Annotated in this window: 69 protein-coding genes and 1 pseudogene (2 of these 70 only partly in view); 24 read left to right on the forward strand and 46 right to left on the reverse strand. The window is 57.1% G+C overall.

Annotation, left to right across the window (positions count from 1 at the left end):
• The 10 genes from ACR3ES_RS19465 to ACR3ES_RS19510 form a co-directional block, all read right to left on the reverse strand.
• Positions 1-870, reverse strand: the 5' portion of a protein-coding gene (locus ACR3ES_RS19465; protein WP_480424254.1) for a DUF935 domain-containing protein. It extends 657 nt beyond the left edge of the window; 870 of the gene's 1,527 nt are visible here — the first part of the coding sequence; the start codon lies at positions 868-870; its stop codon lies off the left edge, out of view.
• Positions 870-2,225, reverse strand: a complete 1,356-nt coding sequence (locus ACR3ES_RS19470; protein WP_480581912.1) for a phage terminase large subunit family protein — start codon at positions 2,223-2,225, stop codon at positions 870-872. The genes ACR3ES_RS19465 and ACR3ES_RS19470 overlap by 1 nt, the downstream gene beginning before the upstream one ends.
• A 77-nt stretch (positions 2,226-2,302) precedes the next feature.
• On the reverse strand, positions 2,303-2,635 hold the full coding sequence (locus ACR3ES_RS19475; RefSeq protein ID WP_480424257.1) for a DUF7694 domain-containing protein: 333 nt from the start codon (positions 2,633-2,635) through the stop codon (positions 2,303-2,305).
• Positions 2,635-3,171, reverse strand: coding sequence for a phage protein Gp27 family protein (locus tag ACR3ES_RS19480; protein ID WP_171558902.1), 537 nt, complete (start codon positions 3,169-3,171; stop codon positions 2,635-2,637). Before ACR3ES_RS19480 ends, ACR3ES_RS19475 begins: the two co-directional genes overlap by 1 nt.
• A 1-nt stretch (position 3,172) precedes the next feature.
• Positions 3,173-3,472 carry a VpaChn25_0724 family phage protein gene (locus ACR3ES_RS19485; protein WP_171558905.1) on the reverse strand — a complete coding sequence of 100 codons (300 nt, stop codon included), beginning with the start codon at positions 3,470-3,472 and terminating at the stop codon, positions 3,173-3,175.
• The gene (locus tag ACR3ES_RS19490; RefSeq protein ID WP_367383368.1) at positions 3,469-3,819 is read right to left on the reverse strand and encodes a DUF2730 family protein; all 351 of its coding nucleotides are present in this window, start codon (positions 3,817-3,819) and stop codon (positions 3,469-3,471) included. Before ACR3ES_RS19490 ends, ACR3ES_RS19485 begins: the two co-directional genes overlap by 4 nt.
• Complete coding sequence (locus ACR3ES_RS19495) at positions 3,816-4,391, reverse strand: holin family protein (protein ID WP_171558907.1); 576 nt, start codon at positions 4,389-4,391, stop codon at positions 3,816-3,818. The genes ACR3ES_RS19490 and ACR3ES_RS19495 overlap by 4 nt, the downstream gene beginning before the upstream one ends.
• Entirely contained in the window at positions 4,382-4,993 is a 612-nt protein-coding gene (locus ACR3ES_RS19500) for a holin-associated N-acetylmuramidase (RefSeq protein WP_480424258.1), read from the reverse strand. Before ACR3ES_RS19500 ends, ACR3ES_RS19495 begins: the two co-directional genes overlap by 10 nt.
• 90 nt (positions 4,994-5,083) lie before the next feature.
• Positions 5,084-5,470: a helix-turn-helix domain-containing protein gene (locus tag ACR3ES_RS19505; RefSeq protein WP_480424259.1), complete on the reverse strand. Its 387-nt coding sequence runs from the start codon at positions 5,468-5,470 to the stop codon at positions 5,084-5,086.
• On the reverse strand, positions 5,467-5,715 hold the full coding sequence (locus tag ACR3ES_RS19510) for a hypothetical protein (protein ID WP_480424261.1): 249 nt from the start codon (positions 5,713-5,715) through the stop codon (positions 5,467-5,469). The genes ACR3ES_RS19505 and ACR3ES_RS19510 overlap by 4 nt, the downstream gene beginning before the upstream one ends.
• 171 nt (positions 5,716-5,886) lie before the next feature.
• Between ACR3ES_RS19510 and ACR3ES_RS19515 the strand changes: the two genes are divergently transcribed.
• A protein-coding gene (locus ACR3ES_RS19515; protein ID WP_480424262.1) for an IS3 family transposase occupies positions 5,887-7,016 on the forward strand; the annotation gives its coding sequence in 2 pieces (ribosomal slippage) (positions 5,887-6,130 and positions 6,130-7,016; 1,131 coding nt in all).
• On the opposite strand, the gene ACR3ES_RS19520 is transcribed toward ACR3ES_RS19515, so the two are convergent.
• The 14 genes from ACR3ES_RS19520 to ACR3ES_RS19585 form a co-directional block, all read right to left on the reverse strand.
• Positions 6,934-7,401, reverse strand: a complete 468-nt coding sequence (locus tag ACR3ES_RS19520) for a phage protein GemA/Gp16 family protein (RefSeq protein ID WP_480424264.1) — start codon at positions 7,399-7,401, stop codon at positions 6,934-6,936. The genes ACR3ES_RS19515 and ACR3ES_RS19520 overlap by 83 nt on opposite strands.
• Positions 7,402-7,405: 4 nt before the next feature.
• Positions 7,406-8,011, reverse strand: coding sequence for a DUF3164 family protein (locus ACR3ES_RS19525; RefSeq protein WP_171558921.1), 606 nt, complete (start codon positions 8,009-8,011; stop codon positions 7,406-7,408).
• Positions 8,008-8,229 (reverse strand): hypothetical protein, encoded by a 222-nt coding sequence (locus ACR3ES_RS19530; RefSeq protein ID WP_171558669.1) that lies wholly within the window; start codon positions 8,227-8,229, stop codon positions 8,008-8,010. Before ACR3ES_RS19530 ends, ACR3ES_RS19525 begins: the two co-directional genes overlap by 4 nt.
• Complete coding sequence (locus ACR3ES_RS19535) at positions 8,222-8,539, reverse strand: hypothetical protein (protein ID WP_480424266.1); 318 nt, start codon at positions 8,537-8,539, stop codon at positions 8,222-8,224. Before ACR3ES_RS19535 ends, ACR3ES_RS19530 begins: the two co-directional genes overlap by 8 nt.
• Positions 8,536-8,907 carry a hypothetical protein gene (locus ACR3ES_RS19540; RefSeq protein ID WP_480424268.1) on the reverse strand — a complete coding sequence of 124 codons (372 nt, stop codon included), beginning with the start codon at positions 8,905-8,907 and terminating at the stop codon, positions 8,536-8,538. Before ACR3ES_RS19540 ends, ACR3ES_RS19535 begins: the two co-directional genes overlap by 4 nt.
• On the reverse strand, positions 8,904-9,491 hold the full coding sequence (locus tag ACR3ES_RS19545) for a hypothetical protein (RefSeq protein WP_480424269.1): 588 nt from the start codon (positions 9,489-9,491) through the stop codon (positions 8,904-8,906). The genes ACR3ES_RS19540 and ACR3ES_RS19545 overlap by 4 nt, the downstream gene beginning before the upstream one ends.
• The gene (locus ACR3ES_RS19550) at positions 9,488-9,724 is read right to left on the reverse strand and encodes a hypothetical protein (protein ID WP_171558932.1); all 237 of its coding nucleotides are present in this window, start codon (positions 9,722-9,724) and stop codon (positions 9,488-9,490) included. The genes ACR3ES_RS19545 and ACR3ES_RS19550 overlap by 4 nt, the downstream gene beginning before the upstream one ends.
• Positions 9,721-10,464, reverse strand: coding sequence for an AAA family ATPase (locus ACR3ES_RS19555; protein WP_171558933.1), 744 nt, complete (start codon positions 10,462-10,464; stop codon positions 9,721-9,723). Before ACR3ES_RS19555 ends, ACR3ES_RS19550 begins: the two co-directional genes overlap by 4 nt.
• A 72-nt stretch (positions 10,465-10,536) precedes the next feature.
• Positions 10,537-12,684: a transposase domain-containing protein gene (locus ACR3ES_RS19560; protein WP_480424271.1), complete on the reverse strand. Its 2,148-nt coding sequence runs from the start codon at positions 12,682-12,684 to the stop codon at positions 10,537-10,539.
• 2 nt (positions 12,685-12,686) lie between these two features.
• Complete coding sequence (locus ACR3ES_RS19565; protein ID WP_367383369.1) at positions 12,687-13,541, reverse strand: ParB/RepB/Spo0J family partition protein; 855 nt, start codon at positions 13,539-13,541, stop codon at positions 12,687-12,689.
• A 3-nt stretch (positions 13,542-13,544) separates the two neighbouring features.
• Positions 13,545-13,781, reverse strand: coding sequence for a hypothetical protein (locus tag ACR3ES_RS19570; RefSeq protein ID WP_480424273.1), 237 nt, complete (start codon positions 13,779-13,781; stop codon positions 13,545-13,547).
• Positions 13,781-14,020: a hypothetical protein gene (locus tag ACR3ES_RS19575; RefSeq protein ID WP_480424274.1), complete on the reverse strand. Its 240-nt coding sequence runs from the start codon at positions 14,018-14,020 to the stop codon at positions 13,781-13,783. The genes ACR3ES_RS19570 and ACR3ES_RS19575 overlap by 1 nt, the downstream gene beginning before the upstream one ends.
• Positions 14,020-14,226: a hypothetical protein gene (locus tag ACR3ES_RS19580; protein ID WP_171558941.1), complete on the reverse strand. Its 207-nt coding sequence runs from the start codon at positions 14,224-14,226 to the stop codon at positions 14,020-14,022. Before ACR3ES_RS19580 ends, ACR3ES_RS19575 begins: the two co-directional genes overlap by 1 nt.
• A complete protein-coding gene (locus ACR3ES_RS19585) occupies positions 14,223-14,480 on the reverse strand; it encodes a hypothetical protein (RefSeq protein WP_171558943.1) in 258 nt (85 codons plus the stop codon). Before ACR3ES_RS19585 ends, ACR3ES_RS19580 begins: the two co-directional genes overlap by 4 nt.
• Positions 14,481-14,589: 109 nt before the next feature.
• Here ACR3ES_RS19585 and ACR3ES_RS19590 point away from each other — a divergent pair, with 109 nt between their 5' ends.
• From ACR3ES_RS19590 to ACR3ES_RS19615, 6 genes are all read left to right on the forward strand, one after another.
• Complete coding sequence (locus tag ACR3ES_RS19590) at positions 14,590-15,036, forward strand: hypothetical protein (protein WP_171558945.1); 447 nt, start codon at positions 14,590-14,592, stop codon at positions 15,034-15,036.
• Between the two features lie 23 nt (positions 15,037-15,059).
• Positions 15,060-15,473, forward strand: coding sequence for a hypothetical protein (locus ACR3ES_RS19595; RefSeq protein ID WP_480458676.1), 414 nt, complete (start codon positions 15,060-15,062; stop codon positions 15,471-15,473).
• 416 nt (positions 15,474-15,889) lie between these two features.
• A complete protein-coding gene (locus ACR3ES_RS19600; protein WP_480424276.1) occupies positions 15,890-16,702 on the forward strand; it encodes a thiamine pyrophosphate-dependent enzyme in 813 nt (270 codons plus the stop codon).
• Complete coding sequence (locus ACR3ES_RS19605) at positions 16,702-17,049, forward strand: hydroxyisourate hydrolase (RefSeq protein ID WP_170435280.1); 348 nt, start codon at positions 16,702-16,704, stop codon at positions 17,047-17,049. Before ACR3ES_RS19600 ends, ACR3ES_RS19605 begins: the two co-directional genes overlap by 1 nt.
• 16 nt (positions 17,050-17,065) lie before the next feature.
• Positions 17,066-18,178 (forward strand): dimethylsulfoniopropionate demethylase, encoded by a 1,113-nt coding sequence (locus ACR3ES_RS19610; RefSeq protein ID WP_170435277.1) that lies wholly within the window; start codon positions 17,066-17,068, stop codon positions 18,176-18,178.
• 32 nt (positions 18,179-18,210) lie between these two features.
• The gene (locus tag ACR3ES_RS19615; protein WP_170435275.1) at positions 18,211-18,558 is read left to right on the forward strand and encodes a hypothetical protein; all 348 of its coding nucleotides are present in this window, start codon (positions 18,211-18,213) and stop codon (positions 18,556-18,558) included.
• A 427-nt stretch (positions 18,559-18,985) separates the two neighbouring features.
• Here ACR3ES_RS19615 and ACR3ES_RS19620 read toward each other — a convergent pair whose 3' ends face one another.
• Positions 18,986-19,252, reverse strand: a complete 267-nt coding sequence (locus tag ACR3ES_RS19620; protein WP_480424277.1) for a YdcH family protein — start codon at positions 19,250-19,252, stop codon at positions 18,986-18,988.
• A gap of 214 nt (positions 19,253-19,466) precedes the next feature.
• Here ACR3ES_RS19620 and ACR3ES_RS19625 point away from each other — a divergent pair, with 214 nt between their 5' ends.
• A complete protein-coding gene (locus ACR3ES_RS19625) occupies positions 19,467-20,402 on the forward strand; it encodes a hydrogen peroxide-inducible genes activator (RefSeq protein ID WP_480424278.1) in 936 nt (311 codons plus the stop codon).
• Between the two features lie 198 nt (positions 20,403-20,600).
• On the opposite strand, the gene ACR3ES_RS19630 is transcribed toward ACR3ES_RS19625, so the two are convergent.
• Positions 20,601-21,167, reverse strand: a complete 567-nt coding sequence (locus tag ACR3ES_RS19630) for a tetratricopeptide repeat protein (protein WP_170435271.1) — start codon at positions 21,165-21,167, stop codon at positions 20,601-20,603.
• A gap of 39 nt (positions 21,168-21,206) precedes the next feature.
• The gene (locus ACR3ES_RS19635; protein WP_480424280.1) at positions 21,207-21,686 is read right to left on the reverse strand and encodes an Lrp/AsnC family transcriptional regulator; all 480 of its coding nucleotides are present in this window, start codon (positions 21,684-21,686) and stop codon (positions 21,207-21,209) included.
• 104 nt (positions 21,687-21,790) lie between these two features.
• Here ACR3ES_RS19635 and putA point away from each other — a divergent pair, with 104 nt between their 5' ends.
• A complete protein-coding gene (gene putA, locus ACR3ES_RS19640; protein WP_480424281.1) occupies positions 21,791-25,189 on the forward strand; it encodes a bifunctional proline dehydrogenase/L-glutamate gamma-semialdehyde dehydrogenase PutA in 3,399 nt (1,132 codons plus the stop codon).
• Between the two features lie 474 nt (positions 25,190-25,663).
• Here putA and ACR3ES_RS19645 read toward each other — a convergent pair whose 3' ends face one another.
• Positions 25,664-25,936 (reverse strand): DUF3303 family protein, encoded by a 273-nt coding sequence (locus ACR3ES_RS19645; RefSeq protein WP_170429595.1) that lies wholly within the window; start codon positions 25,934-25,936, stop codon positions 25,664-25,666.
• Positions 25,937-26,218: 282 nt separating this feature from the next.
• Between ACR3ES_RS19645 and ACR3ES_RS19650 the strand changes: the two genes are divergently transcribed.
• The gene (locus ACR3ES_RS19650; protein WP_170429592.1) at positions 26,219-26,962 is read left to right on the forward strand and encodes a rhomboid family intramembrane serine protease; all 744 of its coding nucleotides are present in this window, start codon (positions 26,219-26,221) and stop codon (positions 26,960-26,962) included.
• Between the two features lie 27 nt (positions 26,963-26,989).
• Here the strand turns inward: ACR3ES_RS19650 and ACR3ES_RS19655 are convergent, their stop codons facing one another.
• Entirely contained in the window at positions 26,990-27,775 is a 786-nt protein-coding gene (locus tag ACR3ES_RS19655) for an inositol monophosphatase family protein (protein WP_170429589.1), read from the reverse strand.
• Between the two features lie 108 nt (positions 27,776-27,883).
• A complete protein-coding gene (locus ACR3ES_RS19660; protein ID WP_170429586.1) occupies positions 27,884-28,789 on the reverse strand; it encodes a LysR family transcriptional regulator in 906 nt (301 codons plus the stop codon).
• Between the two features lie 94 nt (positions 28,790-28,883).
• Here ACR3ES_RS19660 and metF point away from each other — a divergent pair, with 94 nt between their 5' ends.
• Positions 28,884-29,750, forward strand: a complete 867-nt coding sequence (gene metF / locus ACR3ES_RS19665) for a methylenetetrahydrofolate reductase [NAD(P)H] (RefSeq protein WP_170429584.1) — start codon at positions 28,884-28,886, stop codon at positions 29,748-29,750.
• Between the two features lie 152 nt (positions 29,751-29,902).
• Complete coding sequence (locus ACR3ES_RS19670) at positions 29,903-30,649, forward strand: J domain-containing protein (RefSeq protein ID WP_480493566.1); 747 nt, start codon at positions 29,903-29,905, stop codon at positions 30,647-30,649.
• Between the two features lie 54 nt (positions 30,650-30,703).
• Here ACR3ES_RS19670 and ACR3ES_RS19675 read toward each other — a convergent pair whose 3' ends face one another.
• A complete protein-coding gene (locus ACR3ES_RS19675) occupies positions 30,704-31,222 on the reverse strand; it encodes a YHS domain-containing (seleno)protein (RefSeq protein WP_170429578.1) in 519 nt (172 codons plus the stop codon).
• 247 nt (positions 31,223-31,469) lie between these two features.
• Here ACR3ES_RS19675 and yghU point away from each other — a divergent pair.
• Positions 31,470-32,347, forward strand: a pseudogene (yghU, locus tag ACR3ES_RS19680) (glutathione-dependent disulfide-bond oxidoreductase).
• A 64-nt stretch (positions 32,348-32,411) separates the two neighbouring features.
• Here the strand turns inward: yghU and ACR3ES_RS19685 are convergent.
• Together ACR3ES_RS19685 and ACR3ES_RS19690 are read right to left on the reverse strand one after the other, a co-directional pair.
• A complete protein-coding gene (locus ACR3ES_RS19685) occupies positions 32,412-33,200 on the reverse strand; it encodes an SseB family protein (RefSeq protein WP_170429572.1) in 789 nt (262 codons plus the stop codon).
• Positions 33,193-33,780, reverse strand: coding sequence for a uracil-DNA glycosylase family protein (locus tag ACR3ES_RS19690; RefSeq protein WP_170429569.1), 588 nt, complete (start codon positions 33,778-33,780; stop codon positions 33,193-33,195). Before ACR3ES_RS19690 ends, ACR3ES_RS19685 begins: the two co-directional genes overlap by 8 nt.
• A gap of 245 nt (positions 33,781-34,025) precedes the next feature.
• Between ACR3ES_RS19690 and ACR3ES_RS19695 the strand changes: the two genes are divergently transcribed.
• The 4 genes from ACR3ES_RS19695 to ACR3ES_RS19710 are packed head-to-tail and all read left to right on the forward strand — an operon-like array spanning position 34,026 to position 38,598.
• Positions 34,026-34,685: an ATP-binding cassette domain-containing protein gene (locus ACR3ES_RS19695; RefSeq protein WP_170429566.1), complete on the forward strand. Its 660-nt coding sequence runs from the start codon at positions 34,026-34,028 to the stop codon at positions 34,683-34,685.
• Positions 34,663-36,246, forward strand: coding sequence for a capsule biosynthesis protein (locus tag ACR3ES_RS19700; protein WP_170429563.1), 1,584 nt, complete (start codon positions 34,663-34,665; stop codon positions 36,244-36,246). The genes ACR3ES_RS19695 and ACR3ES_RS19700 overlap by 23 nt, the downstream gene beginning before the upstream one ends.
• A 6-nt stretch (positions 36,247-36,252) precedes the next feature.
• Entirely contained in the window at positions 36,253-37,086 is an 834-nt protein-coding gene (gene kdsA / locus ACR3ES_RS19705; RefSeq protein WP_170429561.1) for a 3-deoxy-8-phosphooctulonate synthase, read from the forward strand.
• A 15-nt stretch (positions 37,087-37,101) separates the two neighbouring features.
• The gene (locus ACR3ES_RS19710) at positions 37,102-38,598 is read left to right on the forward strand and encodes a phosphomannomutase/phosphoglucomutase (RefSeq protein ID WP_480424285.1); all 1,497 of its coding nucleotides are present in this window, start codon (positions 37,102-37,104) and stop codon (positions 38,596-38,598) included.
• A gap of 30 nt (positions 38,599-38,628) precedes the next feature.
• Here ACR3ES_RS19710 and ACR3ES_RS19715 read toward each other — a convergent pair whose 3' ends face one another.
• Entirely contained in the window at positions 38,629-40,587 is a 1,959-nt protein-coding gene (locus ACR3ES_RS19715; protein WP_170429555.1) for an AsmA family protein, read from the reverse strand.
• A gap of 95 nt (positions 40,588-40,682) precedes the next feature.
• On the opposite strand from ACR3ES_RS19715, the gene rimO reads away from it, so the two are divergent.
• Positions 40,683-42,071, forward strand: coding sequence for a 30S ribosomal protein S12 methylthiotransferase RimO (gene rimO / locus ACR3ES_RS19720; protein ID WP_170429552.1), 1,389 nt, complete (start codon positions 40,683-40,685; stop codon positions 42,069-42,071).
• 25 nt (positions 42,072-42,096) lie between these two features.
• Here the strand turns inward: rimO and ACR3ES_RS19725 are convergent, their stop codons facing one another.
• Both ACR3ES_RS19725 and ACR3ES_RS19730 read right to left on the reverse strand, forming a co-directional pair.
• Entirely contained in the window at positions 42,097-42,453 is a 357-nt protein-coding gene (locus ACR3ES_RS19725) for a diacylglycerol kinase (RefSeq protein WP_170429549.1), read from the reverse strand.
• A 139-nt stretch (positions 42,454-42,592) separates the two neighbouring features.
• Positions 42,593-42,781: a hypothetical protein gene (locus ACR3ES_RS19730; protein WP_170429547.1), complete on the reverse strand. Its 189-nt coding sequence runs from the start codon at positions 42,779-42,781 to the stop codon at positions 42,593-42,595.
• 229 nt (positions 42,782-43,010) lie between these two features.
• Here ACR3ES_RS19730 and ACR3ES_RS19735 point away from each other — a divergent pair, with 229 nt between their 5' ends.
• Positions 43,011-43,253, forward strand: coding sequence for a CDGSH iron-sulfur domain-containing protein (locus tag ACR3ES_RS19735; RefSeq protein WP_170429542.1), 243 nt, complete (start codon positions 43,011-43,013; stop codon positions 43,251-43,253).
• Here the strand turns inward: ACR3ES_RS19735 and ACR3ES_RS19740 are convergent.
• Genes ACR3ES_RS19740 through ACR3ES_RS19760 form a run of 5 tightly spaced genes read right to left on the reverse strand, consistent with a single transcriptional unit; the run spans position 43,236 to position 45,155 of the window.
• Entirely contained in the window at positions 43,236-43,514 is a 279-nt protein-coding gene (locus ACR3ES_RS19740) for a DUF6455 family protein (RefSeq protein WP_170429540.1), read from the reverse strand. The genes ACR3ES_RS19735 and ACR3ES_RS19740 overlap by 18 nt on opposite strands.
• Positions 43,514-43,747: a hypothetical protein gene (locus tag ACR3ES_RS19745; protein ID WP_170429538.1), complete on the reverse strand. Its 234-nt coding sequence runs from the start codon at positions 43,745-43,747 to the stop codon at positions 43,514-43,516. The genes ACR3ES_RS19740 and ACR3ES_RS19745 overlap by 1 nt, the downstream gene beginning before the upstream one ends.
• A gap of 14 nt (positions 43,748-43,761) precedes the next feature.
• On the reverse strand, positions 43,762-44,037 hold the full coding sequence (locus tag ACR3ES_RS19750; RefSeq protein WP_480493565.1) for a DUF6455 family protein: 276 nt from the start codon (positions 44,035-44,037) through the stop codon (positions 43,762-43,764).
• A gap of 45 nt (positions 44,038-44,082) precedes the next feature.
• Positions 44,083-44,451 (reverse strand): YigZ family protein, encoded by a 369-nt coding sequence (locus tag ACR3ES_RS19755; RefSeq protein ID WP_170429532.1) that lies wholly within the window; start codon positions 44,449-44,451, stop codon positions 44,083-44,085.
• Positions 44,448-45,155 carry a M48 family metalloprotease gene (locus ACR3ES_RS19760; protein WP_170429529.1) on the reverse strand — a complete coding sequence of 236 codons (708 nt, stop codon included), beginning with the start codon at positions 45,153-45,155 and terminating at the stop codon, positions 44,448-44,450. Before ACR3ES_RS19760 ends, ACR3ES_RS19755 begins: the two co-directional genes overlap by 4 nt.
• A 121-nt stretch (positions 45,156-45,276) precedes the next feature.
• Between ACR3ES_RS19760 and ACR3ES_RS19765 the strand changes: the two genes are divergently transcribed.
• The 3 genes from ACR3ES_RS19765 (at position 45,277) to ACR3ES_RS19775 (ending at position 46,969) form a co-directional block, all read left to right on the forward strand.
• A complete protein-coding gene (locus tag ACR3ES_RS19765) occupies positions 45,277-45,525 on the forward strand; it encodes a hypothetical protein (protein WP_170429768.1) in 249 nt (82 codons plus the stop codon).
• A 170-nt stretch (positions 45,526-45,695) separates the two neighbouring features.
• Positions 45,696-46,274 (forward strand): nitroreductase family protein, encoded by a 579-nt coding sequence (locus ACR3ES_RS19770; protein ID WP_170429526.1) that lies wholly within the window; start codon positions 45,696-45,698, stop codon positions 46,272-46,274.
• Complete coding sequence (locus ACR3ES_RS19775; protein ID WP_170429523.1) at positions 46,271-46,969, forward strand: EI24 domain-containing protein; 699 nt, start codon at positions 46,271-46,273, stop codon at positions 46,967-46,969. The genes ACR3ES_RS19770 and ACR3ES_RS19775 overlap by 4 nt, the downstream gene beginning before the upstream one ends.
• A gap of 3 nt (positions 46,970-46,972) precedes the next feature.
• Here ACR3ES_RS19775 and ACR3ES_RS19780 read toward each other — a convergent pair whose 3' ends face one another.
• Positions 46,973-47,248 (reverse strand): DUF1467 family protein, encoded by a 276-nt coding sequence (locus ACR3ES_RS19780; protein WP_170429520.1) that lies wholly within the window; start codon positions 47,246-47,248, stop codon positions 46,973-46,975.
• 21 nt (positions 47,249-47,269) lie between these two features.
• A complete protein-coding gene (gene mce, locus ACR3ES_RS19785) occupies positions 47,270-47,674 on the reverse strand; it encodes a methylmalonyl-CoA epimerase (RefSeq protein WP_170429517.1) in 405 nt (134 codons plus the stop codon).
• Positions 47,675-47,810: 136 nt separating this feature from the next.
• Between mce and ACR3ES_RS19790 the strand changes: the two genes are divergently transcribed.
• A complete protein-coding gene (locus ACR3ES_RS19790; RefSeq protein WP_170429514.1) occupies positions 47,811-48,527 on the forward strand; it encodes a response regulator in 717 nt (238 codons plus the stop codon).
• 259 nt (positions 48,528-48,786) lie between these two features.
• Here the strand turns inward: ACR3ES_RS19790 and aspS are convergent, their stop codons facing one another.
• Complete coding sequence (gene aspS, locus ACR3ES_RS19795; RefSeq protein WP_170429511.1) at positions 48,787-50,562, reverse strand: aspartate--tRNA ligase; 1,776 nt, start codon at positions 50,560-50,562, stop codon at positions 48,787-48,789.
• A 233-nt stretch (positions 50,563-50,795) separates the two neighbouring features.
• On the opposite strand from aspS, the gene ACR3ES_RS19800 reads away from it, so the two are divergent.
• A complete protein-coding gene (locus ACR3ES_RS19800; protein ID WP_480424288.1) occupies positions 50,796-51,995 on the forward strand; it encodes a class I SAM-dependent methyltransferase in 1,200 nt (399 codons plus the stop codon).
• 2 nt (positions 51,996-51,997) lie between these two features.
• Here ACR3ES_RS19800 and ACR3ES_RS19805 read toward each other — a convergent pair whose 3' ends face one another.
• Both ACR3ES_RS19805 and ACR3ES_RS19810 read right to left on the reverse strand, forming a co-directional pair.
• Entirely contained in the window at positions 51,998-52,669 is a 672-nt protein-coding gene (locus ACR3ES_RS19805) for a CPBP family intramembrane glutamic endopeptidase (RefSeq protein ID WP_480424289.1), read from the reverse strand.
• A protein-coding gene (locus ACR3ES_RS19810) for an aminotransferase class IV family protein (RefSeq protein WP_170429505.1) crosses the window boundary here: on the reverse strand, positions 52,666-52,715 show its end. It continues 598 nt past the right edge of the window; the window shows 50 of its 648 coding nt (coding positions 599-648); its start codon lies off the right edge, out of view — the gene reads right to left on this strand; it ends in the stop codon at positions 52,666-52,668. The genes ACR3ES_RS19805 and ACR3ES_RS19810 overlap by 4 nt, the downstream gene beginning before the upstream one ends.

Genomic DNA, 52,715 nt, shown 5'->3' on the forward strand with positions numbered 1-52,715 from the left:
CTCGAAGATGTCATTGCCTGGGCCACCGGCGATCTGCTCGAAGTCGATCCGCATACTGTCAGGCAAAACGGCGGCAGCATCGGTGCCGATGTTGGCAACAGCAGTGAAGAGCGTTTCGACATCCTCGGCAGTGGCGCTGGCCCCATATCGGCCAAGGCGCAGCGGCAGGCCATAGGTTTCAATGAAAGCGATCCAGTCTTTCAGGGTGTAGCTCTTACACATCCAACCGAAAGCAATGAGGCGCGCCAAACCACCTCGGCCGACCAACCCGGACTTGAGTTTGGCCTTGTGGCTGATCCATTTGAACGGCTCGAGCGCCAGCCCGTTAACCATGTCACTCTCATCGATCAGGCGCACTTCCCGGCCGGTATCTCGATCAAACATGAAGAAGCGGGGATCCCGGTGAATGAATTCCTCGATCCACCAAGTGCGTTTGCCACGGCCCCAAATCAGCTCGACCTGCGAAAAACCTTTGCCGAGCGCATCAAGCATATCCTCAACCAGATCGGTGAAGCTGTCATGTTGGGCCAGATTGGTCCGAACATCATCAGCGATCTTCACGTCTCGCGGATCATCAGAGGAAGGCTCGACGATCGGGGCGACACCGGAGACGGCGCGCTTGCGCACACCCAGCACGGAGGCATAGTGCGCATCGCGCTCCTCCATCTCCTCGGCCAGTACCAAATAATCATAGAGGCTGCCCTCTGCGGCGGCTGCCAGTATGGATGACAGACGAGATGGTGTAAGGCCGGATGCAACAGAGTGCGCCCAGGCCGTGCGGATGGACGTGATGCCTGGTTCAGCAATACGTTCGGTCAGAAGCTTCTTGCGCACCGGGCGCTCATATTGATCCACAAGTTGATAAGCCATCACCACACTCCTTTCTGGGTCCGGAACCCGGCCGTCAGCTTAATCGGGCGGCGCACATCTTTTCCCCCACCTGGTGGGACAGGGCGATAAGCATAGGGTTGGTACTCTGTCTGGGACGCCTCAACGGCTAAGGCCGCAGCCCAAAAACGGTCAGCATGGCCATCCGTATCCCCGTCTGCGACAAGCCGCCGAACACCTGTCGCGCCGACGGTTGATTTTATTGCATGCAAATCGGCACGCAGAAGAGGCTGGCCTTCAGGGATAAGAAGCCCTCTTTCTTCCATTGTCTCTTTCAGGCCGGTTGCAAGATCGAGCTTGGATGCGACGCCAAACAAGATGCCTTCGACCCGATCCTCGCCATGCGTGGCCTTCGCATCTTCGACCGGTTTTTCGCCCATGCCGGTTTGATCCATGCAACACCGCACAACACGATACCGCCGGAAGACATCGGCAAGTAACTCATCCTGCTTTGAAAACTTGATCTTCTTCTCTTCGATGATCTCGCGGGTGATGAGCTGTCCTTCAACCACCTCACAAACCCAGATCACAAACAGGTCGTTGCGCGCGGCAATATCAACGCCGACAAAGCATGGACCGCCTCGGTAAACAGAAGGATGACCCGCACGAACATCTTCACAAGACGAGATCAGGTCATAAGTCAGCCACGCTGAAGCAGCATCCATCCACTTGAGTTCGAATTCCTGACCCCAGGCGTCTTCGTCGTTCAGCGCCTTTCGCAGCTCATCTGGATCAACATCGAGGCCCTGTTTAACGGCTTCGTAAATGTCGACGTGATGTTTGGACCAACCATTTTCTGTGGTGGTCATCAGTTCGTAGAACTTGTTCCCTTTACCATTTGGTGTCGAAATAGCTCTGATCTTATGGTTCCCGCGTGCGGCAACGGGGAAAGCCGAGGCCCAGATCCTGCGGCTGTCGCGGTGAAAGGCAAACTCATCAAGAATGAGGTTGCCGCCAAAACCACGGGCAGCATCCGGCGACGCAGATATGGCAGATATTCTGGAACCGCCGGGAAAGCGCACTTCCTGGACTTTGTATGTCGCTTCCTCGACATGGACTTCATACACGCGATCGCCCTGATTGAGGGTCTTGGTGTGGGCCGGGACGACAAAGTCTTCTTCGCTGAACTCGGGTTCCCCATGCTTGGCCAGCGTCGAGTAGACCGAATAAAATGCTTTGGTCATCGGCTTTACGGCATCTTCGATCGCCTCTTTAGCCGTGCCCTCTGATCGACTGAGAATTGTCCAGCGTTCTTTGCGTCCCTCAATCTCGGCCTGAATACACTCATCAACAGCTTCGCCGCAGGTCGCGAACGTCTTGCCGCCACGGCGGGTCATCATACCGACCTTGAAGCGGGACTTATCCTTTATCCAGGCCTTCTGATAAGGAAGAAAGTCAATGACCGGCTCCACACTCATTTGCCTGCCTCGCGAGCTTCGGCCCAGGCACTCATGTAGCGCGCGGCAAGGCTGTCTTGTGCCGGATCATTGCCGAGCAGGTCAGGTACAAAATCGGCTGGGCCGAGCCGCCAGAGGTGACGACAGTGCAGTGAATTTACTACATCACCCTCGGCCGGGTAGACTTCGATCGCGCGGGCATCGCAGCCCCAAACTTCATTCTTGATCGCCTGAAGCTGATCCCAGGTGACCTTGCCATCATGGATGACCCACAGGTGTCCGATCGCATTGTCTACATGGACCTCATAACCGTGGCGCTCCCCCCACCAGTTCTCGTCGTCATAGGACATCAACCAAACCCCATGATCTCGCGAGCCTTCTCGGCGGCGGCGCGATCAATCTGCCCGGAGGCCACCGCCTGGTCTAAGCGTTCGGATTGCGCGGCACGTTCGGCTTTCAAGATGCCGTCACGCAGGCTGGTTGACCGGATCAGGTTGTTAAGCGCGGTGGTCAGGTCTTTCATACCACGCGGGTCGGGAAGTTGATCGGGATCCGCCATCATCATCTGCAAGCGCCACTGGATCGTGGTGAGCTGCTGAAACAGCGCCGAGGTCACATCGACCTCTTCCTTCAGGCTGGCTTCTTCAAGGAAGGCACGGATTTCATCCTGGGCTTGCTCTTGCATTGCCGCGTATTGCTGGAATTCCTGACCATATGCGTGAACAGCCGTTTTGCCGATCCGTAATTCCAGACCTTCATCAGCAAGACGGAAATTCAATGCTTCCGTCAGCTCGTCATAACCTGAGAAACCTCGGTCCTTCAGCTCATCCTGAAGCCATTGCCTAAACTCCCTCGGCAACAAATCAATCTTGCGGCGAGGAGGCATATCACACTCCCGGTCGAGGACGCTGCACTCCGTCATGGCGGGCTTTGCCCTGGGCGATCTCGACACCGCGCGTCGTGGCGGTCACAACGATAAAGTCGCCATGATCTTCGAACGTCACCATGCCTTGCTCTTTCAGCCAGGCCACTTCACCGGCCACTTGGTCACGCGTGGAAGTGACGCCGAAAGTATTGCAAACCTCGACCATGATTGAGGCGTTCGAGGTGTATTCAGGGCTGTCCAAGAGGAATTTTAGGATTGTCAGGCGACGGTGTTTGGAAAGGGTGCCTACATAGTCGTTCATTTACCTTTACCTCCCTCGAGTAGGTGATCTTCATGGCGGCTCACAATGGCCTCGAGGCGTGCCATGATCTTGGCATTGCCCTCCATCACCGCGCGCATTTCGTTGAGAGAGCCGGTCTGCTTGACCAGCTCGAGTTGAAGGGAATGCATGTCGTCCTTGCCAGGCATGGTCTGGACGGTCTGCTCAATCGTCGCGATCCGGTTCTCGTGGCGGTCCATCCGATTGGAGCCTTCTCGGAAACGCTCATCCACATCCTTTCGCCGGTTGACGAAAAAGGCATAGACCATGGCGGCAATAGATAGTCCGAAGCTTGCCAGCTTCAGACCGGTGTCGATGTCTAGTGTCACGCAGATGCCTCCCGCCAAGCCTGGACGGCCGGGTTGTCGCTGGGTTCGATCGACGCAACGGTCAGCTCAGTATCTGTCCCTGTGTCGGCCACACCGGGGCTATCATGCCGCAACGCGCGAAGACGGCTGATGTTCTCCATGACCTGCGGAACCATCGCTGTCGCCTGAGCCACTGTTTGCTGGAACTCGTGCGCCTTGATTTGGAAACGGCCACCGAAATAGAAGGCGACGATCGTGCCTGCGAGCCACCAGAGTGGTTCCGGCACCAGTGCCAACCCCTGCATCCGCTCCGCAAACCAGATCGGATCGAACATCGCTGATGCGAACAGCGCGAATGTCGCCACTACCATCAGCGGGCGCGGCAATCGGTTGAGACCGTCTATGAAGCGGTCAAAGCACCCCTTGCGCTCAATCTGAAACTCCGTGCCGAATTGCGCCAGCGCGGCCTGAGCATAATCCGATTGCCGCTGTGCGCTGGCCTCCGCGTTCACGCGGAACACCTCGGCCGTCTCGGCCACCACATTCCGACCGCCGCCGAAAAGCCCTGTCAAAATCCGTCCGATCATGCCCATGCCGAAACCCTCCGCTGAAACTCTGAATCGCTCATGTGAAATTGCGCGCTGATGAACTCTTCGGCGCGTCGAATCCAGCCGCCTTTACCGCCAGCGCGGGTACGGGCGTATTTGCGCGAAGCTGCGCGGTGGTCAGCGATCCGGAAATAGTAGTTGCGCCGAGCGATGCCATAAGCGTCGACCAAATGGACACCGGCCTTAGCAAATGCCCGTCTCGTGGCGGCTGCAGTCTGAGGTCCGAGCGCGCCATCGACGGTGACCGGCTCCTGGAATTCACTGAGCAGTCGCTGTAGGATCTTCACGGCGTTGCTGCCTGCGTTCACATACATGTCGAAGACCGATGCTTGCAGCGGCTCGGGCAACAGGTTGATGCGCGGTTTCTCAAAATAATGGCGGATGAAAATATCAACGGCTTGGTCGCGTTTCAGCGCCCGGACATCACGTGCATCGACATCTCCATCGCGGTCCAGGTCCAAGCCCAATCGTCGCATGGTGTGAATGGTGACGCCGAAGTTTGTGGCTCCACCCGGATCATCAGGGTCATTCACATAGCCACCTTCGCGCGCAACAATCTCTTCCGCGATTTGTCTGACAGACTTCATCTCGTTTGCTCCGTTTGCTTGAGGAGGAACCTAAGCAATCGGGCGTTCGAGACGCGCCCCGACAGTTGTCGGGATCACTCGTCTTTGGCGCTAAAAGGGGAGTTTGGGTTCACTGTCGTCGCGCAGTGACGCGACAACACGTTCCACGGTTCTCGTGTGCACGTCAACCTCGGCAGCAATCTGGGCATGGCTGAGACCTTGATGCCATAGCGTCTCGATCCGTGCGCGCCGTCCACCAGCACCGCCGATATTGCCACAAGGTACCTTGAGCGTTCCATGCCCGAGCAGCTTGGAGAGTTGCTTGGCAGCCTCGACGCCTACGATCTGCGACAGTTCAGAACCAGGCTTGGGTGTCTTGGGCACATATACGGCCCGTCCGCCTCTCGCCTCTGCCAAGCGCACAGCAACCTGCTCGCTGATCTCCTCTGCGATCATGGCCAGCACACCCGGCAGATATGGCTTGAAGCTCTTGTTCATTTGCGCCGCCGTTGCCCTCGACGGGTGCGTTTCTTGACGGGTACGCAGGTTGTGACGGCTTTGCCCCGAAGCTTGTAAGTGACGCCATTCACAGTAACGCCGCTCGGATCGGGCAGTTCTTCGATAAACAGCGCGTCAATCTTGCGGCCGATCCGGCGGCGCAGGCGTTCGACATCAACCAGTAGAACGCGCTCGAGATACCGCACCAGGGCGTGATCCGTGATATGCACGACGGGTTTCTTCACCGCTTCAGCTCTACACCTTCACGGGCGCACCAGTCCTTCAGCGCATTGATGATCTGGCTGATTTGGCGATGGTCGCGCAGGGTGTCCACGTCGATCGGTACCGACTTCTGGACCTGTCACGGTTTGATGCCGCTCCTTTGATAGCATCTACTGCAGCAAAGGAGACTGACTATGGGACTGAAACGGACGGCCGAATTCCGGCAAGATGCGGTGCGTATCGCATTGACCAGTGGGCTAACACGCAAGCAGGTGGCTGATGATCTAGGTGTCGGGATGTCCACGCTGAACAAATGGATCACAGCGCACCGAGATACAGACGTGGTTTCCAAAGAGGATTTGAGCCTCGCTCAAGAGAATGAGCGACTTCGACGGGAGATCCGGCTCCTCAAGGAGGAGAGGGAAATCCTAAAAAAGGCCACCCAGTTCTTCGCGGGCCTAAAGCAATGAGATTTAGGTTTATCGAAGAACACAGAGCCAGCTTTCCAGCCAACCGGTTATGCGATGTCGTCGGTGTCAGCGCACGCGGTCTGCGTGCCTTCCGCAGCCGCCCTGCCAGTCGCAGACAGCGGTCTGATCTGGTCACGCTGGCGCATATCAAAGAACAGTCACGCCTCAGTTTGGGCAGCTATGGCAGGCCGCGCATGACTGAAGAGTTGAAGGAAATTGGTTTGGCTGTGGGGCATCGTCGCGTTGGTCGCCTGATGCGCCAGAACGGCATATCCGTGTTGAGAACACGCAAGCACAAGGTCACGACAGACAGCGATCACAAGTTCAATATCGCGCCCAACCTACTGGATCGGGACTTCACAGCGGATCAGCCGAACAAGACATGGGCTGGTGACATCAGCTATGTCTGGACCCGTGAAGGCTGGCTTTATCTCGCCGTCATTCTGGACTTGCATTCCCGCCGTGTGATTGGCTGGGCTGTTAGCAATCGGATGAAGCGAGACCTGGCCATCAGGGCGCTGAGAATGGCTATCGCCTTCAGATCACCACCGAAGGACTGCATCCACCACACGGATCGTGGCAGCCAATACTGTTCCCACGATTATCAGAAGATCCTGCGCCAACATGACTTCAAAGTGTCGATGAGCGGCAAAGGCAATTGCTATGATAACGCCGCCGTCGAGACCTTCTTCAAAACGATCAAAGCTGAGCTGATCTGGCGGCGGTCATGGCAAACCCGACGGCAGGCTGAAGCGGCCATCTTCGAATACATCAACGGCTTCTACAATCCGCGCCGCCGACACTCAGCACTGGGCTGGAAAAGTCCCGTCGCCTTCGAACGGAAAGTGGTTTAAACGAGCACTTGGAGCGGCACAAAAACGCGACAGGTCCATTCCATGTCCCCTCAAAGCGCGAGCGGATAAATTTGTTGAGGCCAGCGCGACCGGGTTCGTGCAGGGCACCTGCCTCGCCGAGCTTGCGCCAGAGTACATGCACGAGGCGCAAATCGCCACGGGGCGCGGCCTTGTAATCGCGCCGTTTAGCGCCCCGTTTAAACCAGCCTTTCCAACCGCGCTCTTTCAGGTGATTGACCACAAGTTGCAGGTCCGCTTCCGACATGTCGCGCATCGATGCCTTACCGCAGGCCGCGATCTGGATATTGTGACGGGCGTCGGCATCAAGGCCGAGATCGCGACATGCGATGTGGATTTGTTGCTGGAGCGAGCGGGAGGTTTTCAATGGATCACACCGCCGCCAGGTCTAGCGGGATTGGCTGGCGCATGCCGGTCTCTGTATCGACCTCGTAGAACCTGATGTAAGTCTTGGAGCTGGTCACGCGCACCGCGTCTGAGATCGCATCCATTGCGCGCTTCCATTCGGCATCGTCGATATCCAGGCGGCGCAATCCCAGCACGCGGCCAGTGTCGATGCGGCCTTCCGTGTTGACTTGGAAGGCGTGATTAACCAGCGCACGAATGTTGTCGTTTGCACCCTCCGACCAGCGCTCGACGCAGGTGTCAATCAGCTCCTTAGCGGCTTGCAGCTCCGGTCCGAATGACAGGTTATCGGAGACAGCCACCTGCATCTCGAACTTTCCATCGAAGCTGCGCAAGGTCATGTTGCCCTTCGCGCCACCTTTGCTCGCACCATATTTCTCGGCGACCAGGGCGCGGAAGGCATCCGCCTCATCCAGTGCAGATCCCTTAAAGGCCGACAGGGAATTACGGAGCGACTGCGCGGACCCGGCAAGACGACGCACCAACTCGTCCTCAAGCTTGTGTTCCGGTTTCACTTTCGCTTCCGGTACAAGGTTGCCTTGGGCGTCTTGCATGTATCCTTCGGGGATCATGTCCGTTCCTTTCGTGTGGTTCTGAATTCAGGGTATGTGCCCGCGTCGATCCGAGCATCGACAGGCGAGAGGGTGCCGGAAAGGGCGATCACCGCAGCCATCGCGGCGACCTCCTCACACGTCACCAGCGTGGTGCCTCGTTGACCGAGCAGGTCCACCTTGGTGACGCCGCTGGCAGCTAAGCCAAGCATCTCTGCTTCGGTCCAACGCTCAGCCATGAGACACCGCTTTCGAAAGCAGGCTTGCCTCAAGGAGAGACGTAGCAGCTTCGCCAGGGGTTAACTCCTTGGTCTGCGCGTAAAGTGACAAAAGCTCATGAAGTCGATCAGGCAAAACCACTGAGGAACCGGGGCGCTTGGAAGTCTCGGTCATCGCTGTTTTGAAATACGGGATGACCTCACCCCGCGTGCGCGCTTTACGGATTTCAGAATAGACCTTGTCCTGCGAGCACTTTACAATCTTGGCGATCTGCGTCGGCGGGATACGCTTCTTGGCAAGTGTCACGATCTTGGAATGCAGATCGCTCATGATTGGCTCTCCTTTGCGTTTCGAGGGCAGTGGTTGCAGGCGCGGAACATGCGGACGCGCAGCATGTTGGCGTTGCCGAACTGGCGGGATTTCTTGCGCCAGTCGTGGCATTCATTCGAGGGAATTGATCCGAGTGCCGGGCACTCAATCGTGCCGTTCATGAACACGCCACGCACGCAGTCTTCGACAGCAGCCAGATCGCCGTTGTACTTGTTCTTCAGCACTTGGTTGACCAATGCGCCCGAGCGGTCGAGACGACCGGCCACCTGACGTTGCGAACTGGCTGAACATTCTTCAGCGAGGCGGATCACCCAGTCCGGCGCATCTGCGCCCCAGCTTTCTGTCACGGTTTCCAAGGGCGCGCTCATTGGGCGGTTCCCGGATAATAAGTGACTTCACGGATATTCGGATCGAAGACTTGCTTCACGCGCTGGATTTGGGGAGGTAGCGGTCCGGTATAGCGCACGAACTTATAGGTGGCCTGCCGCTTGCCAGGCACGGCCTTCTGGATAACGCGCAGATACTGAGCCTTCAGCAACATCGAGCAATAACTCTTGGCCGTGGCCTCGGTGACAGACACGGTGTCGGTGGTCGAATGCACCATGATGTCGCGCGGTGTGAACTGCCCGAGCATCCGCATTGACCGCCACATATTCTCCGTACCTTTGCCCTGGGTGACGGGCTGACCGTTAGGCCGAATGCGCGGTGGATGAATTCCTGCATCACGCACCAGGACGTAACGGCCACTGTCTTCGAAGGTGGAATGCTCCTCAACGTAACCGCCTGCCATGAGACGCTTCACGTAGTCCGTGATCGTCTTGTTATGGATGTCGGTGTTCTCGTGGATTTCACGTTTGGTGAAGGTGTTCAGGCGACGGATTTCGGCCCAGACGCCGTCCATGCCCTGCGGCTTTGGTTCTTTGTTCAACTGATCGATAGGTTTACGGGTCATACTGATTTCCCCTCCGCTTCAATGAGGTCGGCGAGATTGCGCAAGAACGCGACGACTTCTGAGCGATCATGCTCATGAGGCTGAAAACACGCGGCGAGGTTCTCAACGCTCTTGGGGTCAGCGCGCTCCGCGAATTCAGCGACTACCCACATCGTATGATCTTCGTCGGCGTAGAGGAGGGCTTCGGCCATCTGTCCACGCAGCACATCAGCATTGAACTGAAAATCGCTCATGCTAGCTCCCTCCGAGGCTTGGGCGCGGCGCAGGCGAAGAACGCCTGATCTCCCCACGTCGAAAGATCCACTCGCTCGACGCCCCGAGTCCGGGCGAACTCGGCAACGCGACCGAGGTTTACACAGACGCGGCGAATAGAATGCTGTGAGGCTTTGAGCAGGTGTTCCTTGAAAGCAGGATCAAGCGCCACATCCGCGCAATACAGGGTCGCCAGATGGTCGAGGTCCGCCATGCACGCGGGCAATGCAGGCACCCAGTCCAGCATGCGGCCATGGATGTTTTCCCAGCGTTGTAGATCCTGCGGCAGGTTCTCTTCGCCGATCAGAATGATCGTGTTACCGCTGCTCTCATAGATGTCCCGCAGGATCCCGATGATGCTGCGCTTGACCAGATACTGCGCGTCATCCACGATCAGCACCTTTTCGGAGAACATCAGCTCCTGGGCGATCTGATCGACCATATCGGCAATCGTCTTGGCTGGCTGAAGGCTCATTTCACCAAGGATCGCTTGGCACAGTTTCCTGCCCGTCCAACTCTCTTTGACCTGAACTTGGAGCGCGTTGAACTTGTTTGCGGCGTAAACCGCAGCCGTGGTCTTGCCGTAGCCCGAATAGCCATAGAAAGTGGCCATGCCAGGCAACCCCAAGGCGCGCTCGTTGACGCGATGGATCAGGGTGACCAGGGCGGTCACATTCCTGAGCGGCGCAACGCTGTTGTAAAGCTGGTTAGTCTCTGACATCTTTCCTCCTGTCTCTGGGCCTTGCCGCCCGTTTCATTGCCGTTCGCGCGGGTTGCAGCCCGCGCGGCGGCTTCACTCAAACCACACGAAGTGATCTCCAACGTCTTGGTGCATGTCGCGATGCGCGAAGTATTCCGGGGATCCTTGGTAGCCCCGCAGCCAGTTGGCCAATCCTGCGCCGATGTCCTTCCCGGCTGATAACTCTCGTTCGAGCGTCACAGCGCGGCGATAGCGATCGATCGGCTCTTCTTCCTTAGCTTTGGCCTTCTTGCGTTCTTGTTCCGCATAGAACTGCTCTTGGAAGGCGATGACTTCGGCCTCCTGCTCTGGCGTCATCTTGTCCTCGTATTCAGGACGCGCCACGCGGGCGGCCACGGGTCGGGCATCACCCTTGGGCATAGCCACGATCTTGTTTTCAGGGACAACCGGATCAGAGGCCGGGATCACATCAAGCTGCGCTGCGATCTCTTTCTGACTGAGGCGACGCTCGGCCGTCAGCAGTTTGCGATGCGCCCTGCGGAATTGCGCTTTGGCGCGGGCGTTCTCTTTCGCTGCCGTGAGGTCGCGGAAGCCCTTGGCAAGCTGGCATGGAGCAAAGCCCATGAACTCGCCGGTCAATTCGTAGATATAGACGCCCGATTGCAGATCCTCGATGTCGAAGCGGACGATGACGCGTTTGCCCGCATATTCAGACATCCAGTCCGACCAGAAATAGTTACCGAAGGCGTGAATGCGGCCGTGGTTCTTCTGCATGGTCAGCGTCTTCTGACCCATCAGCCAGAGGCGCTTTTGCTCATCGGTGGCACGGCGAATGGCTGAGCGCTCATAGCTCTCGGCAAAGGTTATATCGAAGCTGCGGCCATTCGCGGTTTCCGACATCCGGCCGACACGAGCGTTATGTTCCTTGATGCGCTCATCAACCACCCGAATGAAGTCTTTGATCGGAATGGCGCGGGATTTGTAGTTCTCCGGCTTGGCATCTGGCCGATTGCCGACATAGGCACCGGCAAAGCGGATGTCCTTGGCAATGTCGCTGGCAAAGTCGCGGAAGGTCCGCTCGACCGGCTTGGCCTGACCATGGCCGGGCGTGGCCCAGTGGATTTGAATGCCGAGGAGTGGCAACACGCCCATCGGATCGTCGTCACGCGCCTTGCCGCGATAGCGCGTCTTCACGCCCCCGCTCAGCCATTTGGCGGCGAATTCGCGGCCGTTGTCGAAGGTGCAATGCTCGGGGATACCCCAGTTCTCGACCATTTCTCCGAAGGCTGACATTACTGCAGCCTCGTTGGGCGTATGGTCAATGCGCCAGCTCAGAACCTTACCCGAATAGATGTCCTGGAAGGCAACGATCTGGCAGCGATCAATATAGCCGTCATCCCATTCCGTGAAGACATCGAACTTGTGGCAGTCGGCATTCACATGCTCCATCGCATGCATGTCGAGCTTCGATCTGATCATCGGCGGGAAGCATCGCTCAAGCCCGGCGATGCCTTCGCGTGCGTAGACTTGAACGACCCGGGGCACCTGCTCATTCAGGCGGCGGCGCGCGGTGCGATCGCACAGAACGGTCCAGCCGTTGTTGCGAGCAATCTTCTCGGCATCGCGCCATGCCTGGGCAAAAGTCGGGCCTTCAAGCTGCAGAAACAGACCCTTTAAATGGTCCATAAACTCTGGGCTGCATTGCGCAGACGGCTCTTTGCGCGCACCCGCCTTGTTGCGCGGCGCGAGAAGGTAGAGCCAATCCGCTTCAGGATGCCCCCTAACCAGCTTGAACCAGTTCCAAATCGTGCGATCGCCGATATCATGCATAAGCGCCACTTGGCTCACCGCAAAAAATCGCGTCAGGCCCGAGCGCTCGTGCGTCAGCACCTCACACAACACCTTTTTGCGGAGTTGCGCCTTGGCTTTGACGGCTTCGGGCAGGCTCTCGTAGTAGGCTTGCATATCAGCCAAATCAGGCGCGACATCCTGTCGGGCCTGATCTGGGAGCCTTGTATCGTTCAAGAGCTTGCGACGCGACGCGATCGGAAAGAGCTGCCAGTTGTACTCCCAACCTCCACCCTTGCCTGAACGTTGGCGACACCATTCCGGGTGCTCGCGCCATCCCGATCGCTTTGCAAGCGCGTCGACGTTCTGCCGAGTATTGGGCACGTCTGGTAGCCGGGCATCAGCGATCTCGGTGGCAGTCCACCAAACCTTTTCCGGGCTTAGCGTAGGCAACGTTACAGTCCTCCATCCAGGTCTTTGAGGAGGCTCAGCAACTCGACACTTTGATCGGCGACAAAGCGGCGCTTCATTTTCATGGGCGTGCGTTCCCAAGCAACCGCGAGCTTCTGGAAGGCGACAGCATCAAGATCCTTCGCGTTCGAATTTCCGGGCTGCAGTTTGCCCAGTGCGTCAGCGACCGATTTGACCTCACCGCTCGAAAGGCGACCGACGATGTCCGCGCGAACGATCGGCTCTCCAATTTTTGCAAGCGCCATCAGATCTTTGAGCTTCAAAGGTTCCTTGGCAGCCGCAAGCTCAGCAACCTCACGTGGGCTGAGCGCGTTGCCAATCTGGATGAAGTTGCGGATGTGGCGTGCGCTCAACTCACGCTTTTCAGCTACACTTTCAGCAAAGGAAATTATTTCCGTTGCTGATTTCTGGCGCGCTTTTCCCCCTGCAACACCAGCCTTCGTTTCTGGATACATTCGTTCATAGACGCGCTTGCGCTCAGCAAGGAATACGCTGAGTTCGAGGTTACTCAGATCTGCACCGGAAAGGTTGTCGTCAATCTCCATCAGGCGGGCAAAGTCATCAGTGACATCAGCCCAAACACGCGCCGGAATGGTCTCCCAGCCTAGTCGCCTGGCTGCTTCAAGGCGGTGTCCACCCGCCATCAAAACAAGTGTTTTACCGGAAGCGCGCCGTTTCTTGCGCACATGGATCGCGTCCTTGATCACACCCAACTCTTCGATCGAGGCGATCAGGCTTTGTACGCCCGCGTCCGACACAGGCCGCAGCCGGTTCTCGGCATCTACCTCAATGTCAGAAAGGGGTAGTCGCTGGATCTTGGGTTCAGAGATTTTCGTCACGCTTTAGCATCCTTTTGGGCTTTTCTTGAGCCGGTAGAAAAACAGCCGTTGACCATCCCTGATCGCCTGTCGGCAGGTGATCTCGGCTCCGTTTTCGCGCAGCTCAGCAATGACCGAATTGACTGCGCAAATGTCTGCCGCCCTTGACAACTCGTAGGTTGTGATCTCGCCCCGGGCCTCTTGAAGAACCTTCAAGGCGCGGCGCAGGCGCGGGGAGGTATGCAGGCGGGCGTGATGCATCAGGACAGTGCCCAGCCAAACAGCAGGAGCAGATAGCAGATGCCAAATAGGCTGACGGCCCCGATCAGATCACCAACCCAACTATCATCCAGCCAGCGTACCGCACGTTTGAGTTGGCCCCAGCACCGCGCTACAGGCAAACGCAGGCTGGAGCCGTTCCCGCCTTTGGGTGCGTGACCAACCTTGGGCGGGATCTTTGTGAGTAGCGTTGGGGATTTGGCATCTCCATGATACTTCATCATCCGCGCTCCTTTTCATGAGCAGCACGGCAGAGCATGTGGGCATGCTGGCCAATCCTGTTTGACGCAATTGTCAACGCTGAACCGTTGGCGGGATCGGTGATGCCGTGACAGACCTCAATGGCAAAAGCGACCTTCTCCTCATCGGTCATGCCAAGCGTGGCCTCACGAGCCATTTCGACAAGCTTGACGGGTGTGCCGATCATTCCGCCGCCACCTTTCTTGGGTCGGGTCGCTCAATGCCTGACGGCCATTCAATTTCTTGATCTGGCCAATGATCAGAAAACCACTGAGCGACCTTGTGCGCCGTCTTTAACGTGCATCCAGCGCCGTCTTCCTTGAGACGACGAAAGAACATCCCGTCACCCCGTGCGAGATAAGAAACTCTCCAGTGAGAAATGCCTTTATGCTTCGCGTAAAGATCGCAGAGTTGGATAAGGGTGCGTTGGATATCATTCATCATGCCCGCATAAGACAGAAATATCCTCACACAATCAAGATATAAATCACCTTAGTGCGTAAGATATTTTTATCTTGCGAATCGGAGACGTTTTGCAGATCACTTAGAAATGGCGCTTGCTAAACGACACAAAGAGGACGCCAGTGACTGGCTCCGCGCTGTCATTGAAGAGGCGCTCGAATCAAAAGGCGTGTCTGCGCGCCAGGCATCTCTCGATGTGGTTGGGCATGATGGACTAATTAGAGATATTCGCGCAGGTAGGCTTCCGAGCATCGATAAGCTTCAAGCACTATCTGAGTACTTCGGTCTGGAACTCTACATCGGTCCACCGATCTCTCGTGAGGCTATAGAAGACGCCAAAAAAAGAGCCTCAGTTTTTTCGGACGCCGAACGTTTGGCTGCAGCCATCTCGGCTGTTGAAGAGGGCCTGTCGCAAAGCAGGCGAAAGATGAAACCTGCAAAGAAGGCAGAAGTTATTCTCCTTGCATATGAGTTGCTCGGTGATGTTGAAGATGGTGCTGAGGAAAAGATTATTCGTTTAATCAAGGCGGTGTAACTTCAAACTCAGGGCAGCAGCAAATGAAGGATTCCCGCGAAAGGGAGCAAGAACTTCTAAAGAAGATTTCGGAGGCTGTTCGCGATGCCTCGACAGACGAAGAAAGCAAACCTGAATCTGGCAGCAGCTACTTCATAGCTGGGGGCGATATCTTCAATATAACTTACAAATACGACCGTGGTGATGTGCCCCATGAAGCCCCCGGAGTGCCTTGGGGTGCTGTGCCAAATCCAGGGGTTCGAAAGCTGGAGGCTCCACTCACAGACGTGCAACGCCACTGCACAAGACGGTGGATTTACGCTAAGTGTGCTAGCTTGGGAAACCAGACGTTATTCGTTGATTACTGTGAGCTGCATTTCGGCACGTCCACACTGTCTCAACTCTCAGATGATGAGCTAGTTGACGTGTTGGAATGGCTAGGTCGCCAGCAAGGTTAAAGTGAAAATCGTGCAAGTTGCCCGAAACTCCTACGCCGATCAAACCCTATCTTTTTCTTTAATAGATAGGGGTTTGGCCTAACTTGCACGGATGGAAACAAACTTGCACGCCAACGTGCATGTTCGGAAAATCGCCAGAGCCGCAAGCTAGCCGCTCACCGCCTCATGGAACCCTTGTAAATAAGCGTTTAAACTTGGTTTAAGAGGGACGATACAAGGATCGGCACTGAGCGTCACGACAGTCAATCGCCGCGATTTCCGCCTGCACTGCATGACAAGCTTTCACGCTCGTGACACAGGCCGTGCTTGTTAATTTTCCTTTTATTTTCAATGAGTATTCGGGGTTGTCCGGGTTCAGACGGGATAGTTCGGGGTACTGTAATAATCTGTGTCAACTAACAACCAGACTGATCTGCGTGAATGGCAGCCATGAAGAACTGGAATACAATCACGGTGCTGATATCCAGTTGCTGTCGGACCCCGGGGCGTTCTTTGACGCGATGGCCGAGCTCGACCAGACCTGGGACAACTGGTTCGACCTGCAACAGCAGCGCCGCACGGACTGGGTACAGGAGTGGAGCGACCATCTGGACAACGAACGCGCAACCGACGCAACTGAAGGGCGCAAGATGCATCCGCTTCAGCTGGCCGTCGATGTCCAGGCCGAGATGCAGGATGGCGACTGGCTGGTCTTCGATGGTGGCAACACCCACTTCTGGAACGAGATCGGCACCAACATCGCCGCCAAGCGCGGCCTGAAACTGGGTGGGATCATGCATCCGGGCAACTACAGCCTGCTGGGCGTGGGTGTATCTTTTGCCATGTCGGCCAAGAATGTGCATCGCGACAAGACCGTAGTTCTGGTGTCCGGTGACGGTGCCTTCCTGTCGGGCGGTCTGTCCATCGAGGCCTGTTTTCAGGAGAACCTGCCGATCGTCGTGGTGATCGACAACAATGGCGGGCTGGACTGCATCAGCCAACAGCAGGAAAAGCTGTTCAACAACGGGCAGCACTATGCCACCGATTTCCGCGATATCCCGTTTCACAGCATGATCGAAGGGTTGGGCGGTTATGGTGAACTGGTCACCAGACGCGAGGACCTGTCGGGTGCGATCCAGCGCGCGATTGCCAGTGGCAAAACCGCCTGCATCAACGTCAAATGCCGCGGCGTGATCAGCCCAATCGTGGCCGCCACCGCCGACAAACGCGACAAGGCCTCGATTGAGTAATGGCGATTGTCTCATCGCATACCCTGAACGGTGTCGATGGCACCCATGCAGGTGGCATCGATGTACACCTTACGCAACGCGGCGCTGAGACACCGATCCTAGTTGCGCGAATGGACGCGGGCGGGCGTTTGTCGGAAGAGGTGGACTTGTCCGGTGCGGACCCCGACGCAACCTACGAGCTGGTCTTTCACACCGGAGCCTACTGGCGCACCCGTGGCCTGCCGCAGGACGAGGGCCGCATCATTTCTGAGATCGTGCTGCGCTTTTCGATGCCCGATCCGGACGGTAAGTATCACATGCCCATCATCCTAAGCCCCAACGGCTATTCGACATGGGCATCACGTTAAAGACAGGAAACTGAACATGGCCGATGGTCTCAACATGTCCCGGCGCATCCGCCGAACTCCTTACACCGACCGCGTCGAAGCAGTCGGCGTGCGAGGATATTCCGTGGTCAACCACATGCTACTGCCCAAGGCGTTTCAACGCAGTGTCGAGGAGGACTATTGGCACCTGCGCGAGTTTGCTCAGATTTGGGATGTCTCCTGCCAGCGGCAGGTTCAGATTCAAGGCCCGGACGCCGAAAGGCTGGTGCAGTGGATGACACCACGCAAGATCGGCACCGCGAAGGTGGGTGATTGCCTCTACGTTCCAATCATCGATCAGAATGGCGGTATGATCAACGATCCTGTCCTGCTGAAACTGGCTGATGATCGGTTCTGGCTCTCCATCGCCGACAGTGACGTTTTGCTATACGCAAATGGGCTTGCACAGGGCATGGGGCTGGATGTCCGAATCGACGAGCCGGACGTATCACCCCTGGCGGTGCAGGGACCGATGGCCGAAGATCTCTTGGTGGATTTGTTCGGTGAAGAGATTCGGTCCGTCAGGTTCTTCAAATTCGACCTGTTCGAGTTCAAAGGCACGCAGCAACTGATCGCGCGGTCTGGATACTCACGCCAAGGCGGGTTCGAGATTTACCTTGACGACAGCGCCCTGGGGTCCGACCTGTGGGACGCGGTTTGGGAGGCTGGCCAAGCGTACAACATCGCACCGGGCTGCCCCAATCTGATCGACCGGATCGAAGGGGGATTGTTTTCCTATGGCAACGAGATGACCCGGGAAAACAATCCTCTGGAGCTGGGAATGGAGAAATTCTGTAAACTCGACGGATCGGTCGATCACATCGGCCTGACAGCTCTTCAACGGATCGCGAAAGAAGGCCCCGCCCGGAAAATACGGGGTATTAAATTCGACGGCCCTCCAGTTCCGGTTTGCGCAAAACCGTGGCCTGTCATCAACACTGGAAAGCAGGTCGGACAGATTACATCCGGGATTTGGTCGCCCCGTCTAAAGGCGAATGTGGGTGTATCCTTGGTGGATCGCGGGGCATGGAATATCGGTCAAAGCGTCGAGGTCGAAACACCCGATGGTTTGACGCGTACCGGGCAGGTTACCGATTTTCCAATGACCTAACAGCAAGGTCCTGCCCAAGTTTCGAGAATCGAGTGTCGCAGGCTCGGTACTCACCCGTCGCGTTCAACATCTATCCGTATCGGATATCGGGATCTTGTTTCTGCATCCACATCGGGCGCGATATGCGGTGGGTCTGGGGCAGCAAGCAGTTCGCACGTTCGGATGCGCCTGTCCCGGCCATGCCCACCTGCTTTGACCGGCACACCGAAGCATCTGGGGTTTCTGCCAGACGGGCCGCCAAGCGCACCCGTCAGAACGGCATCCGCCTGCCTGGCCTTTTACAGAACCGCCGGCCTGCAAAACGTACCGTGAACCTCCCACGAAGCGCCATGCAGCAGGTCGTGGTGAATATGCAAGTCCAGATTCGCGCGATCATCTAGGGCGCTGGCAGCGCGAATGTAGATATGGACGTACCCGCGAGACATCTTCATTGAGCTTCGTTTCAGGTGCGTACATCTGCGCAAAAACGACCGAACAAACATACGGACGCAAAACCGCGCACCGCGTGTTTCGCGTGCCGATCGGCCCATCAACGCTCAACCGATTGTCAATCCGGCATGGAGCCATGAAGCCAACGAAAGCTTTATGATTTGACGGAGCGTGGCAAACGACGCCGTCGCAAGACCGCGGGGTTGGGTTTGGAAAATCCAGGGTATTGGACTCTCCTTTGGCACCGGGCGCATCCGACCAGTACATCTTGTTTAGGCCCCAAGGCAAAAAGTGCCAGGTGCAGCCTCTCAGCCTCCCGGCACCTGTTCTACAGGCTGCGCTGACAGAAAGTGCGACCGCGCCTGGTCCAACGTGTCATCACGCAAGGCTGCGCGACAAGGTGCGAAGCACACCCTCACAGTGTTGCATCTGGTCCTTCAGCCGCAGCTTTTGCCGCTTTAGCCTTTTTACCACCAGCGCATCGGGCTGCGGCTGGCGTTCAACATTGGCGATACGGTCTTCAAGCTCTTTGTGCCGCTGACCCAGAGCGGCCAAATGCGATCCCACCTTTGCAACTTTGCTGGTCACTTGCATATTCATACGTTGTGTCTCCTGTGTCGGGCTGGCCTGAGTTATGTCAAACATGTCCGTCCTGCCGGTTCGATGCGGTGGAAAAGGTGGCGACCTCACAGCCGTCCTGGCAAGGGGCGGCAGGGGTTTGGGCCAACCAAAAGTGCTGACCTGGCTGATGCATCCGGTGGCCGACATGTCTTGGTACTACGTAGCCTTTCAGATGGTCTTGCCGCAGCGCCAATACCAGCCTATCTGTTAGCCAAATCTGATTGGAAAAACCTATAGAATGAATGAGCAGCCAACTTTAAGGCAATTGCAGTATTTCCGGGCCCTCGCTGAAACCGGTCACTATCGCAAAGCCGCTGAACGGGTCGGGATCAGTCAGCCGTCGCTCAGTCTTCAAATCAAAAATCTCGAAGAAGTGCTCAAACTCACCTTGGTCGAACGGGGTCGCGCAGGGGCGATGCTGACACCCGAAGGTCGTGAAGTCTTGACAAAAGCTCAGACTATTCTGGCCGATGTCGCCGCGTTACAGGAGACATCGAAACGCATGAAAGCCGGATTGGCAGGAACGATATCTCTGGGGTCATCGCCAACCCTTGGTCCGTACCTGTTGCCAAGTGTCCTGCGCAACCTGCACCAGATGTACCCGGACCTGCGGCTGGTGATCCGCGATGGTGCGCCCACCGATTTGCTGGATGACCTTCTGAGAGGCTCCCACGACCTGATCCTGACGCAATTACCTGTGCAGTCAACCGATGTCACTGTCTTGCGGCTGCTGCGCGAGCCCTTACATCTTGCGGTGGCGCTCGATCATCCGCTGGCCCGAAAAACAGCGGCAGGCGACAAAGATCTCGCGGGCGAAACCGTGCTGGCGCTATCTGGCCGGGTCGTTCTTCACCGTCAGGTCGCACAGCTGGCCAACGAGGTTGGCGCCCATCTGCGCGCGGATTACGAGGGGACCAGTCTGGACGCTTTGCGGCAGATGGCAGCCATGAACATGGGCGTAACATTCCTGCCAGCCCTCTATGCACATTCAGAGATACCGCAGCCCGGTGGAGATGTCGCGCTGGTTCCCTATCGGCGCGGCGGCTTCTCTCGATCCATCGGCCTTGTTTGGCGGAAGTCCAGTGGCCATCACGCAGCTTTCGAGATTTTTGCCGACCTCATCCGCACAACTGCCAAGAACAGTTTCAAGTCCTTGATCAGTCTGGAAACGTAATTAAAAAACCTCAGAAAAACGGTACTTTTTTGATGCGGACGAGCGGTCGGGCCGCGACCAACCCAACTTGAAATCGATTTGGGTGCTGCGATGCCAAAGGCATCGAGTGCCATGTCGATTTGCCAAGGTCAGGGAAACCAAAAGCAAGCGCCAGTACCCGCATCAAATCTGCGCACCTACTTGAGGCACAGACACGTATCAGATGTCTTCGCCTGGTGGGACCAAGGCTCCGCCGGGCTCCAGCAGCGCACGTTCAGACAGCCATGGGTTCAGCTCCAGCGCAGCGATCAGCACCGACCTTGCCTCATCAATACGCTTGAGGCCCAACAATGTCAGGGCGCGGCCGCTCAAGGCTGCCACGTGGTTCGGTGACAGCTCCAGCGCCACATCGAGATCTAGCAGTGCTGATGCGAAGTCCTGCCTCAGGAAATTGACAAACGCCCGTTGGTTATAGCCCTCCGCATAGTTCGGGCAGTAGGTGACCAGTTGGTTGAGGTCATCCAGCGCGCCGATCAGGTCCCAGGCTTCCCGTCTTGCCATGCCGCGATCCAACAATGTTTGGGATTTTGCGTCGGGTGCGTCCGTCCATAACTCCCACATCTGATTGGAAAAGACGCGGGCGTCCGTTTGCGACTCGGCCTGTTGCACCTGAGCGATCAACGCGTCCACGCTGTCTGTATGATCCGGAGCATCCGGGCATGTCTGTGCATCAGCCACTGAGCATAGTGCAATCAGTGCAGGGATAGCCAATAGTGTCTGTCTCATACCTCAATGATGACGCTCAGCCGGGTCACGTCAACCGGGCTAATCGAGCCGGCTCAGCATGCCTGCTTCTTTAACCGCTTCCATTGCCACAAAAGTCGACGTGTTGGCCAAATGCGGAAGCGACGAGATTTTCTCTGCCAGAACAGCCCTGTATTCCGTCATCGACCCTGTCCGCACCTTGAGCAGATAATCGAAATTCGACGCGATCATATGTGCCTGTTCGATTTCGGCAATTCTGCGGACCGCCGCATTAAACTCGGTGAGGGCCTTTTCCCGCGTGTCGGTCAAACGCACCTCTACAAAGGCCACGTGGTCCAGCCCCAAACGGATCGGATCGAGCATCGCCCGGTAACCGGTAATCACGCCATCGGCCTCCAGACGTTTGAGGCGTGCCTGTGTGGGGGATTTGGAGAGCCCAATTTTTCGAGCGAGGTCCGCGACAGATATTCGACCGTCTTCGGCAAGAACGGTCAGGATTGACCGGTCAAACCTGTCGAGATCAAGAGAGGCTTTTTGCATTGTTCCGCCCTTACTTTTAAATCGATTGACCTGCAATACACACAATTTCGGTCCACTGTCCCGAAAAAAATACGATTAAACTGGTGGAAAAGCCCGGAGAAATCATGCCACACAAGCTGCGCGCCCTGATCGACTCGCAAACCTATGCAGACCAGTCTGCCATTCTGGAAACGCTGATCCATCAAGTGGACCTGTCCAAAGCGGACCGCGACGCCATTTGTAATGCGGCGGCACAGCTTGTGCGGGACATTCGGTCGAGCACATCGCCGGGCTTGATGGAGGTTTTTCTGGCCGAGTATGGACTGTCCACCGATGAAGGCATTGCGCTGATGTGTCTGGCCGAGGCGTTGTTGCGCGTCCCCGATGCCGACACAATCGATGCCCTGATTGAAGACAAAATCGCCCCTTCCGATTGGGGAAAACACCTAGGACAGTCTTCCTCGTCGCTAGTCAACGCATCGACCTGGGCCTTGATGCTGACGGGCAAGGTTTTGGATGACGGAGACTCGTCACCGGTCGGCGCTTTGCGCGGCGCGATAAAGCGATTGGGTGAACCTGTGATTCGCACCGCGGTTGGTCGCGCGATGAAAGAAATGGGGCGCCAGTTTGTCCTGGGTGAAACCATTCAATCCGCAATGGACCGCGCCAGCGCCATGGAAGCCAAGGGTTACACCTATTCTTACGACATGCTGGGAGAGGCCGCCCGGACCGAAGCGGACGCTGCGCGCTATCACCTGTCCTACTCACGGGCAATTGCCGCCATTGCCGAGGCCTGCACCCATGACGATATCCGCGCCAACCCCGGTGTATCCGTAAAACTATCGGCCCTGCATCCACGCTATGAACTGGCGCAGGAAGCGCGTGTGATGGACGAGCTGGTCCCGCGTCTGCGGGCTCTGGCGTTGCTGGCCAAGGCTGCGGGAATGGGCCTGAACGTGGATGCAGAAGAAGCAGATCGGCTATCGCTGTCTCTGGACGTGATTGAGGCCGTGCTGTCCGAACCGGCGCTGGCCGGGTGGGACGGGTTCGGCATTGTTGTTCAGGCCTATGGTCCGCGCGCAGGGCTGGTTCTGGATACGCTTTACGACATGGCCCGGCGGCATGACCGAAAGCTGATGGTGCGACTGGTCAAAGGGGCGTATTGGGATACCGAGATTAAACGGGCACAGGTCGAAGGCGTCGATGGATTTCCGGTTTTCACACATAAGGCGGCCACCGACGTCTCGTATATCGCCAATGCCCACAAGTTGCTGGGCATGACGGATCGCATTTATCCGCAGTTTGCCACGCATAATGCACATACGGTCAGCGCGATTTTGCATATGGCTGATGACCAGCCATTTGAATTCCAGCGCCTGCACGGCATGGGAGAGACGCTGCATCAACTCGTAATGGACAAGCACAATGCGCGCTGCCGCATCTATGCACCGGTCGGCGCGCACCGCGACCTACTGGCCTATCTGGTGCGCCGACTGTTGGAAAACGGCGCGAACTCGTCCTTCGTCAATCAGATCGTCGACGAAAACGTCCCGCCGGAAGAGGTTGCCGCGGATCCTTTCACTTTATTTGAGACCCCGCCTGCCCCTCTGCCGACAGGGCCAGATCTGTTTCAGCCAGAGCGTCCCAACTCTAAAGGGTTCGACCTGCAGCATACGCCGACTCTCGGCACCATCTACGCCGCGCGAGACCCTTTCAAAACACACCACTGGACGGCGCAACCACTGCTTGCACGGCCGGCTGAACCGGATGTCGACGACAGCATCGTCAACCCAGCCAACCCGCAAGACAGGCCCGGTTCGGTTGCCCCAGCCAGCGCGGCAGATGTCGACCTTGCTCTGGCCTCGGCGCAGCCATGGTCGGCGCCGGCTGCGGAACGGGCGCGCATTCTTAACCAGGCTGCCGATCTCTACGAAATGCACTACGGTGAACTCTTTGCGTTGCTTGCGCGCGAGGCCGGCAAATCGATACCAGACGCGGTTGCTGAACTGCGAGAGGCAGTTGATTTCCTGCGGTATTACGCGGCGAACATTCCGGATGCCAAACCGGCTGGCATATTCACCTGTATCAGCCCTTGGAACTTTCCGCTGGCGATCTTCACCGGCCAGATATCGGCAGCGCTGGCCACCGGTAACGCGGTTCTATCCAAGCCAGCCCCGCAAACGCCCCTGATCGCGCACCGCGCAGTCCAACTGCTACACGAAGCTGGCGTGCCTCGCGAGGCGCTGCAGTTGTTACCGGGTGGCCCATCGGTGGGCGCTGCATTGACGTCAGATGCGCGTGTGTCGGGCGTGGCGTTCACGGGATCCACCGCGACGGCGCTCAAAATCCGAGCCGCAATGGCGGACAACTTGCGTCCGGGTACGCCGCTGATTGCCGAGACCGGTGGGTTGAACGCGATGATTGTCGACAGCACCGCCCTGCCCGAGCAGGCCGTGCAGTCGATCATCGAAAGCGCGTTTCAGTCCGCAGGCCAGCGCTGTTCGGCCCTGCGCTGCCTGTATGTGCAGGACGACATCGCCGATGATGTCCTGACAATGTTGCAGGGCGCAATGGATGCACTAAAAGTGGGGGACCCATGGTTGCTTTCGACCGACTGCGGCCCGGTGATCGACGCGATGGCACGTCAGGGGATCGCAGATCATGTCGCCAAAGCGAGAGCGAAAGGCCGGGTCCTCAAAGAGATTGGGACGCCGCCCGAAGGGACATTCATTGCCCCAACACTGATCGAAATCTCCGGAATCGCCGTATTGGATCGCGAAATCTTTGGACCTGTCTTGCATGTCGCGCGCTTCAAAGCGCAAGAGATCGATAATGTCATCGCGGATATCAACGCGACCGGGTATGGCCTGACCTTTGGCCTGCACACGCGGATCGACGACCGCGTGCAGCATGTGACCGAAGCGATCCACGCGGGCAATATCTATGTGAACCGAAATCAGATTGGCGCCATCGTTGGGTCTCAGCCCTTTGGCGGAGAGGGTCTTTCCGGTACCGGGCCAAAAGCCGGTGGTCCGAACTATTTGTATCGGTTCTGCGAACCCGACCGCCAGTCAACAGATGGTGCTTGGTCCGGCACCGCGAACCTACCCGCACCGAAGGGACAACCTGCCTCGGTGACGACGCGGTCTCTGCCCGGACCTACCGGGGAATCAAACCGACTGAGCGAATACGCCTGCGCGCCTTTGCTGTGCATGGGTCCGGGTAAGGTCGCCGCCAGCGCGCAGGCCGAGGCGGTGATTTCACTTGGCGGAACTGCATTTGAAATGACAGGCATGCTCGATCTTCACCGGCTCGAGAACCTGACGGGTTTCTCGGGCGTCCTGTGGTGGGGAGATGACGACACCGCCCGTCAGATCGAGCAACATCTGGCGCGGCGCAACGGGCCAATCCTGCCCCTGATACCCGGAATTCCAGAGCGAACTCGGGTTCTGGGAGAACGACACGTCTGTGTCGATACCACGGCTGCGGGCGGCAACCCGGCGTTGCTGGGCGGAATGGCATAGTGTTCACCACGACACAGACCTGACCCAACCGTCAAAGTTGGACCAGGAACCAGGGCAACAATCGGCATCAAACGGCGCACCAAGCCGAACACTGTTTTTACGGTGAAAGCTGGGACAGGGGATAGGATGCTACGACGACGCGATACAGAAAATGTCTGGATTGAGCCGATACTGTTGAAAAACTGCGATTTTGCGCAGATTCGAGTCCAAAATTTCTCGTAGAAGCCCGGTAGGATTATTCAGCTTAGGGTTCGGCCAAAATCTGACTCTGGCCGTCAGAGGGCATCTCAACAACTGTCATCGATATTGGCTTTGGACTTTATCGACGGATCGCCGGTTCGCAGAAAACTCGAACCTCTTGCATTTTTGAGTTTTTCAACACAATGAGCCCGAAGAAGGCATTTCAGCAGTCGCTTTGCCTACCATCCCACCATAAAGGCCAAGAGAAAGGTTGAGGCCGAGCCAATGGAAGAGTTAGTCGCCCTCGAACTCTTCTGTAAATTCGTCAAGAGATAGAACAGGAGTCACAGTGTTAACGTTCAAATCGGTCCAATCGTGCAAGAGTTTTCCAAGTGCTGCTGCATTTTCAGCTTCAACTATGGTCCAGCCTTCGAGTTGGTTAACTGCAAACCACATACCAAGAATCTTAGTCCCGGGCACATCAACAGCCCCTTCCTTTTCTTTCAAACGCTTGTAGTTAGCATCTCGGTTCTCCGGGCTGATGTTCACATGAACCATGAACTGCATTTAGGTCTCCTCAAAAACTAGGTTTGCTCTTCAATCCTACTCATACGGTAGGTGACATTATCGGTTCGGCAAAACTCAAAATTATCGGTCACGCTTCGCGCATAAAGGCAACTTCGTCCGCTCGCCTGACATTAGATAAGAAAAGCATGACGTTTGGACCAACACTGCGTGACATCTTACACTAATTGGGTTCAAAAAAATCGTGCCGAGGGTCAAATATCTGTGACGTTCCTCACATAGGCCGGGCTTGACGCTGGGCCGGGAAAAGCCCAGCGTCGCGCCATGTTTCCAATTCGAGACCACAACCCGTCGGGGCGCACGCCCTATGTTGTTTACGCCCTGATGGCCGCAAACATTCTGATCTTTCTCAGCTATGTCGGGATCATGGATGACGCGCCGCTGATCAATCGGTTCTACTTCGACTATGCGATTATTCCCGCCCGGATCGCTGACGGGTTGTCGTACAAGACGTTTTTGACATCGATGTTCCTGCATGGCGGCTGGATGCATCTGGCCGGCAACATGCTGTTTTTGTGGATTTTCGGAGACAATCTGGAAGATGAGATGGGCCATGTGTTGTTTCTCATCTTCTATCTGGTCGCGGGTATTGGCGCTGGCGTGATCCACGTGGTAACCGCACCGGGCTCGGTTGTGCCGACCATCGGTGCATCCGGGGCAATTGCCGGCGTCATGGGTGGTTATCTGTTGCTGTTCCCCAAGGCGCGCGTCGACATTTTGCTGATCCTGATCGTCTATTTTCGTGTGTTCACCATACCCGCGTTTGTGATGCTTGGCGTCTGGCTGGGGATGCAGTTTCTGGGCAGTTTTTCGGTCAACCCGGACGAAGGCGGTGTCGCCTATTGGGCCCATACCGGGGGGTTCTTTGTCGGCCTGGTTCTGTGCATTCCACTATGGCTGAAACGCGGTGGAACCGGATTCTGGAGCCAAACACACGGTCACCCGCCGCATCCCGAGACCAAATACAAACTGTCACGCTCGCGCATTCCACGCGTGCCGCGCAGGTAGGCCCTGTTCCAAGCCTGACGACCGGTGTTAGTCCCGGATCACTTTGGCAAAGGTGTCAAAAATCGGCTCGTTCGCGCAAAGAACTTCGCCGTCGTCCAGAATGTCGCCTTCGGGATTCAAAGGCTGGATGAGTCCACCGGCCTCTTTGACGATGATGATCCCCGCAGCCAAGTCCCAGGCATTCAATCGTCGTTCCCAAAATCCGTCATAGCGGCCCGCCGCGACATAGGCCATGTCCAGCGCAGCAGCGCCCCAGCGACGAACGCCAGCGCACACCGGCATAAGACGCGCCAGATCCTGCAGGGTTTCCGGCAAATCGGAACGGCCCCCAAATGGCAGACCCGTCGAGAAGATCGACTCGATCATACGGTGGCGTCCCGACACGCGGATGCGCATGTCGTTCATCCAGGCGCCCTCGCCCTTTTCCGCGAAAAACATCTCGTCTTTGGCGGCGTCATAGATCACACCTGCAACGATTTTGCCTTTGTGTTCCAATGCGATGGAAACGGCCCAGTGTGGCAGGCCGTGCAGGAAATTCGTGGTGCCATCCAGGGGATCGACAATCCATCGCCGTGTCGGGTCTTCGCCATCGACTGCACCCTCCTCTTCCGCCAGCCAGCCATAGGTCGGGCGCGCGCCCAGCAGTTCTTCTTTAAGGATGGCTTCGGCTGCGATATCGGCCTTGGACACAAAATCCCCGGCACCTTTCACCGACACTTGCAGGTTCTCGACCTCACGAAAATCCTTGACCAAGGACCGCCCTGCTTTGCGCGCGGCTTTGATCATGATGTTAAGATTTGCACTGCCAACCATTGTTCCGAGGCTCCTGTCCGGTCAAGCCGCGCGTATACTGATGCTTCAGAGGCTTGCCAAGAGGAATGATACGCATACCCGGCCTTACCTGAGCGCCTTGTGTACCGTCTATTGTGCCTGCAGCCGCCGCGCCTCGTCCCGCGCCAATTTCACGAGTTCCTGAACGTATGGTTTTTTCAGATCATCCGTTCGCACTGCGGCGTAAAGGCGTCTTGTGACGCCCTCTTTCGTCAGGGGGCGGGTCACATAATCCGAGTTGTATTTCACCTCGCGCACGACCCAGTCCGGCAGGACCGAAATGCCTCGGTTTGACGCCACCAGCAGCAGGATGACAGCCGTCAGTTCGACTTGTCTGATCACTGCCGGTTCGACCCGCGCCGGGATTAGCAACTGGCTGAATACATCCAACCGGGTGCGCTCAACCGGATAGGTAATCAAAGTTTGACCCCGAAAATCCTCGGCCTCAATAAAGTCCTTTTCGGCCAGAGGATGGGATGATGCGGCAACGAAAACGGCATTGTAGTCAAACAGTTCCACAAATTCGACACCAGGCAGGTCCTCTGGGTCTGACGAGACCACCAGATCAACCTCTTCTTTCTGCAACGCAGGTATGGCGTCGAAGGCCAGACCCGGGCGTATGTCCACATCCACATCCGCCCAAGATTTCCGGAACGCCTCGAGCACCGGGAAAAGCCATTCAAAACAGGCGTGGCACTCGATAGCGATGTGCATCCGGCCGGTGCGCCCATCCCGCAGCGAAGAAAACTCCTGTTGCGCCGCCTCGACCTGCGGCAAAATCTGCTCGGCCAGACGTAGCAATCGCAATCCGGCAGCGGACAGTTTCATGGGTTTCGAGCGGCGTAAAAACAGCTCAACCCCGGCCTGATCCTCCAGCCCTTTGATCTGATGGCTCAACGCGGATTGCGTGATGTGCAACTGGTCCGCCGCACGCGCAAGACCGCCGCATTCATGGATTGCTTTGATCGTCCGCAGATGCCGGAACTCGATATGCATATTTCACTGCGCTCATGTTGTTCTTGAAGATTATGAGTTTGTCTCACAATGCTCACCGTGGCACAAGTGCCCAAATTGAACCTGTGAGACCGCCATGACCAAACCTGAAATTTCATTTGAGTTCTTTCCCCCGAAAACCCTCGCGGCATCTTTCTGTCTGTGGGATACGGTTCAGACACTTGCACCGCTGGAACCCCGCTTTGTTTCCGTCACCTACGGGGCTGGCGGCACAACGCGCGAACTGACACGGGACGCCGTCTCAACCCTGCACAACTCTTCGGGTCTGCCTGTCGCGGCGCACCTCACTTGCGTTGATGCCTCCCGCGAGGAGACCCTGGCAATCGCCGACAATTTTGCAAAAGCGGGCGTAAAAGACTTGGTGGCCCTGCGCGGCGATCCTCCCAAAGGAGACGCGAAGTTCACACCGCACCCCAACGGGTTCTCGAACTCGGTGGAACTGATCTCGGCGCTTGCAGACACGGGTAAGTTCAATATCCGCGTGGGTGCCTATCCGGACATCCATCCCGAAGCCCAAAGCGCAGCGGCTGACATTGATTGGCTTAAGGCCAAACTGGATGCGGGCGCGGACGAGGCCATTACCCAGTTTTTCTTTGAGGCCGAAACATTCTTTCGCTTCCGCGATGCCTGTGTCAAAGCCGGAATCGACAAACCAATTGTTCCGGGCATTCTGCCGATCGAGAACTGGCACGGCGCACGCAAATTCGCCCAGCGCTGCGGAGCGCATATCCCCGGGTGGATCGAGCAAGCCTTCGAAAAAGCGATACGCGATGACCGCGAGGACTTGCTGGCCACAGCATTGTGCACCGAATTGTGCTCGGACCTGATCGAAGGTGGCGAGGACAAGCTGCACTTTTACACGCTTAACCGTCCCGAGTTGACGCGAGACGTGTGTTTTGCCTTGGGGATCACACCCAAAGCCGAGTTACAGAACGTCGCCTGACCTTAGCAGGCTTTGCGTTTCACCCGGGTCATCTCTTGGCCCGGGTCTTCTTTGTGCAAGCATGAACTGTGACCTTGTTCACATACCGTGCGCAACCCCGTCTACTTCGGCGTACAATTGTCAAACGGGCGCCTTATTGTTCTCACTAACCAATGAAATTCTTGGGAAAATTTGACAACGCCCAAGCCATAGCCAAACTGGGGACGTGTAGTTTAAAGAGTGTTTTTGGTATGGAGCCTGTCGACAAGATCAGGGCGCGCACCGACGCGCTGGCAGCGCTTGGATTGGACGCTTGCGCCGGTTCAGACGATATTCGCGAAGCCTGGCGGCATATCGCCTTTCACGATCATCCGGATCACACCGGTGGCGATTGCGCGGATTTCGCCCGCGCGAAGGCCGCTTATGATTTTTTGCGCAAAGAAGGTCTGGTTGCAAAAGGCGCGGCCGGGACCGACGCGCGCATGCCTCGTCGGCCAAGGCTAAAAAAGCGGGTCATCGAGTTTCCTCAAGACGCCATCGCGACATGCAAAGACCGGTTGAACCCGGACCGGGCACTTTCGGATATGACACGCCCGCAAGGCTCAGATCCAAGCACGTCAGACGGCGCCGCGTCGGATCACGTCCCGGATGCGGTCGGTTTTTTTGGGCGTCACCTTACGTATTTTGTGCCGACACCAGTGTGTGAAGGCGCCAACCGGGTTGCCTTGCCCACGTCCGTGCTGACCAATGCGCGGCACACGGAAACCGAGGTCTTGAGCTTTCAGTCAAAGGGTGCAGGTCCCGGCGAGGTGGTGATCCCCGAAACGATTTGCGCGCGCAAGTTCCCCGGCGCCAAAAGCGTTCGAATCCGGTTTGAGTCCACTTCGGACATCCGAGACGAATTCTGGCTGGCAAGCTGATCAAACAAAAAAGCCCGGCGTTTTCGAGCCGGGCTTTGGATGGTCACTGCACCTTTAGTTGGCGACCGGGCCTTCTGAGGTAAACTTCGGGATTACACTGGTCGACGCGTCCGCAGGTTCGATGCCCGGCCAATTGCCTTCTGCCAAGTTGATGTTCCCAGGCACATCTTCTTCCCAGAACCCTACAACCACGTCTGTGATGTTCAGATACAGCTTGTCATCGACAATGCGCCACAGGTTCGGATTTGCAGGCACCTTTCCGCCCTTGGACACGCCATACGCGCAATGACCGTCATATTGGGGGGCGTAGAAAGCTGGGTTTTCCAGGAACTTGTCGCGGTTTTCCTCGGTTGCAAATGCCCAAGTGGCGCCATTGTAGTCGGCGGTAATCTCGGCTTTGCCGCGCACGCCTTCGGGCTGCGACTGGCCGACCGGGACCTGATCGAGACTGCGATAGGCCACAACGTCATATCCAGACACGGCAAAACCGGTCCCATCCACATATTGCGGGCCGGCAAACGCTGGTACGGCAAGTGCCATTGCCGCAGCGAAGGTCAATGCGAGTCGTTTCATCTGGTAAATCCTTTTGTGTCATCGATTGCGGGGGCGCCAGTCTGGCGGGATTAGCGAAACAATATTCGATTCTCCGGCAGTTCGTAGTCCTGCTCGCGCCGCTGTGACGTGGCACGAGAAAAAGTGAGGGGAATGCCCGTTTTATTACAGCGTCGCTTTGATAAACGGGGGGTGGACTCTGGAAACTGCAATATTAGCTGTAGCAAGATCGGGCGCGCGGCCCCGAAATCGGCAGGAAAGGCAAGAGATGAGCGATCAATCCACTTACACGCCCCCGAAAATCTGGACCTGGGACAGCGAAAGCGGGGGCAATTTGCCAACATCAACCGACCCATCGCCGGTGCCACCCACGACAAGGATTTGCCAATTGGACGCCATCCGATGCAGCTGTACTCGCTGGCCACGCCCAATGGGGTGAAAGTGACCATCATGCTCGAAGAGCTGCTGGCGCTCGGTCACGAAGGTGCCGAGTACAATGCCTGGCTGATCAACATTGGTGAAGGTGACCAGTTCAGCTCGGGATTTGTTGGGGCAAACCCGAATTCAAAGATCCCAGCCCTGTGGGACAGATCTGGCGAGGAACCGGTCCGCGTCTTTGAAAGCGGATCGATCCTATTTCATCTGGCTGAAAAGTTTGGTGCCTTCCTACCGAAATCCGGTCCAGAGCGCACGGAGGCCATGAACTGGGTGTTCTGGCAGATGGGCAGCGCGCCGTACCTGGGTGGAGGGTTCGGACATTTCTACGCATATGCGCCCGAAAAATGGGAGTACCCGATCAACCGGTTTGCCATGGAAACCAAACGGCAGTTGGACGTTCTGGATCGCGAACTGGCCGACAAGACCTATATCGCGGGCGAAGACTACACGATTGCCGATATGGCGATATGGCCATGGCACGGTCAACTCGTTCTGGGGCGCCTCTACAGCGCGGCAGAGTTTCTCGACGTCGAATCCTATAAGAACGTTATGCGTTGGGCCAAGGCCATTGATGCGCGCCCGGCGGTGCAACGCGGCCGCATGGTGAACCGGCCATTTGGCGAGCCGCACACACAACTGCACGAACGGCATGAGGCGAGCGATTTTGAGACCCGCACACAAGACAAGCTGGAAGCGGCGGCGGAATAGTTTAGGAAGCGACACGAACTCGCGCGGCGCGGGTCTGTCGCGTGAGCTTGCCTGAAAAGCGCTTCTATTTGAGTACCGGCGGCTTGTCCGGATCGCTCCCGGGAGCCGCACGCAGCGAAACAGCAGCTTCTGCCTGGGGCAAGTCGAAGCGCAGACCCGCTTTTTCCAGAAGGGCTGTGGTTGAATCGCTTGGCGCGAAGAACCCAACATCCATGGCACCTGCCTCGACACCGGAGAAGGTCAGCGCCTCGGAGGCAGCCTTGGCCAAAGCGGGTTCGGCGCCCTCAACTGCGCCAACAATACCCAAAAGATGGCCCATGGCACCGTCCTGTGACTTTGTGGCAACCAGAAACGCGGATTGCGCCAAACCAACAGCGGACGCCAGCTTGGCATCCAAAGCGGTCAACAGACTGTCCGGCAAGCCGGACGGTGGCAGGAACTCTGTCAGCCGCTCCTGCACCTCCTCAGGGCCGTGCTGAAGGGTATCTGCCAGCCACTCCAGCGCTTCGGCGGGGATCAGCATGGACGACGAAGCAACGTCCAGATTCAGGCCAAGCCCGATCCCCTGCCCGGCCAGCATGGATGACAAGACTCGTCCGGAAAGCGCCACGTATGGCACCGGGCGACCCGCAAATTGGGCCAGCCGATCCTCGCGATCAAACGCCAGGACAAAGCGCCCGTCGGCCACATCGAACAGCTCTGGCGAAATGTTCTCGTCCCGTGCTTCTTCGGTCAGCATCACAAACAGTTCGTTATCCGCCAGACGTTCAAAGAACTTCAACCTCGCATTGTCATCTTGCGAGGCGGCCTGCATCGCTGCATGGGCAGCATCCAGCGCCGTGGTTTCAGTCATTCAGTACCTCTTGGACCCTTGAGCGCAGAACCGGCAGCAGCTCGGCCTCGAACCATGGGTTTTTCTTCAGCCATGCCGTATTGCGCCATGACGGGTGAGGCAAGGCAAAGACCTGCGGCGCATGGTCCTGCCAGTTTCGAACGGTTTCAGTCACCGACCCACGGGTGCTCAGATGGTACTTGTGCGCATAACCTCCAACCAGAACGGTCAATGGCACCTCTCCCAACACCTGCATCACCTGATCATGCCAGGTCGTCCGGCAAATGGCGGGAGGCGGTAAATCCGCGTTTCGCGAGTCGTAGCCAGGAAAACAGAAAGCCATCGGCACGATAGAAACCCGTGCCCGGTCATAAAACACGGTCTGATCGATACCTAACCAGTCACGCAACCGATCTCCCGACGGATCCGTAAAGGGCTGACCGGAGTCGTGCACCCGCGCACCCGGCGCCTGCCCGGCGATCATGATCGGAGTTCCGGGTTGGAACCAAACCACCGGGCGTGGTTCGTGCGCCGTCGCCGTTTGTGCAAATTCGCGCGCGCACAAACGGCAAGAGGCGATTTCCCGGGCCAAACTATTCACCTGTTCACAACCCTTCCTGCATCCAAATCGGTCCGCATCTTTAGACAAAGATAATCATCCCACTTGTAAGTTCAAAACGACCGCTCCAGCGGCCCGAAAACACCAGCCGAAGCGGTCCGTTTCCGACGTGCATTGATCATTTGTTTCATAATTCGACATAATGTAGCCAATATGGGCCGATACAGACTACGTTTCATCGCCACCCAAACGAGCGACACACAAACGGACTGAGCAGCAGGCTGCGAATGCTTGAATTCGAGAATGTCAGCAAATCCTTCTGGACCGGGACGCGCCGCAAGGTGATTCTGGATCAGGTGTCGTTCCGTATTGAAATCGGCAAGTCCCTGGGCGTTCTGGCGCCAAATGGAACCGGAAAAACCACGTTAATCAACATGATGGCCGGGCTTGAGAAACCTGATGAAGGTGTCATCCGGCGGGAATGCCGGGTGTCGTTTCCGATGGGATTCACGGGTGGTGTGTCCAACAAGATGTCGGCGCTGGAAAACGCCCGCTACATCGCCAAGATCTACGGCATGGACCCGGACTATGTCGAAGCCTATTGCAACTGGCTGTGTGGCTTGGGCGAATACTTCAACCAGCCGCTTGCAACCTATTCTTCGGGGATGCGGGCGCGGTTTACCTTTTCTTTGATGCTGGCGCTGGACTTTGACATGTACCTGATCGACGAGGGCATGCCCGCGACAACGGATGTGGAGTTTAACAAGAAGGCGGGGTCCATCCTGCAGGAACGATTGCGCACCACAACATTGGTGATAGTGTCCCACAGCCCATCCACGCTCGAGAAGTTCGCGCAGCAAGCCGCAGTTCTGCTGGACGGGCAGCTGTACATGTTTGAAACCTTGGAAGAGGCAAAGCAGTTATATGACTACGAAACCCAAGGTTAAAAAGTACAACTGGCGTCGCGAACGGCAGGGTGAAGGGACGCCTGAAGCACGCGCCGATGCGATCGCGCGGATCCGCAGCGCGACGCAAGACACGGCCGCATCGGACGCCCCGCAACCCAGCACAGAATTGGATGACATCAAGCGTGAAGGGCTGACAGGGCGCCAGCTGCGCATCGCACGGCGGCTGGCACAAAAACAGGGATTGGCCGCGACCTCTGATTATGACGCCGTGCGGTTGTTGCGCAAAAAAGGCATCGACCCTTTCGAGCGCACCAATCTATTGGACCTTGCGACGGCAAAGCGGGAGGACAAAGACGCAGACAAACCATCCAAGGGCGAGGTCAAAATCCACTTGCCGGAGCCTGTTGAAGGCAAACAACCGAACCTGCCCGGCCCGGAACTGAGCCCGTCCGAGCGCCGCAATCTTGAGATTGGCCAGATTCAAAAAGACATTGCGCGCAGACGGCGGCGCAAACTCTTTGCGCTGTTTGCACGCCTGGCGGCCTTCGTGATGCTGCCGACCCTGATCGTCGGGTACTATTTCTATCGCGTTGCAACCCCGATGTACGCTAGTGATTCAGAGTTCCTGATCCTGCAGGCTGATGGCGGGCCGGGCGCAATTGGCGGACTGTTGGCAGGAACGCAATTTGCCACAACCCAGGATTCGATCTCGGTCCAGTCATTTCTGGAATCCAAAGAAGCGTTGCTGTTGCTGGACCGCGATGCTGGATTTTCGGATGTTTTCAAACAAGAGTGGATCGATCCCGTCCAAAGGCTGACCCCTGACGCCACTTTGGAAGATGCCTACAAGCTCTACAAACGCATGGTAACCATCGGATACGATCCAACCGAAGGCGTCATCCGAATGGAGGTTGCGGCCCCGGATGCCCAGACATCAACTGAATTTTCCGAGCGGCTCATCTCGTATGCCGAAGAGCGCGTGAATGCCCTGTCGGAAAAGAAACGCGCAGATCAAATGAGCGATGCCCTGCAGAGCTTTGAAACAGCACAGGAGTCGCGCCGGCAAGCGCAGGAAGATTTGATTGAATTGCAGCTTCAAGGGGCTGTGCTGGACCCGGAAAACGTAATTGCCAGCTTGCGCGGGCGCATCAACGAAATCGAGATTCTGCTGCAGGACAAAGAGCTTGAGCTGGCCGCGCTACAAGACAATCTACGGCCCAATCAGGCAAAGGTCGATGGCGTCAGCGGTGATATCGCCCGTCTGGAAACAGTGCTGGCGGACCTGAATGCCGAGATGCTGGACGCCTCGGCTGGCGAAAACTCGCTGGCCCGCCTAAGCGTGCGCATTCAGATGGCTCAGGCCGATCTGGTGGCACGCGATATGATGCTGCAAACCGCCATGCAGCATATGGAAACCACACGCACCGAGGCGAACCGTCAGGTGCGGTATTTGACGGTCTCGGTGAACCCTGTTCCAAGCCAGGAAGCCAGCTATCCGCGCAAGTTCGAAAATACGATTTTGGCTTTCCTGTTGTTTGCTGGTATCTACCTGATGATCTCGCTTACCGCGTCGGTCCTTCGTGAACAGGTATCCTCGTAAAGACCCATGAAACATGTAAAAATCGCCGACCTGACAGTTGGCAACGACCTTCCGCTGACCATCATCGCCGGCCCCTGCCAGCTTGAAACCGCAGATCACGCCCAGATGATCGCGGGCACAATGAAAGAGGCCTGCGATGCCGCAGGTGCGCAGTATGTTTTCAAGGCCTCGTATGACAAGGCCAACCGCACCTCATTGTCCGGCAAACGCGGCATGGGGATTGATGCGGGGTTGCAGGTTCTGGACGATATTCGCAAAACGATGGGCATTCCCGTTCTGTCCGATGTTCACACCGAGGCGCAATGCGCTGTTGCGGCTGAGGCGGTGGACGTCCTGCAGATCCCGGCGTTCTTGTGCCGCCAGACAGATATGCTGCTGGCTGCGGGTAACACAGGTGCCGTGATCAACGTCAAAAAGGGCCAGTTCCTGGCGCCGTGGGAGATGCCCAATATTATCTCCAAGATCGAAAGCACAGGAAACCGGAACATCCTGCTGACCGAACGCGGCACGACCTTTGGCTATAACACTCTGGTCGCAGATATGCGCTCGCTCCCACAAATGGCGCAGACAGGGTACCCGGTCGTGATGGATGCCACCCATTCGGTTCAACAGCCCGGCGGCCATGGCGGATCGTCCGGTGGTCAGCGCGAATTTGCGCCTGTGATGGCCCGTGCCGCGGTCGCCGTCGGCGCCGCCGCTGTGTTCATGGAGACGCATCAGGATCCGGACAACGCACCCTGCGACGGCCCAAACATGATCTACCTCGATCAGATGCCCCAACTTGTTGACACATTGATGCGCTTCGATGCGCTGGCCAAGACCAACCCGATTCAGATTTAACCATTGAGATTTGTTATGACCAAACCAATCCCCGAGGTGACCCCCAACACCTGGAGCTTTCTGCGCGACGCAATGATCAAACCCACAGGGTTTCGGGAATACGACGCGCGCTGGAAATACCCCGATGAGATCAATCTGCCGGGGATGACCGCCCTTGGGCTAGGGCTGGGCACGCAGATGCACAAGCGCGGCATCGCGCCGGTGATTGCAGTCGGCAACGACTATCGCGACTATTCTCTGTCCATCAAAAACGCGTTGATCCTGGGGCTGATGCAGGCCGGAATTCAGGTCAAGGATATCGGCCCCGCACTCAGCCCGATGGCGTATTTCGCGCAATTCCATCTGGACGTGCCTGCCGTGGCGATGGTGACTGCCAGCCACAATCCGAACGGATGGACCGGGGTCAAAATGGGGTTTGAGCGTCCATTGACCCACGGTCCGGATGAGATGGCGGAGCTGCGCGATATTGTCCTCAACGGTGAAGGGGTGGCCAGACCGGGCGGATCCTACACATTCGTCGAGGGTGTAAAAGAGGCCTATATCGAGGACCTTGTGGGCGATTTCAAAATGTCCCGCCCGCTGAAAATCGTCTGCGGCACTGGCAACGGCACCGCGTCCGCCTTTGCGCCTGAGATTTTTGAGCGCATCGGTGTCGTGGTTGTGCCCAGCCACAACCGGTTGGACTATACTTTTCCGAATTACAACCCGAACCCAGAAGCCATGGAAATGCTGCACGATATGGCCGCTTCAGTGAAGTCCAGCGGTGCCGATCTCGCACTTGGGTTTGATGGTGACGGCGACCGATGTGGCGTAGTCGACGACGAGGGCGAAGAGATATTTGCCGACAAGGTCGGTGTGATCATGGCCCGGGATCTGGCCAAGCTATACCCGGGATCGACCTTTGTCGCGGACGTGAAATCAACCGGCCTGTTTGCCAGTGACCCAGAGTTACAGGCCTTAGACGTCAAGGCCGACTACTGGAAAACCGGCCACAGCCATATGAAACGGCGCGTCAAGGAGATCGGGGCCCTCGCCGGGTTCGAGAAATCCGGTCACTACTTTCTGGCCGAACCGGTCGGGCGGGGTTACGACTGTGGCATGCGCGTCGCGGTGGAAATCTGCAAACTGATGGACCGCAACCCGGATCAGAGCATGTCGGATCTGCGCAAGGCGCTTCCCAAAACATGGTCCACACCCACGATGTCACCCTATGCCGCCGACACCGAGAAATATGACATCCTACAGCGGCTGGTGGACAAGTTGGTGGCCAAGGCCGAGGCTGGAGAGCGTTTCGCGGGCCGGTCGATCAAGGAGGTGGTTACCGTCAACGGGGCCCGAGTTATCTTGGACAATGGCAGTTGGGGCCTGGTCCGCGCGTCATCGAACACACCAAATCTGGTTGTCGTGTGTGAGAGTAGCGAAAGCGAGGAAGAGATGCGCGCGATATTCGCAGATATAGACGAAGTCATCCGGACTGAACCCGGCGTCGGTGACTACGACCAGACCATTTGAATTTCGGGCGAAGACGACCCCCGAATTCTCTCAATCGCCGCCGAACAGCTTTAGAAGCCCTTTCTTGGCCTCTTCCTCAAGCTTGTCCTTGAGCGCATCTTCGATTTGCTCACTGTCTGTGATCGTCGTGTTCAACTCACTACCGACCTTGTCCAGAACCTTTTGCTTGGCGTCCGTCTCAAGATCTTTGATTTTACCTTCCGCTGCTGCTTCGATAACTTTGGTCAGATCAGGCTTGATCGACGGGTCACTCCACGGACCGACAATCCGCACCGGTACAGAGATGCCCTGACCAGAGTTTGCCCGCAAGGCAACGGGTGTGAACAGATAGTCGATGCTCTGGCTGCCTATGTTGACTGTTCCCGTGCCATCGGCCCGAAAATTGTTCAGTAACATCAACAGGTCATTGTTGGTCAGAACACCTTGGTCGATGGTGAAACTGGCCGTCATGCTGTTGAACACCGTCGTGCCGCCGGACCCTGTCCCGCGTCCCATCAGGCGGTCCAGATCAAAGCCGGAAATCACACCCTTCCCGACGTCGATATTCCCTTTGCCACTGAGTGAGCGCATGATCTGATCTTCGGTTTGCCCCACGCCGAGAAACTCCAGTGCGCCTGATCCGGTGCCTGACAGCCGCTCAATGCCCCCCAATGCCGACAAGGCCTGCTGAATATCTATCCCCGACGCTTTCAGATTTCCTCCAACCGACAGGCCGTTGCGATTGTTCGCGACCACCTGACCGTTGAGTTGACCCGAAAATAGCGAGGCAGGATGCATCTCCAAGACCGCACGCGCGCGATCCAGGTTCAGTGTCAGATCACTTTGACCGAATTTCAGACCTGGAACTGCAATCGAATTGGCGGTGAGTCTGATCTTACCATTTGCAAGCGACAACGGGGACGCGTCGATCGGCGTTGTGGACCAGCCACCGCCTGCAGATTCCGGAACGCCCGAACCACCGGCAGACGCAGATGCCTCGCCCCCATTGAAGCTGGAAAGGTCCAGATCGCCGGTGTTCAGCCGAGCCGTGATCTGCGGCGGGTCCGAGATCACGATATCGGCCTCGCCAGCGAACTGGTTGTTATCCAGCTTGGCGGACATATCACGCAGAGAAACGCGCCCGTCCTTCGTATAGGTCATGTGTCCGGAAACACTTGCAACACGCCCCAAGCCCAGCGGCACACTCACCCCGGCCTGTCCAAACGCAGCCAGCATCTCTTCGGTGTTTGTTGTCACGACTTGTGTTTTACCATCCATTTCACCGGCCAGATTCACGCGCCCATCAAAACCGATCTCGCCTCCCGGTGCCTTCAACGCCAGGTCCAGCGGTGTCGCTGTTCCGGAGGAAAAGGCTGGCAAATCCGGGATTTTCAGGTCAACTTGCACCTCTCCGCCGGGAACAGGCATGCGCGCCTCCATCACCATCGGTGCGGTGACATCCGGCCAACTTGCCGACAAGACAACGTCTGCAAAATCCAGCTTGGTTGCGCCGTCTTCGATATAGATCAGCCGCGCATCAGTCAGCTCAAGACGATCCAACGTCACCGGCTTTGAATCTGTGGGTGCCGGCGCATTACCCCCACCTGCTGTTGATGGCGCACTGACGGGTACGCGCAGTTCCCAGTTGCCGCGCCCCTCTGACAGTTCCAGCCGCAACACGGGGTTATCGGCAAACACCCTCTTGATCCGCAGGTCTCCCGCAATCAAGGCCGCAGCATCGACGCCCACGGCAATGCTGTCCGCGCTCAGCATCGGTTCGGGTCCGGCCCATGGCGCATTTCCAAAGGTGACCGGCCCGGTTTCCATCCCCAGAACGGGCCAGAAGGACAAGTTTACATCCCCTGACAGCGTCAATTCTCGCCCGGTCTCTGCTCTGACCTGTTCCGCCAGAATTTCTGCAAGTTTGTCGCCGGGCATCAACAGCAATGCGCCGATAACCAACCCGAAAACCGCCACAACAATGAACAGGATGCGCAACAGCCATTTCATTTTCTGCTCTCCGCCTTTGGGCTTGTCTTGTGTTTTATCATTCAAATCGCGCGATGCATTTGCAAGGGGAAGTGTTCCCCACTATATGCCGCGCAATGACATCAAATCCGCCAAACCTTCGGCCCGATCTGGCCCCAGCCGCCCGGATCAGCGAGATGCCGAGTTCTGGCCAGCCCACCATAGGCATGGTCTCATTGGGCTGTCCCAAGGCTCTGGTCGACAGTGAACGCATTTTGACCCGGCTACGCGCTGAAGGATATGGCATATCACCCGATTACGCGGGTGCCGATGCCGTGATCGTGAATACCTGTGGGTTTCTGGACAGCGCCAAAGCGGAATCGCTGGACGCCATTGGCGAGGCTTTGGTTGAAAACGGCAAGGTCATTGTCACAGGCTGCCTAGGGGCTGAGCCCGACTATATTCGCGAGCATCATCCGCGTATTCTGGCCGTCACCGGCCCGCACCAGTACGAGCAGGTTTTGGATGCCGTGCACGCCGCCGTACCACCGGACCCGAACCCCTTTGTGGATTTGTTACCGGCCAGCAGCGTGCAACTGACGCCGCGCCACTACAGCTATCTCAAGATTTCAGAAGGCTGTAACCACAAGTGCAAATTCTGCATCATTCCCGATATGCGCGGCAAATTGGCCAGCCGCCCGGCTCATGCGATTCTGCGCGAAGCGGAAAAGCTGGTCGAAAACGGCGTGCGCGAGCTCTTGGTGATTTCTCAGGACACATCTGCATATGGCCTCGACCGCAGATATGATGTGAACCCTTGGAAAGATCGCGACGTGCGCAGCCATATCATCGATCTGGCGCGTGAACTGGGTGGAATGGAGGCCTGGGTGAGGCTGCACTATGTCTATCCCTACCCGCACGTGCGCGAGTTGATCCCGATGATGGCGGATGCGGGTAGCAACCTGTTGCCTTATCTGGACATTCCGTTTCAGCATGCCCACCCGGGCGTCCTGAAACGCATGGCGCGCCCTGCAGCTGCGGCAAAAACGCTGGAGGAGATCCATGCGTGGCGCGCGATCTGTCCAGATATCACTCTGAGGTCGACTTTCATCGTCGGGTACCCCGGAGAAACCGAAGCTGAGTTTCAGACCCTGTTGGACTGGATGGATGAAGCCCAACTGGATCGTGTTGGGTGCTTTCAATACGAAAACGTGGACGGCGCACGCTCGAATGACCTGCCCGACCACGTCCCTGCCGATGTCAAACAGGACCGCTGGGAGCGTTTCATGGAAAAGGCGCAGAACATTTCAGAAGCCAAGCTGCAAGCGAAGGTTGGGCAAACGATCGACGTTATCGTGGATGAGGTCGATGCCGAAGCTGCAACATGCCGCACAAAAGCTGACGCGCCTGAAATTGACGGGAATCTGTTCCTCGATGAAGGGTTCTCTGATCTCAAACCGGGTGACATCCTGACCGTATTGGTGGATGAAGCCGGTGAGTATGACCTTTGGGGCAAGCCCGTCTGATCGCAATCGGGTGACCCTGCCCCTTTCAGATCAGGTCAAACAACACCACACCCCATGCAATTGCGGCCGCGATGGCCGTCAACGCAACTGCCGCGCTGGCCGCGTCTTTGGCCTGACCAGCCAGTTCATGGTGATCAACGGATGTGTGGTCGACTGCACGCTCTATGGCCGTGTTGAAAAGCTCTGCCACCAGCACCAGAATCCCAAGCACAAGGATCAGCGCGCGCTCGGCAACACCGATTGGCAACCAAAACGCCAGCATGGCCGAAATCAGGTTGGCCCAAACCCACACCCGGAACGAGTACTCCGCTTTCCAGGTTGCTAGCACACCCTGCCAACTCCATCGGGTCCGGTCCTTGAGGCGGGAAAAGAAGTACAGCATCGATCCTCACGCTTACAGGTCTTGGTCCGTGCATCAGGATCGTTGTCCGGCACGAGACAGGCAAGAAAAAACCGCCCAACGGCGGCCTGGTTTGCGGACAGTGTGCAGGCGGTCCCCAACAGGACCGCCTGCTGAATTTTTACTGAGTAACCGGGTTACAGACAGTCTGGCCTGCTTCGGTTGTTGCCAGTTCATACCCGCCGGGGCAGCTGGGCGTACCGGACTTGTCATAGCTAGGCTGAACAAAAACCGGGGTCGGTTCTTCCTGCTGCGCACAGGCAGTCAGGATCAGCGCAAATGCGCCAACAGCAGCGAGTTTGAGTTTCATGTCCGTCAATCCTCTATTACTTTTCTGATATTGCCCAGTTTTTCGGGGCCGTACCCAGAATACGGCTTGCAGTTCATTCTGGCAACAGCATCGGCTGCAAGAGCGTGAAGGAAGGCGAAACCATGCCTGCGCCTCCTGTCTCAATCCCTGTGATAACGTGTCCCGCTACCCTTTTCCGCCCGTAGCCCTAAACTATTGCAACGACATCAGCCAAAGACGGAGTAGCCACATGTCAGACGCACCGATTATTGCCCAGACCTCACCCTTTCCGGTCGAAGTCGAGGAAGGAAAAAGCTACTTCTGGTGCGCGTGCGGTAAATCCAAACGACAACCTTTCTGCGATGGCTCGCACAAGGGAACCGGTCTGGAACCGGTAAAGTACACGGCGGAAGAGAGCAAAAAGGTGTTCTTTTGCGGCTGCAAGCATTCTTCGAAAACACCGCTATGTGACGGGTCACACGCGCGGCTTTAAACGCTCCGAAAGCGCATTCAGAGCGTCGGCGTTTGCGCAAAACTCCGGGGCTGATTCCGCCAGTTCATGCTGTAAGGCCAGCCAGGCCTGGCAGCGACCACTACAGTCGGATGCCCGGCAGCGCGTGACCAACTCGGCATAACCGTCCGGCGAAAGCTGGTCTTCGGCCATTGCATCGGTGAGCGAAACGCCCACGCACCGCGCGACAGATCGTGTCAGCCAGAAGTGTTTTTCGATATCTCCAAGAGGCACGTGCCGCATCAGCCTTCCTCCAATTGTCCAGTTTTCAGCACCGAAAATTGCGGCCGGGTCAGGCGGGTGTTGGGGGCATTGGCGATAGAATCGTGTTCTTTCAGCCGTTCCAGGCAGTCGCTGACCCGCTCCTGCGGGCTCAGGTGACCAGAGCGATGCGATAGGGCAGTATCAGCCCCGATCACCTGCATCATCCGTAGCACAGGCTGACGATGGGTTATGGCATCCCCTAAACGCGGCATGACATCCTCTCTGTCTATGGCATCAGCTTGTGAAGCAGGTCCTGATTGCGGCAATACTCCGGCGTTCGCTCTGCATGGGTTTCCCGAGCCATCAGGCTTTGACAATGAATGGGGTTTTGACAATCCGTACAATTGATCACGGCGTCGGAAATCTGATCGATCGTGACGTCCCCGCCAATGGCGGCGGCCTCAAGATCGACGTCGAGCATCCTTGCCATATCGTCAACCAATCCGGCGTGCAGTCGTAAGGTCTCTCGGCTGGGCATGCGGTGTCCTTTCCAGTGGCGCATTGGAAACAGAGTACCGCTTTGCAAAACGAAGGCCTTTGATACAGGTCAAGGCATAGCGCTGATCTGATCAAGGTAGGCGCGCGTGGCGTCCTGCACCCGGCGGAACCGGTCACCGCCCAGTTTTTTACCGCCGTACCAGCGGGTTACGATGATCACGTGGTTCCGGATGTTGGCCCGCTCCATCATGCGCAGGATTACCATTGCGGCCCCGCTTTCCCCGTCGTCGGCTTTCAGCGCGCCGGTCGGCAAGGTGGCTGCCCAGGTGTTGTGCGTGGCCTTTGCATAACTTTTGTCGGTCCTGAGGTGACTCAACACCGCGTCAATCTCGTCTCTTGTTTCGACCGGTGCGCCAGAGACCGCGTATCTGGAGCCCCGGTCCGTTAGGATAACACCCAGCCGCGTTACGGCCGTCATTCGGTCAGACCCAGAGATTTTGCCGTTTCAATAACGATCTGGACACGCTGTGCATTAGGCGGGTGCGATCCCAGAAACCTGTCGCCGGGGTCCGGAATGCGGTCAAAGAACTTGGCACCAACCAGCGGGTTGTATCCGGCCTTATAGGTGATAACGGTGCCCAACTGATCGGCCTCGAGTTCAAAGTCCTTCAAATAGGCCTGTACGCCAACCTTTGCTCCCAACTTCTGGGCCTCTTCGATTTCGGCATTGTCGGCACCTTGCAACCGGGCCAGATCGCCAAATCTCGCTGCGGTTGCGCTGGCATTCTCGCTTTGCCGGGCGATATGGCCCAGAAGATGGTGCGCCGCTTCGTGCCCCATGACAAACGCAAGTTCGTCGGGGTTTCGAGTGGATCGAATCATCGACCTTGTAAAGATGATTACCGGCTGCCCGTTTTCGTCCAGGGTCTGGAAGGCGTTGGCAGGCGCAGCCGGGTTCAGGTCAACCAGTATTCTGAAATCACAATTCTGCGGTCTGGTCCGACGCAGGCACTGGGCCTTGGCCTCGGTCCCGATTGCGCGGCTGACTTCGCGGAAAGTGTCGACGCTAACTTGTGTGTCCGCGGCGGACCCGTCCCAGTCTTCGGCGGGCTGCACGCGGAGCGTTTCCCGCTCGCAAGCCACCAGAAGCAGCGAAACCAGTAAGAAAATCAAACTGCGCATTTCGTTTCCTTTGGGCATGTCAAGCTGCGCCGCCAGCATAGCGCAGCCGATCCGGCGCGACCATACGCACTACGCCAATCAGCGGGTTGCAATGGCGATAATCGCCCTGCACTGTGTAGTTATGTTTTCTATTGAGCATGAATTCGACTCGACCGTCATTACTCTGGTGGATCAGGGCGCAAAACCGCTGCAAGAAGATGTTGTAATCAACAGTTTCGCGGAATGTGTGACCTTGGAACAGTTCGACCCGCGCACCGGGCAAGTTCAAAAAATCACCTTGTCCCCAGAACAGGTTCGCGATCTGGCGGCTGCGCTGGACTTGCCTGAAGGCGTTTATCAGATTCGCGAAACGCAGAATCACGAGTCGTAGCTAAGTATTCCTTTGCACTGCGTCGTTTCGGCTGTCGGTCACGCGATTGCCCGTATCTCATTGCATCTTAGATCCCAGAGTGGAATTGATCCACTTAGCACGTCTGGTGCCCTTGAAACCCGGACCTTGCCAACCAAAGTACAGACAGAGAATGTAAAGGGAGTTAACATATGCCTCTAAAGAACCCGGCCGCCTTGGATTTCTTGCAATCGCGCCGGTCCCGGCCCGCCAAGACGCTGGTTGAACCAACACCAACAAGAGACGAGTTGATACCTTTGCTGACAGCGGCGGCGCGCAGTCCCGATCACGGCAAAATGGAACCGTGGCGGTTTATCGTGCTGCAGAAAGGTGCCATGCAGCGCCTTTCGGAGCTGACCGAAGACTGCGGTCGAACCCTTGGCAAAAGCCCCGAAGAGATTGCCAAGGCCCGCGTCCAATTCGACATGGGGCTTCTGGCGGTTGCGGTGATCGAGGTTCAGAAACCGTCCGACAAGATTCCCGCAATCGAGCAAACCTATTCCGCAGGCGCCGTATGTCTGGCCTTGTTAAACGCGGCCCTTGCAGCGGGCTGGGGCGCCAATTGGCTGTCCGGCTGGCCCTCGCATGACCCCGGTTTTTGCAAAAAAGCGTTTGGACTTGCGGAAAACGAGCGCGTGGCCGGATTTATCCATATCGCAACCGAAGGTCGCACGCCGCCCGAACGCCCCCGCCCAGACATCTCAGCGCTGACCGAGTGGGTTTCCGAATGATCATTCTGAACGCCTTTTTCGCGGCGTTGGGCCAGATCGGGGACCCCAGATTTCGGGCGGTGTTGCTACGCGGCGTAGGTCTGACGATCATCTTTCTAGTCGTCGCATGCGCAGCCGCGATCTGGGTCATCAACAAGTTGTCGAGCAATGAGATTTCCCTGCCCTTTGTCGGCGCAGTACCGTGGCTGAACGATGTCCTGAACTATTCAGGTATCCTTGTTGTCCTGGTGCTGCCGGTTTTTTTGATGGTGCCCGTGGCTTCGGCCATCACCTCGATTTTTCTCGACGAGGTCGCCGAGGCAGTCGAGGACAGGCATTACCCCAGTCTGCCCACCGCCCCCAAGATCCCGTTTTCCGAGGCATTATGGGATGGTTTGAGCTTTTTGGGCGTCCTGATCGTGGCCAACATCCTGGCCTTGATCCTCTATGTCCTATTCACCCCTTTGGCGCCCTTTATCTTCTGGGCCATGAACGGATTTCTGCTGGGCCGGGAGTATTTTACTCTGGCCGCCATGCGCAGGCTGGGCCGAGACGGTGCGCGGCAACTTCGGGCCAAGCACTCAACGACCATTTGGGCCGCCGGTACGCTAATGGCCATTCCGTTGTCTATCCCTCTGGTGAATTTAATCATTCCGATCATTGGAGCGGCCACGTTCACACATATTTACCACGGCCTTGCCAGTGACCGACCGTGAAGGTCAGTCGCGAGGTTCGAGTTGATTCAACCAGTCAAAGTCCCGCACCGAGATCAAGCCCGACAGAATAATGCCGGCGATGATGGCCCACAACACCACGGTCACTCCGGTTGTAATCCACAGCTTTTTCTTCATGTGATGGACTTCAGGCGCACCCGCATGCGTGCCCGGAACAATGTCACCCAGATCACCTTGTGTCTTGATGCGAATGGGCAGAACCACAAGGAGCGTCAAAAACCAGATGACGGCAAACAGGACCAGGGCGGCGGTGATGGTCATTTCGGGTCCTCCGAGATTCGATTACACCTGTTCCAACTCGACAAGGCAGCCGTTGAAGTCCTTGGGGTGAAGAAACAGCACCGGTTTGCCATGGGCGCCGATCTTGGGCTCACCCGACCCCAGAACGCGGGCTCCCGTGGCTTTCAGATGATCGCGCGCTGCCAGGATATCGTCGACTTCGTAACACACATGATGGATGCCGCCCGCCGGGTTCTTTTCCAGAAACCCGTTGATGGGGCTGTCGTCGCCCAGAGGATACAGCAGTTCGATCTTGGTGTTGGGAAGTTCAATAAAGACAACGGTCACACCATGATCCGGCTCATCCTGAGGCGCGCCGACCTTGGCGCCCAGCGCACCACGGTACTGCTCGGACGCAGCCTCAAGATCCGGAACAGCGATGGCAACGTGGTTCAGGCGACCGATCATGGCAGTTTCCTTTCGTTCTGCGTTGCATGGGTTATGGGGGCAGTCCGGCCAAAGGACAAGTGCGCCAAATCGCCCGTTAACCCTGTGTTAGCCAGAAGCTCCTAGCGTAAGTCATCTGAGGAACAGGAGACCTGACATGGACGATTCGGACCCGTTCACCGCCGCCGCAATGCCTACGTCGAGGCGGCCCTTGCTGGGTCAGACCGTTCTGGTTGTCGAAGACAGCCGCTATGCCTGCGACGTGATACGCCTCATGTGTTTGACCAGCGGGGCGCGTATCCGGCGGGCGGATTGCCTGAAATCGGCGCGACGTCACTTACAAGTTTATCGCCCCTCGGTCATTCTGGTTGATATGGGCCTGCCGGACGGGTCCGGGGCCGATCTGATCGCTGATCTGGCGGATAGCAGCCCCCGCATCGGCGTCATTCTGGCGATGTCGGGTGACGATTGCAACAAGGCGGCGGCTGTCAATGCAGGGGCGGATGGCTTCCTATCAAAACCCTTAAAATCAATATCTTGTTTTCAGAAATCGATCCTGGAACTTCTACCAGCGGATCGGCGCCCCAGTGACCTTTATGCGATCCGGGACGAGGTCATCCGCCCCGATCCAATGGCCTATCAGGACGACATGGCCCATATCGCGGATGTGCTGACCGGTCCAAATGATGCGCGCACTTTGGACTATGCCGCCCAGTTTCTGAGCGGCGTCGCACGCGAGGCGGACGATATGGTTCTGGCAGAGGCGGCCCGGCGGCTTGCTGCCTCCCGCGCGCAGGGAACCCCGATCACGTCTCAGGCCGCTCAGGTCGCGGGCCTCGTCCAAAGCCGCCTGGAACAACGAAAGGCAATTTGAGATGATGTCAGCGTATTTCATCACCGCGTCCCTTTTGTGTGTTTGGATGTACCGTCAAACACGGCACGCAGCGCGTAGCATTCGTATGAAAAGCAGAACATATGGAAACCCGCTCGACTGACCCAGCGGTGCCAAACCCGCAAAGCCCGAGCCGATAACTCTGAACTGTGCCATTGGGGCAAAAAGTGGTTACACCACCCAAGACGGGATCACGCATGGCCTGTCTGGCAAATCTCCCACAGAAGGCAGGCGAACTCCCTCAGTCTTGCGGAATGACCCTCAGCCCCAGTTCCATCAACTGGTCCGGTGTCGGATTGGATGGGGCATCCATCATCAGGTCCTCGGCGCGCTGGTTCATCGGGAACATCATGACTTCGCGAATGTTGGCCTCATCCGCCAACAGCATCACGATCCGGTCGATCCCAGCGGCGCAGCCGCCGTGCGGTGGAGCGCCAAAATGGAACGCGTTGTACAGCGCGCCAAACCGGCTTTTGACTTCCTCTTCGCCATAACCCGCCAGTTCAAACGCTTTCAGCATAATCTCGGGCTTGTGGTTCCGGATCGCGCCTGAGACCAGCTCATACCCGTTGCACGCCAGATCGTACTGATAGCCACGGACGTCCAGAGGATCACCTTGCAGCGCGTCCATCCCACCCTGTGGCATCGAGAACGGATTATGCTCAAAGTCGATGGCGCCGGTTTCTTCATCCTGTTCGTAGATCGGGAAATCGACGATCCAGGCAAAGGCAAAGCGGTCCTTTTCGGTCAGGCCAAGTTCTTCGCCGATCACGTCGCGCGCTTTGCCGGCGACCTTTTCAAAGGCTTTGGGCTTGCCACCAAGGAAGAACGCCGCGTCGCCAACGCCCAAACCCAGTTGCTGGCGGATCGCTTCGGTGCGCTCGGGGCCGATGTTCTTGGCCAAAGGCCCGGCGGCCTCCATCCCTTCGCCCTGATCGCGCCAGAAGATATAGCCCATCCCGGGCAGACCCTCTTTCTGGGCAAAGGCGTTCATGCGGTCGCAGAATTTGCGGCTGCCCCCACTTGGCGCGGGGATGGCGCGAATTTCGGTGCCGTCTTGCTCCAGCAGCTTCGCGAAAATCGCGAAGCCAGACCCGCGAAAGTGATCGGACACAACTTGCATTTTAATAGGATTGCGCAGGTCTGGCTTATCGGTGCCGTACCATAGTGCTGAGTCCTTATAGGAGATCTGCGGCCAGTCCTGATCGACGGCACGGCCACCCCCAAACTCTTCGAACACGCCGGTTAGTACCGGCTGGATCGTGTCAAACACGTCCTGTTGCTCGACAAACGACATTTCGAGGTCGAGTTGGTAGAAATCAGTGGGCGACCGATCTGCGCGCGGGTCTTCGTCGCGGAAACACGGTGCGATCTGGAAGTATTTGTCAAAGCCCGAGACCATGATCAGCTGTTTGAAAAGCTGCGGGGCCTGCGGCAGGGCGTAGAACTTGCCCGGGTGCAAACGTGAGGGCACCAGAAAATCGCGGGCACCTTCAGGTGATGAGGCGGTGATGATCGGCGTCTGGTATTCGCGAAACCCCTGATCCCACATGCGTCGGCGCATCGAGGCCACTACATCAGATCGCAAGGTCATGTTTTGCTGCATCGCCTCGCGGCGGAGATCCAGATACCGATAGCGCAGGCGCGTTTCTTCGGGGTATTCCTGATCGCCGAAAACCATCAGCGGCAGTTCTTCTGCGGTGCCCAGAACCTCAAGGTCGCGCACATAAACCTCGATCTGACCAGTAGGCAGTTTCTGGTTGACCAGTTCCGGGTCGCGCGCCTTGACGGACCCGTCTATGCGAATGCACCATTCCGAGCGTACCTTGTCCAGCTCGGCAAAGGCCGCACTGTCGCCGTCGCACAAAATCTGGGTCACACCGAAATGATCGCGCAGGTCGATGAACAGGACGCCACCGTGATCTCGGACCCGGTGCACCCAGCCCGACAGGCGAACGGTGTCGCCAACATTGGCAGCGGTCAGAGCGGCGCAGGTGTGGCTGCGATAGGCGTGCATGGAACATATCCCTTCGGGCGCAAAATTCATCGCGCCGATACACCGCGATCACCTCGGGAAGTCAAGGGTTCGGCGACAAGTCGCACGTGATGTTATCGAAAAGGAAGACAAATTCGTTTTTTGAGGTATGTTTTCAGAATAGTGAACTTGAATAGTTGATCCCCATCTGCGGGAGCCAGGCCTTTTCGAAAGGAGATGTTCGGCTCATGTGGCAAGCTATTTTCGATCGCATAATGCAGCGGTTTATTGTGCAAGGGACGCTGCATGTGACGTACCCGGACGGGACACACCAGATTTATGGCGATGGAACGGCTCCATCGGCGCATATTTCCATTCGTGACGCCGCCCTGTTGCCGAAACTCGTGCGCAATCCGGAACTGGGATTTGGCGAAGGCTACATGGATGGCGCATTGGCGGTGGATGACGGGTCGCTCGAAAACGCCATGCGGGTCGCGATTCGAAATGCAGCCCAAGGGCGGCTGCCGGTCCTTCAGCGCGTGCAAGAGAGTTTTGCTTACCTTTTGCGCCCCATCACACAGCGTAATTCCGGCAATCTGTCCCGGCGAAACGTAGCACATCACTACGATCTTTCCGACGCCTTTTATAACCTGATGCTGGATCAGGACATGCAGTACAGCTGCGCTTACTTCGAAACACCACATGTGTCGCTGGAACAGGCCCAAAACGCCAAAAAGGCCCATATCGCGCGCAAACTGTACTTGGAACCCAACATGACTGTTGTCGACATCGGATGCGGGTGGGGCGGTTTGGCCCTGACGCTGGCGCGCGACCATGGGGTTCGGGTGACCGGCTTGACCCTGTCCGAGAACCAGCACAAAACAGCGACCAGACGCGTGTGCGATGCCGGTTTGCAGGATCGCATCGATATCCGCCTCATGGACTATCGGGATTTGCGCGGTGAATTCGACCGAGTGGTCTCGGTCGGAATGCTCGAACATGTGGGCGCACCGCAATTTCAGACATATTTCGATAAAGTCGCCGAATTGATGAAGCCGGATGGCGTTGCCCTGATCCATTCAATCGGGCGCAACGGACCGCCAACCAATCAGTCTCCGTGGCTGAATAAATACATATTCCCGGGTGGATACGTACCGTCGCTGTCCGAGTTGATCGAACCGATCTCAAAAACAGGGCTGTGGTATCTGGATATCGAAAGCCTGCGACTGCACTACGCGAAAACGCTGCGCCATTGGCGCGACAGATTCGAGAGAAATCTGGATCAGGTGCGCAAGATGTATGATGACAGGTTTATCCGAATGTGGCGGTTCTACCTGACCGCATGCATTCTGGTGTTCGAAGAGCGCGATCAAACCGTTTTTCAGTTACAACTGGGCCACCGGCGCGATGCCGTTCCACTTACGCGCGACTACGTGTATCTGCATCACCAAAGAACACAGGATGCTGCGGAGTAGCGCTAAAACGGACGCTGAACGTTTCCCGAATAGAAATACACACCCAATCCGGCTGCAAAAAGAATGTTTCCTGCAATCGCGTGCAGCAAGACAGCATAGAAGAACGACCCGCGTTGCCGATACGCCCAAGTGAACAAAAGCCCGCCCGCAAATGTCATCGCTGCGACAATCCAACTCCAATACATCAGATGCGCAAAGGAAAATATGGCGGCGTTCAGCACATAGGCTCTGCGCCCATCGGGCAGGATTGCGTGATAGCGCCGAAAAAACAGCGACCGAAACAAAAGCTCCTGCGGAAGCGCGGACGCCAAGGGATAGCCGATCCAGATGAACGCCAGCATCTCGGGTCGGTTCAACAACAGAAAAAACGCGGCCTCAGGTCGGGCGATCTGGATCACTGCAACACAGAATGCAGACATGACGATGGTAAAGATCGCCAGTTCACGCCAGGACCAGTTCCCCCAGTCGTATCGCAGTTCTGCCCAATGAAACCCGGGCGTCCAGTACAGCAACGCAATACCAAGCCCGGTGAAAGCAAACAGGGCAGGAAACATCCAGTCAGGTGGAAACAGCACCGCGATCACCAAAGGCACCGCAACATAAAACAGGCCAAACTCAAAACGCAAACGCACCAGTGACACGGGCGCGCCGATCATCGTGCTTTCTTTGCTCACTGGTTCACCAACTCTATCCGGATCAACCCGCGCAATGAATTTCCCA

It is taken from the genome of Ruegeria sp. B1 (genome assembly GCF_056535885.1).

Bases quoted from the DNA above. Each gene is read 5' to 3' on its own strand.
- ACR3ES_RS19470 (WP_480581912.1), bottom strand. From the start codon at position 2,225: ATGACCCGCCGTGGCGGCAAGACGTTCGCGACCTGCGGCGAAGCTGTT.
- ACR3ES_RS19475 (WP_480424257.1), bottom strand. From the start codon at position 2,635: ATGTCCTATGACGACGAGAACTGGTGGGGGGAGCGCCACGGTTATGAG.
- ACR3ES_RS19480 (WP_171558902.1), bottom strand. From the start codon at position 3,171: ATGCCTCCTCGCCGCAAGATTGATTTGTTGCCGAGGGAGTTTAGGCAA.
- ACR3ES_RS19485 (WP_171558905.1), bottom strand. From the start codon at position 3,472: ATGAACGACTATGTAGGCACCCTTTCCAAACACCGTCGCCTGACAATC.
- ACR3ES_RS19495 (WP_171558907.1), bottom strand. From the start codon at position 4,391: ATGGGCATGATCGGACGGATTTTGACAGGGCTTTTCGGCGGCGGTCGG.
- ACR3ES_RS19500 (WP_480424258.1), bottom strand. From the start codon at position 4,993: ATGAAGTCTGTCAGACAAATCGCGGAAGAGATTGTTGCGCGCGAAGGT.
- ACR3ES_RS19505 (WP_480424259.1), bottom strand. From the start codon at position 5,470: ATGAACAAGAGCTTCAAGCCATATCTGCCGGGTGTGCTGGCCATGATC.
- ACR3ES_RS19525 (WP_171558921.1), bottom strand. From the start codon at position 8,011: ATGATCCCCGAAGGATACATGCAAGACGCCCAAGGCAACCTTGTACCG.
- ACR3ES_RS19530 (WP_171558669.1), bottom strand. From the start codon at position 8,229: ATGGCTGAGCGTTGGACCGAAGCAGAGATGCTTGGCTTAGCTGCCAGC.
- ACR3ES_RS19535 (WP_480424266.1), bottom strand. From the start codon at position 8,539: ATGAGCGATCTGCATTCCAAGATCGTGACACTTGCCAAGAAGCGTATC.
- ACR3ES_RS19540 (WP_480424268.1), bottom strand. From the start codon at position 8,907: ATGAGCGCGCCCTTGGAAACCGTGACAGAAAGCTGGGGCGCAGATGCG.
- ACR3ES_RS19545 (WP_480424269.1), bottom strand. From the start codon at position 9,491: ATGACCCGTAAACCTATCGATCAGTTGAACAAAGAACCAAAGCCGCAG.
- ACR3ES_RS19550 (WP_171558932.1), bottom strand. From the start codon at position 9,724: ATGAGCGATTTTCAGTTCAATGCTGATGTGCTGCGTGGACAGATGGCC.
- ACR3ES_RS19555 (WP_171558933.1), bottom strand. From the start codon at position 10,464: ATGTCAGAGACTAACCAGCTTTACAACAGCGTTGCGCCGCTCAGGAAT.
- ACR3ES_RS19570 (WP_480424273.1), bottom strand. From the start codon at position 13,781: ATGCATCACGCCCGCCTGCATACCTCCCCGCGCCTGCGCCGCGCCTTG.
- ACR3ES_RS19575 (WP_480424274.1), bottom strand. From the start codon at position 14,020: ATGAAGTATCATGGAGATGCCAAATCCCCAACGCTACTCACAAAGATC.
- ACR3ES_RS19580 (WP_171558941.1), bottom strand. From the start codon at position 14,226: ATGATCGGCACACCCGTCAAGCTTGTCGAAATGGCTCGTGAGGCCACG.
- ACR3ES_RS19585 (WP_171558943.1), bottom strand. From the start codon at position 14,480: ATGAATGATATCCAACGCACCCTTATCCAACTCTGCGATCTTTACGCG.
- ACR3ES_RS19590 (WP_171558945.1), top strand. From the start codon at position 14,590: ATGGCGCTTGCTAAACGACACAAAGAGGACGCCAGTGACTGGCTCCGC.
- ACR3ES_RS19595 (WP_480458676.1), top strand. From the start codon at position 15,060: ATGAAGGATTCCCGCGAAAGGGAGCAAGAACTTCTAAAGAAGATTTCG.
- ACR3ES_RS19605 (WP_170435280.1), top strand. From the start codon at position 16,702: ATGGCGATTGTCTCATCGCATACCCTGAACGGTGTCGATGGCACCCAT.
- ACR3ES_RS19610 (WP_170435277.1), top strand. From the start codon at position 17,066: ATGGCCGATGGTCTCAACATGTCCCGGCGCATCCGCCGAACTCCTTAC.
- ACR3ES_RS19620 (WP_480424277.1), bottom strand. From the start codon at position 19,252: ATGTTTGACATAACTCAGGCCAGCCCGACACAGGAGACACAACGTATG.
- ACR3ES_RS19625 (WP_480424278.1), top strand. From the start codon at position 19,467: ATGAATGAGCAGCCAACTTTAAGGCAATTGCAGTATTTCCGGGCCCTC.
- ACR3ES_RS19630 (WP_170435271.1), bottom strand. From the start codon at position 21,167: ATGAGACAGACACTATTGGCTATCCCTGCACTGATTGCACTATGCTCA.
- ACR3ES_RS19635 (WP_480424280.1), bottom strand. From the start codon at position 21,686: ATGCAAAAAGCCTCTCTTGATCTCGACAGGTTTGACCGGTCAATCCTG.
- putA (WP_480424281.1), top strand. From the start codon at position 21,791: ATGCCACACAAGCTGCGCGCCCTGATCGACTCGCAAACCTATGCAGAC.
- ACR3ES_RS19645 (WP_170429595.1), bottom strand. From the start codon at position 25,936: ATGCAGTTCATGGTTCATGTGAACATCAGCCCGGAGAACCGAGATGCT.
- ACR3ES_RS19650 (WP_170429592.1), top strand. From the start codon at position 26,219: ATGTTTCCAATTCGAGACCACAACCCGTCGGGGCGCACGCCCTATGTT.
- ACR3ES_RS19655 (WP_170429589.1), bottom strand. From the start codon at position 27,775: ATGGTTGGCAGTGCAAATCTTAACATCATGATCAAAGCCGCGCGCAAA.
- ACR3ES_RS19660 (WP_170429586.1), bottom strand. From the start codon at position 28,789: ATGCATATCGAGTTCCGGCATCTGCGGACGATCAAAGCAATCCATGAA.
- metF (WP_170429584.1), top strand. From the start codon at position 28,884: ATGACCAAACCTGAAATTTCATTTGAGTTCTTTCCCCCGAAAACCCTC.
- ACR3ES_RS19670 (WP_480493566.1), top strand. From the start codon at position 29,903: ATGAAATTCTTGGGAAAATTTGACAACGCCCAAGCCATAGCCAAACTG.
- ACR3ES_RS19675 (WP_170429578.1), bottom strand. From the start codon at position 31,222: ATGAAACGACTCGCATTGACCTTCGCTGCGGCAATGGCACTTGCCGTA.
- ACR3ES_RS19685 (WP_170429572.1), bottom strand. From the start codon at position 33,200: ATGACTGAAACCACGGCGCTGGATGCTGCCCATGCAGCGATGCAGGCC.
- ACR3ES_RS19695 (WP_170429566.1), top strand. From the start codon at position 34,026: ATGCTTGAATTCGAGAATGTCAGCAAATCCTTCTGGACCGGGACGCGC.
- ACR3ES_RS19700 (WP_170429563.1), top strand. From the start codon at position 34,663: ATGACTACGAAACCCAAGGTTAAAAAGTACAACTGGCGTCGCGAACGG.
- kdsA (WP_170429561.1), top strand. From the start codon at position 36,253: ATGAAACATGTAAAAATCGCCGACCTGACAGTTGGCAACGACCTTCCG.
- ACR3ES_RS19710 (WP_480424285.1), top strand. From the start codon at position 37,102: ATGACCAAACCAATCCCCGAGGTGACCCCCAACACCTGGAGCTTTCTG.
- ACR3ES_RS19715 (WP_170429555.1), bottom strand. From the start codon at position 40,587: ATGAAATGGCTGTTGCGCATCCTGTTCATTGTTGTGGCGGTTTTCGGG.
- rimO (WP_170429552.1), top strand. From the start codon at position 40,683: ATGACATCAAATCCGCCAAACCTTCGGCCCGATCTGGCCCCAGCCGCC.
- ACR3ES_RS19725 (WP_170429549.1), bottom strand. From the start codon at position 42,453: ATGCTGTACTTCTTTTCCCGCCTCAAGGACCGGACCCGATGGAGTTGG.
- ACR3ES_RS19730 (WP_170429547.1), bottom strand. From the start codon at position 42,781: ATGAAACTCAAACTCGCTGCTGTTGGCGCATTTGCGCTGATCCTGACT.
- ACR3ES_RS19735 (WP_170429542.1), top strand. From the start codon at position 43,011: ATGTCAGACGCACCGATTATTGCCCAGACCTCACCCTTTCCGGTCGAA.
- ACR3ES_RS19740 (WP_170429540.1), bottom strand. From the start codon at position 43,514: ATGCGGCACGTGCCTCTTGGAGATATCGAAAAACACTTCTGGCTGACA.
- ACR3ES_RS19745 (WP_170429538.1), bottom strand. From the start codon at position 43,747: ATGCCGCGTTTAGGGGATGCCATAACCCATCGTCAGCCTGTGCTACGG.
- ACR3ES_RS19750 (WP_480493565.1), bottom strand. From the start codon at position 44,037: ATGCGCCACTGGAAAGGACACCGCATGCCCAGCCGAGAGACCTTACGA.
- ACR3ES_RS19755 (WP_170429532.1), bottom strand. From the start codon at position 44,451: ATGACGGCCGTAACGCGGCTGGGTGTTATCCTAACGGACCGGGGCTCC.
- ACR3ES_RS19760 (WP_170429529.1), bottom strand. From the start codon at position 45,155: ATGCGCAGTTTGATTTTCTTACTGGTTTCGCTGCTTCTGGTGGCTTGC.
- ACR3ES_RS19765 (WP_170429768.1), top strand. From the start codon at position 45,277: ATGTTTTCTATTGAGCATGAATTCGACTCGACCGTCATTACTCTGGTG.
- ACR3ES_RS19770 (WP_170429526.1), top strand. From the start codon at position 45,696: ATGCCTCTAAAGAACCCGGCCGCCTTGGATTTCTTGCAATCGCGCCGG.
- ACR3ES_RS19775 (WP_170429523.1), top strand. From the start codon at position 46,271: ATGATCATTCTGAACGCCTTTTTCGCGGCGTTGGGCCAGATCGGGGAC.
- ACR3ES_RS19780 (WP_170429520.1), bottom strand. From the start codon at position 47,248: ATGACCATCACCGCCGCCCTGGTCCTGTTTGCCGTCATCTGGTTTTTG.
- mce (WP_170429517.1), bottom strand. From the start codon at position 47,674: ATGATCGGTCGCCTGAACCACGTTGCCATCGCTGTTCCGGATCTTGAG.
- ACR3ES_RS19790 (WP_170429514.1), top strand. From the start codon at position 47,811: ATGGACGATTCGGACCCGTTCACCGCCGCCGCAATGCCTACGTCGAGG.
- aspS (WP_170429511.1), bottom strand. From the start codon at position 50,562: ATGCACGCCTATCGCAGCCACACCTGCGCCGCTCTGACCGCTGCCAAT.
- ACR3ES_RS19800 (WP_480424288.1), top strand. From the start codon at position 50,796: ATGCAGCGGTTTATTGTGCAAGGGACGCTGCATGTGACGTACCCGGAC.